The organism is Modestobacter versicolor, from assembly GCF_014195485.1.
Taxonomy (GTDB): Bacteria; Actinomycetota; Actinomycetes; order Mycobacteriales; family Geodermatophilaceae; genus Modestobacter; species Modestobacter versicolor.
Map to the genome: position 1 here is coordinate 1,637,382 of NZ_JACIBU010000001.1, position 56,378 is coordinate 1,693,759.

The window sequence follows — 56,378 nt, forward strand, 5'->3', positions numbered from 1 at the left end:
CGGCCCGATGGGGCCGGCCGAGGGCGGGGCCCGGGGGCGGGGCCCGGGGGCGGAGCCCGAAGCTTGAGGGCTCGGGCTCCGTCCTGGGCGGTGGTTCCGACTCGGTCTGCGGTTGCGGCCGGTGGCGGCTTAGCTGCCCCACCAGTGCTCGATCACCGAGCTCAGGATCCGCGCGGCGATGACGCGCCCCATGGTCGGCGCGGCGGTCGCGAGGAGCCGCCGCACACGCTCGGACGGTCTGCGGGGTGGTTGCTCTTGGCCTCCGGGGCCATGGGTGGAACGGGGCTCGGTCATGTGCTTCTCCAGGGTCGACGGGATGTCGACTTCCAGGTTCAAGCGCGACGATCTCTGGCTCCTATCGGTGGATGTCACACTTCGTCGTGAAGGTCGGCCTGGCCCAGCCAGTAGGCCTGGCTCCCCGCGTAGCGCATGCTCTCTTCGAGTGCCCGGCGCTGGAGACTTCTCATTTCGTGGCCCAGCCATCGCAGTTGCTCTGTCGACGCTCCGGATGCCATGGCCTCGCGGACGGAGTCCACGTACCAGGTCCAGGTCGGCTGCACGATGAAGCACGGCAGCTGTGCACCTCTGGCGATCTTGGCGAAGCGCACGTGGTCGTGTGCCGCCGCCCGCAGGTCGTCCTCGACCCGGCTCGAGCGGAGGTTCCCGGCCAGCACACGGGAGACCTCCCGGTCGTTGTTCGCCTGCGCCTCGGCGATGATGTCGTCCCGCTCGACGGAGGAGACAAACCCCAGCTCCCACGCCGTCGCTGCCGGAACCCGTGGGTGCCGGCCGGTGTCCTTGGTCTGCACCAGCACCAGCTCGACGAATTCAGCCGCGGAGATCTTGCCTGCGCCGGCGAGGAGGGCGTCGAAGCCGCGGACGGGCTGCCCGTCAGCGGTGTAGGGCCATAGAACGTGCCGCCCGCCGGAGGTCAGGCGTAGGACGCGGTTAGCCCCGACGTCGGCCAGCTCCTGGGGTGACGGGGTGGCGGCCTCGTCGATCACCCGTCCGTGCCAGTCGGCGGGTGTAGGCAGTTCCCACCCCGGGGGGTCGACCGTGAGCGGGGGACTTCCGGCCGTGGTCATCCAGTTCGTCAACAGCCCTAGGGCGAGGGCCCTCTCGGCTCGCCAGACCGCCGCCCCCCCACGACCTTGGAGGTCACGCGAGGAAGGCTCCAGTCCCGACAGCAGTCGGTGGTCGAGGTCGACGGTGAGCTCCAGGTCCCGCCGTAGTTTCTCAAAGTCGGCTCCCTGCTCCCACAGCAGGCGCCGGCCGCCCGAGGAGTTCCCGTCGGCCAGGAGGCCGCGGGCCAGGTGCAGGGCTGCGGTGAACCGCCAGGTGTCGTGCCAAGCGATCTGCCCGGTGCGCAGGATTACGGCGGTGGGATCGCTGCGCGGCCGACCGAGTACTACCTGCTGCTCGGCGTTGGTCAGCGTGGCCGCCACCGTGAGGCGCCACAGTCCTTGCGCTTCCCGGTGGGTCAGCAGAGGGGGGAGCCCGTCGAGGCCTTCGTCGACGAAGGGATGGGCCCGGGCGATAGCCGTCAGCACGGCGTCGGTCAACGGACGAGCGCTGTAGCTGTCGAAAGCTCGCGGGGCCTGTCCTGGTAGGAACAAGCTCATCGACGCCGCACGTCGGGCCACTTCCGGGTCCAGGCGTACCGGGAGTCGGACCCTGCCGTCCGGGGTCCGTCCCGGCGGGGCTGGCGGGTAGTGCAGCACGGTCGAGATGTGGCTCAGGCGCTTCTGCGGCGGACGTGACGACTGGTCCAGCACGTGGGCGTCGAGCAGCTCGCGCGTCGCCCGCTCGCGCGAGACCCCCCGGGCACGGGCGACAGACTCCAGGGCGCCGCGGGCGCGTGCGGAGACCCGGATGCTGGTCTGGCGGAGCGTCCGGGGGCTGCCCATGAGGTCAGTGTTCCGCGGGGCCACGGTGACCGCAGCACCCCGAAGGGGCCTGCGACCACTCCCTTCCGCGGCTCTGGGCCGGGGTGACACCTCTCTACTTGCCCACTCATGGATCTACCTGCCCACTCATGGAGATGCTGCGCCCTGTCCACCGACGTCAGGGGAACGCCAGGCTCGCAGCCCATCAGGCGGTCAACCGCCCCCTTCGCGACCCACCCCGTGTCCACGAGGAACACGCGAACACAGGCCACCCCCCACCGACACACCGCTTGCACTCAGGCCTGTCGTCGCGTCGTAACGCATCGGGGTGACGTCGACTGGGCATCCCGCCGGACGGTGACCAGTCTGAGCAGGCGGCGGAATGCATCGATGCGGTCTAAGGCGCAGCGCCGAGTAGCGCTGCTACGGGAGCGGCGGCCAAGCGCCTCACAATCCGGTGATCCCGCAGCAGATCCTGCGCACACGCTGGAGTCCGCCGTCCAGGCGCGGCGGCGCGCCGCGTCGACGTGCGGATGGTGCGGCGATCCGATCACCGTCAAGGCAATGGGACGGCTCCCGAAGTGGTGCTCGGCCTCGTGCCGGCAGCGAGCTTGGGAGCAGGCCCGCGCCGCCGCCTCGGGACGCTCGGCGGTCCAAGTCGTCGAACGGCGCGTGGAGACGCCGGTGCCCCTCCCGCCGACCCGCCACGACTGGCCCGGCCTGCTCGGTGAGCTTGTCGCCCAGCTCGACACCGGCCGCATCTACAACCGCGACCTGAACGAGCTGTCCGCCGCCCTGACCGCGATCAGCGTCTCGATGACCCGCCGCCTCGACATTCGCAGCCGGACGGCATCGCGCCCGCACTGAGCACGCCGCCGGGGTGACGGGCCGCTCGGCCGGAGAAGACGCCGCCCAGTCCGATGTCACCCCACCCCTGTTGGCAGCAACCGCGCAACGCCAGCGCCTCCTCCAAGCGACCAGCGCCACTCGTCGTCATCACGAGGAGATGCCATGACCGTTCGTCTGCTGACTACCGAGGAGTGGCAGCACGGTTCCGCACCAGCCCGGCCACCGTCCGGTACTGGCGCCACATCGGCATCGGACCTATCGGCGTCGAGGCCGGGCGGCGGGTGCTGTACGACGAGGCGGAGTGCGACGGTTGGTGGGAGACCGAAGTCGCCGCGGCGAGGGACAGCAAGCGTTGAGCCGGCGAAGGCTTGGACACCTTGTTCACGTTGGACCGACTCGAACGACGTCCGATCAAGCAACCAGTGCCAGCACTGCAGCGTTCGCCCTGAGGGCGGCCTTAGGGCAGCCCCGTTCGTTCAAGATCGCCAACCCGGAACGCCTGCGCTGTCGGCAGCTCCGGCCGACTCGGCGGCGTCGGAGACCCGGAAGTCGGTGCCCGCCGAAGTTTGAGCCATCTCCGACGTCCGAGCGCCTGAGTCCCCTAGTCGCCCGAGGAGGGACCGCTCGCGCCTGCCTCCGGCAGATGAGCGGGGCGCCCGTGAGTGGTGCACGACAGCTTCCTCCACGAGCCGACCTAGGATTCGTGACGGAGCGCGAGTCCGTCCCTCTGAGACCCCAGGCAAGGCCCGACTGACGCGATGTGGATTCGCCCGAGTTGAGCCCCTACGGGATTACGCTGCAACGCATGAGGATGTGCGACCCCCAGCGAATCAAGGGTTGGTGGTTCCTGCCTGGTGCGCCAAGTGAGCGCCTGCCGGGTGTTCTCACCTGGAGCCAGGAAGACGGAGCGAACCTCGAGCTAATTGGCGGCTTGTCGGGCGCGCCGAAGTATGAGCAGGTTGGGGCGAACCTCTGGCAGACCGACGAGGTCGTGTCAAAGATGCCGCCAAGCACCATCTATGGAGAAGATGATTCCGGCGCACCACTCACCTTGTGGAACGCTGAACGAGGGAATTGTAAGGCAAATTTCCTCCACGGGATCCGCGAAGAATTTTGGAACTCCCCGTGGGTGTGCGTAGGGGCTCATGTGCCGTCTGCCGATGCCCGCGCTCTTCGATCTGCCTCAGTGGCCTTAGACGACCTCTACTATCTCACCGGCGATGGCAGGTTCTGCGCCCCGCAGTGGGCCCAGATAGAAGGCGTGACACGAGCTGGCGAGCAGCAAGAGGACGGCACGCTCTTGCTGCCGTACATCGTCCCGGTGATCGGTGGCCTCAGGGCTGGCCTGTTCAGTGGAGCGACCGGCGACACGGAGTACTACATCGACACTTACGCCACTCGGCCGCCAGCCACTCCGGCGACGGAGGCAATGCCGGATCTAAAGCTGGACATGATGACGCAGCGTAGGCGCGGGGGGCAACGACTCGAACTTTCGGTTGGCGCTCGGGCGAGAATTCGACCGGTCCCCGACGCTAGCCCTTGTTCGGCTACGGAGCTGCTCGACAGGCTGAGTCCCCTCCTCGGTCTGATGAAACTCGCCACGTTCGCCGCCAGGGGTGTGGAGTCAATAAGTTCAGAGACCCTCGAGGGCGAGCAGGTATCTCTTCTGTGCCATCTCGGACACCTGAGCGCTCCCGACTCCCCAACCGAGAGCGGTGGTGTCGTATTCACCCTTGATGACGTTCCACTGGATCACTTTCTGCGAACCTTGCGGGAACTTACGTCCACGGCGCAGGCCCGGTACGCGTGGAACGCCGTCGTTGGTTTGGTTGGCCACTCCCCTCGGATGGTGGAGGAGCACATCAGTCAAGTGCTCGCGGCTGCAGAAGGCTTCCACAAATGGTGCCTTCATGGCGGCTCGAAGACGTTGAAGGACCGCTTGATCCTGCTACACGACAGTCTCCCCAAGGACGTCAAAGAACGGCTGAAAGTTGACGTGGATAGATGGGCAGACTGGGCTGTCTGGGCCCGCAATCACGTGGCCCATGGTGGCGCCGACAAGTACCGCGATGTCGTCGACTTCTATCAGCTCAAGGTGATCGCCGATTCCGTACGGCTGATAACTTATCTCGTCGTCCTGCGGAAGTTCGGCGTGCCTGCAGACAAACTTGAGGAGGCGATCGCTAATCACCCACGGATCCGAGTGCTCGCACATCGCTGTGTTGAGATTGGGGATCTGCCAATGCCGTAATGGTGCCGCTTGACGGTTACAGCTACGCCCTGATCAATCTGGCATCGGAAAGTGAGCACAGGCGGCTGTGAGCGTGTCCCATAGTGGGCCGCTCAGGGCGAGTCGCCGGTCTCGCCTGGAGGACGGCCTCAGGGACACCGTGTTGCACAGGATCCTGACCACGTCTGCTCGTGGCGCACTTTGCCACATAGCCTTTCACCGTGCGGCTGACTCGTGGGCGAGCGTGGCCACGCCGTTACTGGCTTCAGTACCTTGCCGCGCCGATATTCATAGTGGGCGGCCTTGCTTTAGCGACCAAAAGTCTTGCTGTGGGGTACCGCGAGGGGAACGGTGGCACTAGCTCCCGAGTCGGATGCCGGTCCCCGCCACGGGGTGAAGGTATCCCATAGTGGGCCGCTTAGGGACACCTGGGGCGACGGGGTGGACGGACAACGTCAGATGGACGGGTGAGCTGTGTGACGCGCCAGAGGAGGGGCTTGGCGCGTCACACAGCGGGACGTCGCCTAGCTTCCCTGTCGAGGGCAAGGGTTGCCCGCGCGTGTGGAGGCAGGCCGTGGACGCACCTCGCTGGGATGTCTTTATCAGCTACTCAACGAAGGACCGTGAACAGGTCTCCCATGTTGTGAACGACCTGGAGAGCCTGGGATTCCGGGTCTGGCAGGACGCCTCGACAATCGGATTCGCGGATCGGATCCGAGACAAGATTGACGAGGGGATCCACAACAGTTCCCTGCTCCTGATTTTTATCTCCCCCCGCTCGCTGCGCTCTCGATGGGTGCTCAACGAGCTGGACGCTGCCATGCTCCGAGAGGTCTCTCAGAATAAGCCGTTTGTCCTGCCGGTCCTCATGGGCGCGGCAAGTACCGGCGACCTTCCCGGAGATCTCCGGGGCAAGAAGTACCTTGATCTCCGGCATGGGTTCCGACGGAAATACGACGCAGCGCGCGCCAATCTCGTCGCGACGATCAGAGTGGCGTCTCTAAGCGATGACCAGCCCGCAGCTTCGGTGGGCCCAGAGATGGTGGTCGGCGACGAACTCGTGCGATTTGTCGTGGGCTACGATTTCTCGCAAGCTCGGGAGGAGAGGCCCGTGCCACGCGAGGCGATCGCCGGGCTCATCAAAGATTTCGCCGAGTCCTACCTAGATGAGTTACCCGAGATCATGGCCACCGATGAGATGAAACGCGCCTTCGTCGAGCGTTACGGAAGGCATGCGATCGAAAAGGCGATCGAATTCAGTATGGATCAAGCGAAGATCAGCCTGACCAGGGGACTTATTCAGCCGGAACTTGACAGCGCCTTCTTCGCGGCGGACACGATGATCGCGATGGTCCAGACCAACGCGCAGTTCATCGAAGATGACTCGGATGATTGGATGATCGCTGGATTCCGTCCAAACGGAGAGCTGTTTTATGCCTTCCGGCAGAAGCCGGATCACGCCCGCCCTCGTTAGAGGGTCAGGCAGGCGACGGGTCGACTCCCTTGGCTAGGCATCCAACCAACACCGCCACTCTCGCCGGAACCCGATCAGCGGCCGAGCACTCAGGCGGCTTCGGCGCTGACGACCTGGCGGCCGAAGTAGACGTCCAGCGTCATCGAGGATTGGCGTGGCCGAGTTGGTCGGCGACCTGGCGCGGAGTGAAGCCAGCCTCGTCGAGCCGGGTGGCCACGGTCTTGCGGAACGTGTGCGACGTGACCCAGGACCGCAGGCCCTCGGTGCAGCTGGCCGGCCGGCCAGCCGAAGTCCTGCTCGTCGCCGGCTGGAGACCGATTCCGTCGCAGACCTCGCACTCGATGGAGTCCGGCAGCTGGCGCAGATCGCCAGAGGCGCTGTTCGGGCCGCGCAGCGTGCCGGCCACCCGTGCCAGGAACCCAGCTCGGTGTCCGGCCGCAGCAGTGAAGTCAGCTGGCGGCGGCGCACCATGTCCACAGCAACTCCGGCACCGCCACGATCCGCCAGCCTGCGGCGGTCTTGGCCCGCGGCTGCACGACCATTCCCTGCTTAGGCATTCGTACTGCGGTGGCGTTGACCTCTCTGGTGCCGGCGTCCAGGTCCAGCCGCGGCCGGCCGGCGGTCTCCCCGGTCCGCTCGCCACCGCCTCGCCGATCCGTGCGCCGGAAGCGAGCATCCAGTCGACACTGCCGCCGAGATCCACGTCGGCCGCACTCAGGTTGGTGTGGGTAGCTCGACCAGCCGGGTGGTCCTTTCAGCTGTCACTGCCCGGTGCCCTCTTTGGTGGTGGTGTCGATCCGGGCGCCGGCGTTGGGTACCGGAATCGCCGTGACGGTGACCTGGTGCGGCCGTACCTTTTCGACGGCGCCCTCAGGTGAAGTAGGAACATCCTCGGCGTGAGCCGCGTAGGACGTCAGGTCCGGGATGCGACCCAGAAGCCTGAGGGCGCCCTCCTGTGCTGTGACCAGTCCGAACGTCATCCGAGCGAACCCAGCCGCCCCGCCCGGCGACGGTGTGTCCACCGGGGTCAGCGGGCTGACTCGCCCGGACGACCAGGGCCACGCGCGAGTTGGCGTGGAAGACCCCGATTCCGCCGACGTCGGGACTGGCGCTCGGCTCGGTCAGCAGCAACCGATCAGCATCACCGATCAACGGCGACTGGTGGCCCTCAGCGGAGACGAGCTGGTCCGGCCGCCGTCGCGCTCCTCGAGTTGAGCGCTGGCCCCGATCGACGCCAGCAGGGATGGCGTGGCCCCGGACATGACGAAGGCCCCTGGTCAGCGTTTCCGCTGGCCAGAGGCCTGATTTGCTCCCTCGATAGGACTTGAACCTATAACCCTGCGATTAACAGTCGCATGCTCTGCCAATTGAGCTACGAGGGACCGACGAGCCGTAGCCCGTGCGCTCGTCAAGGTTACCTCAACCCGTCAGAGAGTCCAGGAGGGGGCTCTCGGCGGGTCGGATGCGAGACCGGCCGGTAGCGTTCGAGCTCCCCCGAACCCAGGAGGTCCTCCCGTGGCCAAGCTGTCCTTCATCGCCGGCTTCGGTGCCGGCTACGTCCTCGGCGCGAAGGCAGGCCGCGAGCGCTACGAGCAGATCCGTCGCGCCTACCACCACGCCAAGGACGACCCGCGCCTGCAGAGCGCCGCCGGCATGGCCCAGGCCCGCGCCGACGCCGCCGTCAGCTCGGTCAAGACCCGCCTCGGCAGCGAGACCGGCACCACCCGCTGACCGCTCAGCGGCTGGGGTCGTCGGCGTCCACCGCGGCCGCCAGCCGCTCCCGGGCCACCGCGCGGGCAGCGGGATCGTCCCGGTCGGCGTCGTCGTCGAAGACGACGGTCCACTCCCGGGCCGCCTGACCCGGCACCCGGCGCGCCACCAGCAGCACCGAGCCGCCGGTCGGCAGCGGGTGCCGCTGGCTGGCGACCACCGTCAGGTCCACCCGTTTCTTCAGCACCGCGGGCAGCTCGCCGGCATCGCGCAGCACGTGCCGCTGCGCGGGGAGCCGCGCCTGGACACCGGGCTCGACCTCCTGCAGCGGCACCACGGTGAACGTGCCCCCGCTCCCGGCGGCGGTCCACCGGGCAGTGCCGATCTCGTGCCACGGCAGCACCGGCACCTCGGCGTCCGGCACCGGTTCGGCGGGGACGACGCGCAGCCCGCGCGACGTCGCGACCGTCCAGCCGCCGTCGACCCGCTCGCCCCAGGCCAGCACCCGCTCGTCGGGGTCCGCGGCGATCGCCGCCCGCACCACCTCGGGCGGCCGGGCGAACCGTGCGCGCACCTGGTCGAGGAGGCTCACGGCGTCAGGCCGCCGGCCGCCCGCTTGCGCAGCGAGATGGCCAGCTGCTCGAGGTCCATCAGCTTCTTGAACGAGCGCATGTACTCGTCCTGCGCCTCGATCGGGTTGGTGCGCTGCAGCTTCCCCTTGAGCGCAGCGATCTCGCGGACCGTGGCCATCTCGTGCAGCCGGGCCATCAGCGCGTTGACGTACAGCGGGTCGTTCTCCCCGACCGCGTGCAACGGCTCGACCGCCAGCGCCGTCAGCATCGCCTTCGCCGTCTCCCGGTCGACGTGCGCCGACACCTCCTCCAGCCACTCCGGCCCGGTCGCCGTCGCGGCCGCCGCTCCCCCGGCCGCCGCGACCGCCGCAGCCACCGCCGCGTAGTCGGGGTGCGTGTAGGAGCTCGGCTCGACCGCGTCGAAGTCCGGGCCGGCGATCTCCGGGCACTGCAGCGCGGCCTTCACCGCCTCGCGCTCCACCTCGATCGCCGCGTCGTCCGGTGAGCGCTGCGGCATCCGCGGCCGCGACCGGGGTCGCTCCGCCGCGCCGTCGCCCCCGGCCAGCTGGCGCACCCGGGCGACGACCTCGGTCTCGTCGGGCAGCCCCAGCAGGCCGGCGAGCCGGCGGGCGTAGGCAGGGCGCAGCGCATGGTCCTTGATCTGCGCGAGCAGCGGCGCGGTCTTGTCCAGCGCGGCGACCCGGCCCTCGACGGTGTCCAGGTCGTAGCCCTCCAGCGTCGTCCGCAGCACGAACTCGATCAGCGGAGTGCGCCGGGCGATCAGGTCACGGACGGCGGCGTCGCCGTGCGCCTGGCGAAGCTCGCACGGGTCACGGCCCTCCTGCTCGACCGCGACGAAGGTCTGCGCGACGAAGCGCTGGTCCTCCTTGAAGCTCTTCATCGCCGCCGCCTGGCCGGCCGCGTCGCCGTCGAAGGTGTAGACGACCTCCCCGCGGAACTCGTCCTGGTCCATCAGCAGCCGGCGCAGCACGTTGATGTGCTCGGGGCCGAACGCGGTGCCGCACGAGGCGACGGCGGTGGTGACGCCGGCGACGTGGCAGGCCATCACGTCGGTGTAGCCCTCGACGACGACGGCCTGGTGGTTGCGGGCGATGTCGCGCTTGGCCCGCTCGACGCCGTAGAGCACCGAGCTCTTCTTGTAGAGCGGCGTCTCCGGGGTGTTGAGGTACTTGGGGCCCGGGTCGTCGTCCATCAGCTTGCGGGCGCCGAAGCCGATGACGTCGCCGGTGAGGTCGCGGATCGGCCAGATCAGCCGGCGGTGGAACCGGTCGATCAGCGTGCCGCGGGAGGACTCCTTGGCGAGCCCGCCGGTGACCAGCTCCTCCTGCGTGTAGCCCAGCCCGCGCAGGTGCCGGGTCAGGGTGTCCCAGCCGCCGGGCGCGTAGCCGCAGGTGAAGTCCAGCGCGACCTGCCGGTCGAAGCCGCGGTCGGCGAGGAAGCTGCGGGCCGGCGCGGCCTCCGGGGTCATCAGCTGGGCGGCGTAGAAGTCGGCGGCCGCGGTGTTGGCCGCGACGAGCCGGGCCCGCTGGCCGGCGTGCGCCCGGTCGGGGCCGGCGGTGGCCCGGCCGCCGTCGTCCTCGTACTTCAGCTGCACCCCGGCGCGGCCGGCGAGCAGCTCGACGGCCTCGGAGAAGGAGAGGTGGTCGATCTCCTGGATGAACCGGATGACGTCGCCGCCGACCCCGCACCCGAAGCAGTGATAGAGCCCGCGCGAGGGCGTGACCTGGAAGGACGGCGACTTCTCGTCGTGGAACGGGCACAGCCCCTTGAGGCTGCCGCCGCCGGCGCGCTTGAGCTGCAGGTGCTCGCCGATGATCTCGTCGATCTTCGTCCGCTCCCGGACCAGCGCGATGTCCGCGGCCCGGATGCGCCCCCGCCCGGCCATCAGGCGGCCGCCGCAGCAGCTCGCCGGCTGAGCACCAGCTCGAACCAGAGCAGGAAGACGGCGTGGTCGAGCAGCAGGCCTTCCGCCGGGGTGAGCGTCGGGCGGGGCGACCAGCCGCCGGTGGAGCCGCTGTCGGCCAGCAGGCGGCCCTGCGCGCTGTAGCGGTGGCTGTGCTTCCACCAGGAGGTGCTGACGACCTCCACCGGGAGCCCGTCGAGCTCCACGGCCCAGGTGCCCTTCCACATCGACAGCTGCCGGGCGCGCAGCCGGACGGCGTCCTCGGGGTCGACCGACCAGCGGCCGGTCAGCTCCCGGCTGCCCGCCCGGCGGAACTCCCACGACCGCCCCTGGACGTCGGCGGTGGCGGCCTCCTTCCACGACGAGGCGCGCAGGGTGGCCACAACGGCGTCCCCGGAGAGCACCGGCAGGGTGCCCCGCTCGGTGCCGTGCGACCCGTTCTTGCCCAGCTCCAGCACGATGCCCTTCCTCAGCCGATGCCCGGTGCCCCGGCGACGCTCTCGCCGGTCACGCGGTAGAGCAGGTACGCCGCGGTCTCCCGCAGGATGTAGCGGAACTGGGTGGCCCGGGTCTGCACGGCCGGCCCCTGCCGGGTAGGTGAGCTGCTGGCCTCCATGCCGGCGTCCTCGGCCATCCGCTCGGCGCGCATCGCGTGCCAGGGGTCGGTGACCAGGACGGCGGTGCTCCAGCCCCGTCCGTCGAACTCGGCCGCGACCGCCCGCATGCTCTCCAGGGTGTCCACGCCCTCCTCGACCGCCAGCAGCGCGTCGTCGTCCATCCCTGCGTCGGCGAGGTACTCGCGGCCGGCCTGGGCCTCGCTGAACTCGTCACCGGCGGCCCGGCCGCCCACGGTGACGACCACCGGGGCGACCCCGTCGGAGTAGAGCTCCAGCGCGTGCTCCAGCCGGGCCTCGAAGATCGACGACGGGACGCCGTTGTACTGCGCGGACCCCAGGACGACGATCGCGTCGGACCCGGGGCGGGCGTCCTGCCGGGCCGTCCACCAGATGGCCAGCGCGGTCGACACGACGAGCAGCAGCACCGCGGTCAGCGCCGCTCCCACCGCCCGGGCGACCAGCCGCCCCGCCCACGATCCCACGCGTCATGGGTACCACGCCCTGCTGACGCCGGTGCGGCCCCTGGGGACGACGGTGCGTCAGCCCGCCGCCGCGGTGCCGCACACCTTGGTACCGCCCTCGGGGACCACGGTGAGCTCGGTGGTGGCGGTGCTCCCGCCGTCCGCCCAGCGCACCTGGACGTAGCGCACCGGCTCGCCGTCGACCCGGTCGCCGCGGGAGCCGGTGACCTCCGGATCGCCAGGCTGCAGGTACTCCCCGGCCAGCTCGTCGGGGGTGATCCGGCCGCGCTCGCTGTCGCAGATCAGCCCGTAGGCGGTCTCGGTGTCGCCGGCGGCCAGCGCCGCGGTGAAGACCCCGGCGACCTCCTCGGCCTGGTCGCCGGCGGTGCCCTTGAACAGCACCATGCCGCCGACCATCAGCAGCGCGACCACCACGGTGGCGGTGATCAGCGCGATCAGCGTCCCGTTGCGGTTGCGCGCCTCCCCGGTGTGCAGCGGCGCCGGGTCGTCGTCGTAGAGGAACGGTCCCTGGGTCATCCGCCGCTCGTCTCCAGCTCCGCGCCGGCCGGCGGGCGCGGGTCGTCGCGGTCGGCCAGCCAGCCCTCGGGCAGCGCGACCGGCCGGGGCTGGCTGGTGCGCCCGCGCGGGGCGCCGAGCACCGCCTCCGGGTAGGGCTGGTCGGGGATGCGGTCGAGCAGTTCGGCCAGCTCGTCGAGCCCGGACACCATGGCCAGCGCCCGGCGCACGTCCGAGCCGACCGAGAAGCCCTTGAGGTACCAGGCGACGTGCTTGCGGAAGTCGGTGCAGCCGTGCAGCTCCCCCTGGTCGGCGGCGAGCAGCGTGGCGTGCCGGTGCATGACCGCGGCGACCTCGCGGAAGCCGGGCAGCGTGCGCCGCGGCGACCCGGCGAACGCGGCGGCGAGGTCACCGAACAGCCACGGCCGGCCCAGGCAGCCCCGGCCGACGACGACGCCGGCGCAGCCGGTCTCGGCGACCATCCGCAGCGCGTCGTCGGCCTCCCAGAGGTCGCCGTTGCCGAGCACCGGGATGGACACCTCCTCCACCAGCCGCGCGATGTGCGACCAGTCGGCGGTGCCGCTGTAGAGCTGGTCGGCGGTGCGGCCGTGCAGCGTGATCGCCGCCGCGCCCTCGTCCTGGGCGATCCGGCCGGCGTCCAGGTAGGTGACGTGCTCGGGGTCGATGCCGATCCGGGTCTTCACCGTCACCGGGACGTCACCGGCGGCCCGCACCGCGGCCCGGACGATGTTGCCGAACAGCACCCGGCGCCAGGGCAGGGCCGAGCCGCCGCCCTTGCGGGTCACCTTGGGCACCGGGCAGCCGAAGTTGAGGTCGATGTGCGCCGGGCGGGTGCCGGCCACCTCCTCGTCGACGAGCATCTCCACCGCGCGCCCGACCGTGGCCGGGTCGACGCCGTAGAGCTGCACGGAGAAGGCGTCGGCCTCGCCGGGCGCGGCCTGCACCATCTGCAGCGTCTTGACGTTGCGCTCGACCAGCGCCCGGGTGGTGATCATCTCGCAGACGTACAGGCCGGCCCCGAACTCCCGGCACAGCGTGCGGAACGCCGGGTTGGTGATGCCGGCCATCGGGGCGAGGACGACGGCAGGGTCGACGGTGAGCCCTCCGAGCTGCAGCGGCGGCAGCGCCGTCGCGCGCTCGAGGGTGCTGGTCACGTCGTCCAGGGTAGGTGGTGCCGCTCGCGGCCCCGTGCCGCCGGAGGGTGACCCTGCCTACCCGCTCAGTGCCGGGATCGCGCCGGAGCGCGCCCTCGACCCCGGTCCGGCCTGTACGCCCCCTCCCCCGCGCTCCTACGCTCCGCGCCCACGGAGCCCGGCGGCGTCCTGTGCGTCGTCGCCGGTGGAGGATGCACGTCGGCTCCGGGACCAGGGGGGAGCCCCGCGATGCACCTGCGGACCATCGGCCCGTACGAGCTGGAGTCGCTGATCGGCCGCGGCGGCATGGGTGACGTGCACCGCGCGCGCGACACCCGGCGCGAACGCCTGGTGGCCCTCAAGCTGCTGCCCGAGGTGCTCAGCGGCGACGCCGAGTACCTGTCCCGCTTCCGCCGCGAGCAGCACGTCGCCGCGCGGCTCCGCGAACCGCACGTCATCCCGATCCACGACTTCGGCGAGATCGACGGCCGGCTGTTCATCGACATGCGCCTGGTGGACGGCACCGACGTCGGCGCCCTGCTGGCCGAGGGCGGCGCGATGCCGCCGGCCCGCGCGGTGCACCTGGTGGGCCAGGTGGCCGAGGCGCTCGCCGCCGCGCACGCCGACGGGCTCGTGCACCGCGACGTCAAGCCCTCCAACGTGCTCGTCACGCCGCGGGACTTCGTCTACGTCGTCGACTTCGGCATCGCCCGGTCGGTGGGGATGACCCGGACGTCGCTGACGATCACCGGCGCGACGGTCGGCACGCTCGACTACATGGCGCCCGAGCGGTTCACCAGCATGCCGATCGACGGCCGGGCCGACGTCTACTCGCTGGCCTGCCTGCTGCACGAGTGCCTCACCGCCAGCCGCCCCTTCCGGGGCGACGACCTGGCCTCGCTCATGCACGCCCACCTCTACAGCGCCCCGCCGCGGCCCAGCACCCTCGCGCCCGCGGTGCCGCCGGCGATGGACGCGGTGATCAGCCGCGGCATGGCCAAGGACCGCGAGGACCGGTTCAGCTCAGCACTGGACCTGGCCGAGGCCGCCCGGCAGGCGCTGACGGCCACCGACCCGGTGAGCCGCCGCCCGCCGGCCGTCCGTGCCGCGACCCAGGTGCTGCCGCCCGCGGAGCCGGGCCCGGCGGTGTCCGGAGGCGACGACGGGACGACGGCACCGCGGCCGGCCGCCCTCCCGATGCCGGTCAGCTCGTGGGGCCTGCGGTCGGCGGACGGGGCGCACCGCTCGGTGGACGCGCTCCCCCCGCCGGCCGAGGCCCGCCGCACCTCGTCCACGCCGCCACCGCCGCCGCCCGTGCCGGCGCGGGCACCGGACGGGCCCGGTCCCGGCGACCCCGGGCAGCCGGCGGACGACGCGGCGCCGGAGCCGGGAGCGCGCCGGCCGGTCGGCCAGCGACTGGCGGTGATCGCGACCGTGGCCGCGGTGCTGGTGGCCGTGCTGGTCGCCGGCTACCTGCTCAACCGCCCCGACGACCGGGACGGCGCCGCGGCGGACAGCACCAGCACGGCGCCGAGCAGCCAGCCGGCGGCCACCCCTGCGCCGTCCCCGCCCCCGGCGGCGAGCATCCCGATCCCCACCGCGGGGCAGACCGTGGACGTGGGGCCCACCCCGGGCTACGTGCAGGTCGCGCCCAACGGCCGCTACGCCTACGTCACGAACCGGGACGCCGGGGTGGTGACGGTGCTGGACACGACGCTGGACGAGGCGACCGCGACCATCCGGATCGAGGCCGGACCGCCGAGGTTCGTCACGTTCTCACCGGACGGGAAGCGGGCCTACGTCACCGTCTACGACGACGAGAAGACCGTCAACGCGGTGGTCTTCCTGGACACGGCCACGCTGAAGGTGATCCGGACCGTGCCGGTGGGCACCCGGCCCTTCGCGCCCGCGACCACCCTCGACGGCCGGCGGCTCTACGTGCCCAGCCACGACGACGGTCTCGTCGAGGTGCTCGACACGGAGTCCGGCGAGATCGTCGACCGGGTCCCCACGCCGCCCAACCCGCACTGGGTGGTGTTCAGCAAGGACGGGCAGGTGTTCTACACCGCCGACCACGAGTCCGGCCTGGTCACCGGGTTCGCGACCGCGACCCACCAGGAGGTCGCGCGGATCCCCGTCGGGCGGGCTCCGCACAGCCTGGCGGTCTCCCCCGACGGCACCCGGCTGTCGGTCGTCAACTACGACAGCAACACCCTCGACGTCATCGACACCGCCACCCACCAGGTGGTGCAGCACCTCGAGCTGGACCTGCGCCCGCAGGACGTCACCTACGCCCCGGACGGCCGGCACCTCTACACGGCCAACGTCGACGGCCACACCGTCGACGTCATCGACACCGCGACCGGCGCCCGGACCGCCCGGATCCCGACCGGCAACAGCCCGACCAGCATCTCGGTGCTGCCCGACGGCCGGCGCGCCTACGTCACCAACCTCGACGACGGCACGGTCCGCGTCCTGGACACCGCCGCCGTGTAGAGCCGATGCAACGGCCCCACTGCAACGACCCCTGCAGCGGGGCCCTTCAGCAGCCGGGGAGGCGGGCGGCGAGGTAGGAGACGACCTGGTCCAGGCCGACCCGCTCCTGCGCCATGCTGTCACGCTCGCGCACCGTCACCGCGTCGTCCTCGAGGGTGTCGAAGTCGACGGTGAGGCAGAACGGCGTGCCGATCTCGTCCTGGCGGCGGTAGCGGCGGCCGATGGCCCCGGCGTCGTCGAAGTCGACGTTCCAGTTCTTCCGCAGCGCGGCCGCGAGGTCGCGGGCCTTGGGCGAGAGGTCGGCGTTGCGCGACAGCGGCAGGACGGCGGCCTTCACCGGTGCGAGCCGGTTGTCCAGCTTGAGCACCGTCCGGGTGTCGACGCCGCCCTTGGCGTTGGGCGCCTCGTCCTCGGTGTAGGCCTCGACCAGGAACGCCATCAGCGAGCGGGTCAGCCCGGCGGCCGGCTCGATGACGTACGGCGTCCAGCGCTCACCGGAGGCCTGGTCGAAGTAGGACAGGTCGGTGCCCGAGTGCTCCGAGTGGGTCTTCAGGTCGAAGTCGGTGCGGTTGGCGATGCCCTCGAGCTCGCCCCACTCCGAGCCGGTAAAGCCGAACCGGTACTCGATGTCGACGGTGCGCGTCGAGTAGTGGGACAGCTTCTCCTTCGGGTGCTCGTAGTGCCGCAGGTTGTCCGGGGAGATGCCCAGGTCGGTGTACCAGCGGGTGCGCTCGTCGATCCAGTACTGATGCCACTCCTCGTCCGTGCCGGGCTGGACGAAGAACTCCATCTCCATCTGCTCGAACTCGCGGGTGCGGAAGATGAAGTTGCCGGGGGTGATCTCGTTGCGGAAGGACTTGCCGATCTGGCCGATGCCGAACGGCGGCTTCTTCCGCGCCGCGCCCATCACGTTGGCGAAGCTGACGAAGATGCCCTGGGCGGTCTCCGGGCGCAGGTAGTGCAGGCCGGACTCGTCCTCGATCGGGCCGAGGTACGTCTTCAGCATCATGTTGAAGTCGCGCGGCTCGGTCCAGGAGCCCTTCACGCCGCAGTTCGGGCAGGTGATGTCGAGCAGGCCGTTCTCCGGGGCCCGGCCCTTCTTCTCCTCGAACTCCTCCTCCAGGTGGTCGGCCCGGAAGCGCTTGTGGCAGTTCTGGCACTCCGTCAGCGGGTCGGTGAAGACGCCGACGTGACCGGAGGCGACCCACACCTGGCGGGGCAGGATGACCGAGGAGTCCAGGCCGACGACGTCGTCGCGGCCCTGCACGACCGTGCGCCACCACTGCTTCTTGATGTTGTCCTTGAGCTCGACGCCGAGCGGGCCGTAGTCCCAGGCCGAACGGGTGCCGCCGTAGATCTCACCGGATGGGAAGACGAACCCCCGGCGCTTGCAGAGGTTGACCACCTTGTCCAGGCGAGCGGGGTCGGCGGTACGGGCGGGGGCGGTGTCGCTGGGCACGGGGGCTCCATCCGGCTGGCGGTCGGCGGCGGCCTCCCTGCAGGGGCCCGACACGAGCCTGCGAGTGGCGGGTGCAGGGAGGTCCTTCGAGACGGTAGTCGCCCCAGCCCCCGGTGCTGCCGCCCACCTGGCACGCGCTGTTCACCCGGAGCAGCCCGAGCGCGTCACACAGCCGCCCTACCGTGCCGATCGTGACCGCCCACGCGCCCGAGACGGCTCCCTCACCCCCGGCCCGCCCGGCGTCGATCGACCAACGGCTGGCCCGGGCGACCGCCACCCTGTGCCGCGACCACCCGGCACACGCCACGACGGTCCGCGGCGTCCTGGCCCCGCTGCGAGACCGGCTCCGCCGGGTCCACCTGGACTGCCAGGCGGCCGAGGCCGCCGCGTGGGCGGCGTACACCGCCGACCTGGACCGCGGCCTCGACGAGCTGGCGGTCGAGATGGCCCGGGCCACCCAGGAGCCCGGCGGGGACGTCGACGCCGTGCTCCGGCACACCGCCACCGTGCTCGAGCAGCGCGCCGTGGAGCTGCGGAAGACCCGGAGCTGACCCGAACGATCCGGGACCGGCCGTATCCCGTGGTGAGTCCGCAGGTCAGTGCCCCGTTCGGGTCACGACCCGGTGGTGCGCTGCCGATGTAGCGGGGGCACACCTGCGTACGCAGCCAGAAACCGTGCGAGGTGTCGTCCGAGAGGCTCGACGATGACCGGCCACCGCCTCACCGCCGCCCTGCGGCTGCGCTCGCTGCGCGTGCTGCTCGTGCTGGTGGTGCTCGCCTGCTCCACCGTCCCGCTGGCCGGCCTGGGCCTGTTCGCCTGGCAGCGCAGCGAGGGTGACTGGGTCACCAACTCCGGCGAGCTGCTGCAGAGCGAGGCCCGCTCCACGATCGACAAGATCGACCGGAACCTCTTCGAGCGCTACGGCGACGTGCAGGCGTTCGCCTTCAACCCCGACGCCTCGGCCGACCCGGGCACCGTCGCGGCCGCCGCGGACTTCTACAGCAAGAACTACGTCATCTACGACCTGCTGCTGGTCGTCGACACCACCGGCCGGGTCGTCGGCGGCAACAGCGTCACCGGTGACGGCGAACCGGTCGACCCGGCCACCTACGCCGGCGTCGACCTCTCCGGCTACCCGTGGTTCCAGCAGGCGCTGGCCCTGCCGGCCGGCCAGACCTACGTGGAGGACCCGCAGGTCGACCCGCTCGTCAGCGCGGCCACCGGCCGGGACGACGCCACGCTGGTGTTCGCCGCCCCGGTCTACGGCCCCGACGGATCTGCCCAGCGGCTGTGGGTCAACTGGGCCTCGGTGCCGCGGGTGATCGGCCAGATCATGGACGAGCAGGTCGCCGGGCTGAAGAGCCGCGGCCTGGACGTGACCGCCCAGATGCTGCGCAGCGACGGCGTCGTCCTGGTCGGCCCGGGCGCCGAGGAGCAGCTCGACCTGACCGGCACGGGCTCCCCCGCCGCCACCGCGCTGGTCGGGGGCGACTCCGGGCACGGCACCGACGAGCTCGCCGACGGCACCGGCGAGGACGTGGAGAAGGTGCGCGGCTGGTCGGCGTCGCAGGGCGCGCTCGGGTTCGCCGGCTACGGCTGGGGCGTCGTGCTCAGCGAGGACCTCTCCGACGCCGTGGCCCCGGCGTCCGCACTGCTGAAGGCGGTGCTGCTGGTGGCCGTCGTGGTCGCCGCCGTCGTCGCCGTCGTCGCGCTGGTCGTTGCCCGGGCGATGACCCGGCCGCTGGACCGCGCCGTCGAGGCGCTGGAACTGGTCGCCGAGGGCGACCTGCGGCCGCGGCTGCCCGAGTCCGGCACCGAGGAGCTGCGCACCCTGGCGGTCGCGCTGAACCGGTCGCTGGAGAACATGGGCGGCGCGCTGAGCGCCCTGCGGGACAGCACCGGCGACCTGTCCGGGGCCTCGGACCAGCTGCGCGGGCTCTCCGACGACGTCGCCCGGGACGCCGCGCGCGGTACGGCGGTCGCGAACACCGCCCAGGAGGCCACCGAGGCGGTCAGCGGCAACGTCCGCACCGTCGCCGCCGGGGCGGAGCAGATGGGCGCCTCGATCCGGGAGATCGCGCACTCCACCTCCGAGGCCGCCCGGGTCGGCGCGTCGGCGGTCAGCGCCGCGCAGGAGACGACCGCGGTGGTCGCCCGGCTCGGCGAGAGCTCCAAGCAGATCGGGGACGTCGTCGGCGTCATCACCTCGATCGCCGAGCAGACCAACCTGCTCGCGCTCAACGCCACCATCGAGGCCGCCCGGGCCGGTGAGGCGGGCAAGGGCTTCGCCGTGGTGGCCAACGAGGTCAAGGAGCTGGCGCAGGAGACCCAGAAGGCGACCGAGGACATCGTCCGCCGGGTGGAGGCGATCCAGGCCGACACCGCCGGGGCGGCGGCGTCCATCGCCGAGATCGCCGCCGTCGTCGGCCAGGTCAACGACTTCCAGCAGACCATCGCCTCGGCGGTGGAGGAGCAGAGCGCGACGACGGCGGAGATGAGCCGCAACGTCGCCGAGGCCGCCAGCGGCACCGACGGCGTCAGCTCCAACGTGCGCTCGGTGACCGAGGCGGCGCTGTCCACGGCCCGCTCCACCGAGTCGACCCGGGAGACCGCCGCCGCGCTCGCCACCATCACCGACCAGCTGCGCGGCCTGGTGTCCCGGTTCGAGCTGCCCTGACCGTGGTGGAGTTCGCACAGCCCGGGCCCCCGACGTCGGCGGATCCGCACAGCGCGCCGGGCCGCGGTGACCGGGCCGGCGCAGCGAGGATCCGGGCATGCCGTTCCTGAGCCGCCGCACCACCGAGGTCGCGCCGCTGCCGTTCGACCCGCGCTCGCCGGAGGGCCTGGCCGCCCGGTGGGTGCAGTGGGTCGCCGCCGCGCGCGCCGACAAGAACCCGATCGCCGACGAGACGGGTGAGGACGCCGCGGCCAACCAGCCCAGCGACGTGTTCTTCCTGGCCGGGTCCTACGGCGAGCGGCTGGTCCGCCGGTGCGTCGTCCCGGCCGGCCGCGACCTGTTCATCCCGGCCTTCTGCAACTTCGAGCGCAACCCCGACGGCCCGCCGCAGCCGATCGAGTCCGCGCACGGGTCGATCGCGGTCGACGGCGCGCCGCTGGAGGCCGACTGGATCTCCACGCCGGTGCCCTTCCTGGTCTCCGGTGCCCGGCTGAACCTGATGACCGGCCGCACCAAGCCGGTGCCGATGACGACGTGGGGGCTGTGGAAGCTGATCCCGGCGCTGCCGCAGGGCCAGCACGAGGTGCACGCGGTCGGCGGCGACGGGCACGGCTTCGTGGTCGACGTGCGGTACGAGCTGCTGGTCAACGCGCCCAGCTCGGTGCCCTGGGTCTGACTCAGTCGGTGAGGTAGACGCCGGGCTCGTCGAGGGCGTGCACCCACACCGGCGCCCCGGCGATCTTCACCTCGGCCGCCGAGAGCGCCCGGCGGTAGGCACCCACGCCGTCCCAGGTGGTGCAGAGCGCGAACAGCCCGGGCTCGTCGGCGGCCCGGCCCAGCTCACCGGTGCGGAAGCCGGGCCGGGCGCGCAGCGCGGTGAGCAGCTCGCCGGCCGCCGCCTCGAAGGCAGCGACGTCGTCGGCAGCGACCCGCAACCGGGTGACGGCGAACACCGGCTCAGGCACTGCCGAAGCGGCGCTGCCGGCTGGCGTACTCCTCGACCGCCTGCCACAGGTGCCGTCGGTCGAAGTCGGGCCAGAGGGTGTCCAGGAAGACCAGCTCGGCGTAGGCGGCCTGCCACAGCAGGAAGTTGCTGGTCCGGTTCTCACCCGAGCTGCGCACGAACAGGTCGACGTCGGGCATGTCCGGCTCGTCGAGGAACCGGGCGACCGTCTCCTCGGTGACCTTGTCCGGCTTGATCCGGCCGGCGGCGACCTCGCGGGCGATGGCCGCCGCGGCGTCGGCGATCTCCGCGCGGCCGCCGTAGTTCACGCACATGGTGAGGGTCAGGACGTCGTTGTCGCGGGTCAGCTCCTCGGCGATCTCCAGCTCCTTGATCACGCTGCGCCAGAGCCGCGGACGGCGACCGGCCCAGCGCACCCGCACGCCGAGCTCGTGCATCTCGTCGCGGCGGCGGCGGATCACGTCGCGGTTGAAGCCCATCAGGAAGCGGACCTCCTCGGGGCTGCGCCGCCAGTTCTCCGTGGAGAAGGCGTAGGCGCTGATCGCCCCGATGCCCAGCTCGATCGCGCCCTCGACGCAGTCGAACAGCGAGGCCTCGCCGGCCTCGTGCCCGGCGGTGCGCGGCAGCCCGCGCTGCTTCGCCCAGCGGCCGTTGCCGTCCATCACGATCGCCACGTGGTGCGGCACCTTGTCCGCCGGCAGCTCCGGCGGCCGCGCGCCGGACGGGTGCGGGTTGGGCTTCTTCACCTCACGCCTCACCGTGTCACCGGTTCGGCTCCGCGGATCGCTCCGCTCCTCGCTCGTTCCTCGCTGCGGTGCTCACGATCCTGTCGCCTCACGTTCGGTCCACCAGCGGCAGCGAGCGCAGCCCGCGCTCCAGGTGCCACTGCAGCAGGGCGGCGACCAGGCCGCTGCCCTCCCGCCGGTTGATGCCCTGGCTGGCCTCGGCCCGGGCCCAGTCGCCGGACAACAGCGCCTCCATCAGCTCCACGGTGACCGGGCTCGGCATCGCCGAGCCGGTGGGTCGGCAGGACGGGCAGACCGTGCCGCCGGCCGGCACCGAGAAGTGCCGGTGCGGGCCCTCCTCACCGCAGCGCGCGCAGTCGCCCAGCGCCGGCTCCCAGCCGGCGACGGACATGGCCCGCAGCAGGAACGCGTCGAGCACCAGCGGCGCCGGCTTCCCGCCCTCGGCGAGCGTGCGCAGCGCCCCGACGACGAGCAGGAACATCCGCAGCGACGGCTCCTTCTCCTCCGCCGTCAGCCGGTCGGCGGTCTCCAGCACGGCGGTGCCGGCGGTGTAGGCGCGGTAGTCGCCGACGATCTCGTTGCCGTAGGACCGGATCGACTCGGCCTGGCTGACGATGTCGAGGTTGCGGCCGGTGTAGAGCTGCAAGTCGACGTGGCTGAACGGCTCGAGCCGGGCGCCGAACTTGCTCTTGGTGCGCCGCACGCCCTTGGCCACCGCGCGCACCTTGCCGGTGCGCTTGGTCAGCACGGTGATGATCCGGTCGGCCTCACCCAGCTTCTGGGTGCGCAGCACGATGCCCTCGTCGCGGTAGAGGGACTGCGGGGTGCCGCTCACGGCGCGCTCAGTAGCCCAGCCGGTTGAGCTTCTTCGGGTCGTCCTGCCACTCCCCCAGCACCGTGACGTGCAGGGCCAGGTGCACCCGGCCGCCCAGCAGCGTCTCCAGCCCGACCCGGGCCTCGCTGCCGATGGCCTTGATCGTCGCGCCGCCCTTGCCCAGCAGCATCGGCTTCTGGCTGGCCCGCTCGACGTGCAGCAGGGCGTGCACCTCGGTGAAGACGGCCTCGGGGTCGCGCGGGTCGGGCTTGCGGTTGATCTCCTCGACCGTGACGGCGAGGGAGTGCGGCACCTCCTGGCGGACCTTCTCCAGCGCGGCCTCGCGGACCAGCTCGGCGATCTGCCGCTCGACGTCCTCGTCGGTGGTCTGCTCTTCGGGGTACATCGGCGGCCCCTCGGGCAGCAGCCCGATCAGCAGGTCCTCCAGCAGGCCGACCTGGTCGCCGGACACGGCGCTCACCGGCACGATCTCCCGGGCCTCGACCAGCTGGCTCGCCGCGACCAGCTGCTCGGTGATCGCCTTCTTGCTGGCCGTGTCGGTCTTGGTGACCACCACGACGATCGGGGTGGAGATCTCCTTCAGCTGCCGGGCGATGAACGCGTCACCGGCGCCGACCGGCTGGTCGGCCGGGATGCAGAAGACGATGACGTCGACCTCGGAGAGGTTGTCCCGGACGACGTCGTTGAGCCGCTGGCCGAGCAGGCTCTTGGGCTTGTGCAGCCCGGGGGTGTCGACGAGCACGAGCTGGCCGGCCGGCCGGTGCACCACCCCGCGGATGGCGTGCCGGGTGGTCTGCGGACGGTTGCTGACGATGCCGACCTTCTCGCCGACCATCGCGTTGGTCAGCGTGGTCTTGCCGGCGTTGGGACGCCCGACCAGGGCAGCGAAGCCACTGCGGTACGGCGGCTGATCGGGGGTGGTCACGCCGTCCAGTCTCCCACCCGGCACCGACAGCACCGTCGGACCGGCCCGCGGCACCCGCCTGGGAGCATGGCCGCATGCCTCCCCGGTCCCGACGCGAGAACGGTGAGCCGCTGGTCGTCCGGGCGGCGGTCGACCGCGAGCGGCACGTCACCCAGGTCACCAGCTACGGCTACTTCGCCCGCCGCGGCCCCAAGCGGTACGTCACCGTCACCCCGCGCCCGCTCCGCTACTGGCAGTACGACCCGGCCCGGCCGTGGGTGTTCGTGGCCACCGCGCTCGCCGTCGCCGCCTGGCTGGCCTTCCTCGGCTGGCGCGACGGCAGTGCCGCCGTCGCCGGTGAGGCGCCGCTCGCCATCGGGCTCGCCCTGGTCGTCGTCATCGGGGCCACCGCCCGGTTCACCATCAGCGACCACGCCGTCTCCAGCGACATCGCCGGGCTGCGGCAGACGTCGTCGTTCCGGGTGGTCCCGCTGGTGCTGATCAGCGAGGTCGTCCCGGGCCGACCGCCGGCCGGCTGGCCGAAGGCCCGCAACCGGGGCGGGTGGTGGCCCGGCCGCCGGCGGATCAGCGTCCGCCACCTCGACCTCGACGGCGTCACCGAGAAGGCGTTCACCGTCTGGGTCCGCGACCCGGCCGCGGTCGCCGACGCCCTCGGCCGGCCGTTGCGCGACTAGTGCGTGTCATCCACGTCGTGCAGGTTGGCTGGCCGAGGCCGAGCGGTTAGTCGCTCTGAGGCTACCGATGGCGACTCAGCTGCCACAGTGTTCGCCCCACATAGCCAGCGTATCCAGAATTGATGTAGTTGTAGTGCGCGCTGCGACCATTAGCCAGACCCGGCAGGTCGAACGGGTCATAGTTGCAAATCGGGTCGTTGTCGAGGCACGCGTCGACGGACCGGGGCGTTACGCGAGCCGTGAGGGGATACTGGGTCAGACCGAATGAGGGCCGCACCCCCCAGAGGATCCGCTCAAAAGTTCCGTAGTCCTGTGAGCGTCCCGGCATGAAACTCGGGTTGCCCATCTGTCCGACGTAGATAAAGTCTTGCCACTCGCGCGGCACTTGGTTGACGGCGCGAGCGACCACATCCGCTCCTTGGCTGTAGCCGAGCAGGATGATCGGAGGGATGCACCCGCCGGGCGCGAAGACGGCGCCCAACCGGCCAATCAGCGCTTTGACCCCTTGCTGCTCTGAGTCCTCGAGCGCACTCCAGTTGCGAGAGACCCTAACGTAACGAGTCCAGGGCACGGCCGGGTAATCGATGTTCTCGACGCGTACCTGCCTCGAGCTTCCTGCGCGGGCCGCTTCTGTGACGATCGTCGAGGCTGCATAGGACACCTCATATGACCGGAGCGAGTTGCCGGCCTGGCCCGAACCGCCGACGGTGTAGACAATAGCCTCATAGTTGCAGCCCGCCATCGCTGGTGGTGCCACTGCCAATCCCAAGCCCGTCATCAGTAGTGCAGCCCCACAAACCGCTTTGAGTCGAGCTTGCACTCTCATTCGGACTCGCTATTCTTCACCGGTCGACAAGCGCTCAGCAGGCCAGGGCGAGAGTAAGGGTTCAGGGCTTGCCGTGGAAGGCGCTGCGCCACGGACGACATCTCGACTTCGGATCCAGACTGATCTTGATTTTCCGAATGCTCGCTCATCACGGTTCCGCGACGAGCGCCGATCTGGTTCTCTGCGGCGAATCAGGTCCCGCCACTCTCGTCAGTCCTCGAGCAGGCCGGGCGCCAGCAGCCGGGCGCGGGTGGCCCGGCGGACGGCGTCCAACCGCGACGTCGACCCGAGCTTGGTGTTGATGTTGCTCAGGTGCCGCTTCACGGTGCCCTCGCTGATCCGCAGCTCCTGGGCGATCAGCGAGTTGCTGTACGCCCGGGAGACCAGCGCGAGCACCTCCAGCTCCCGGTCGGACAGCACCGGGGCACCGGTGGCGGCCAGGCCGGCCAGCCCGCCCCGGGAGACCGACAGGGTGACCATGTCCTGCTCGCGCTCGGTGGTCGCCCGGATCGCGGCGACCAGCTCGTGGTGCCCGATGGTCTTGATCAGGTAGGCCGACGCCCCGCGGAGCAGCAGCTGCCGGGCCAGCGTGGTGTTCTCGTGCATGGTCAGCACCACGATCCGGGTGGTCGGCGACGCGCTGCGCACCTCGACCAGCGAGGTGAGCACCGACTGCCCGGGCATCTCGACGTCGAGCAGGACGACGTCGGGGCGGTGCTGGCGGGCCAGCCGCACGGCGTCCTCGCCGTTCGACCCCTCGGCGACGACCTCGATGCCCTCGTGCACGGCGAGCAGGGCTCCGAGGCTCTCCCGGAACAACCGGTGGTCGTCGACGAGGACGACCCGCAGGGGCTGCCGCGGCCCGGTCATGCGCCGGCCGAGGGCAGCGGGACGGTGAGCTCGAGCCGGACGCCGCCGGGCCCGGCCTGCAGCGCGACGCTGCCGCCCAGGCCCTCGGCGCGCTCGCGCAGGGAGGCCAGCCCGACGGTCCGGGTGGTGTCGACGACGGTCGGGTCGAAGCCGGAGCCGTCGTCGGCGACCGTGGCCTGCAGGTGCCCGCCGCCGACGACGACGGCGACGTCCAACCTGGTGGCGCCGGCGCCGTGGACCAGGGAGTTGCGGACGGCCTCGCGCACGATCAGGTAGCTCTCCTCCTTGACGTGGGCGGGCAGCGGTTGGTCTGCCTCGCCCTCCTCGACCAGCGTGACCTCCAGCCCCACCGGGGCGGTGAAGTCCAGGTACTCCTGCAGGGCCCGGCCCAGGCTGCGCTGGCCGACCACGTCGCGCAGCCGGGTGGCCATCCCGCGTACGTCGTTGAGCGTGTCCAGCAGGACTTGCCGGGTCGTCTGCAGCCGGGCGACGTCGGGGGTCTGGCCGGTGGCCAGCAGGTGCAGCGCCAGGTCGACGCCCTGGATGGCGGCACCGATGCCGTGGCTGGTGTGGTCGTGCAGGTCGCGGGCCACCCGGCGGCGCTCGTCCCGGTTGGCGTCGCTGATCCGGGACAGCAGGACGTCGACGTAGGAGACCGCGGCCGGGACGACGAGCTCGTCGATGACCTCGTGCAGCACCAGCGCCACCCGTTCGGCGGGCAGCTCCGGGTGGTGCTGGACCAGCGGCGGCAGCGACTGCCGGAACAGCACCCCGGCGGCCCGCAGCGACTCCTCCGGGTGGATCCCGGTGCGCGCCCGGACGGCGCCCACGTCGACCCCGGGAGAAGGTGCCTCGGGCGGGGGCAGCCCGCGCAGCCGGGCGTGCACCACCTGCAGGACGGCGGCGGCGCGGCCGCGCATCTGCTCGATCCGGGCCTGGTCGGCCGACAGCCGCGGGGCGACGACGGTCACCTCGGCGACGAAGTCCGCGACGACGGCAGCGTCGACCTCCGCATCCCCCGGTGCGGGCATCAGACCAGCACGCTCAGCAGCAGCGCCGGGTTGACCGCGTACTGGGTGACCATGAACGCACGATAGGGCCGCCGCACCAGCGCCCGGGGCAGGTCCTCCCGGGTGCGCAGCGCCAGCACGGCCACCACCACCGCGCCGAGGCAGAGGACCAGGGCCGGCAGCAGCACCTCGGGCCACGTGCCGGCGACCACGACGGTGGTCGTGCCCAGCGCCAGGCAGCCGGCGGCGATCACCCGGGTGGCGGCCCGGTGGCCGGCGACCACCGGCAGGGTGCGGCGCCCCGCGGCCTCGTCGCCGGACCGGTCACCGAGGTCCTTGGCGGCACCGGCCACCGCCATCCAGAGGGCGAGCAGGACGAACACCGCGACGTAGGGCCCGTCGGGCAGGCCGCCGGCCGCTGCCGCGCCGGCCAGGTAGGTGAGCAACCCGCCCCCGGCCGAGGCCACCGCGGTGCCGGCCACCGAGTTCTTCAGCGGGTGCGGCCCGACGCTGTACGCCCAGCCGAGCACGCCCATCGCCACCGCACAGAGGACCAGCGCGAGCGTGCCGGTCAGCGCCGTCAGCAGCAGGCTCGCCGCGGCCAGCGCCCAGGCGACCCGCACCGCCCCGTGGGCGCCGATCAGCCCGCGGGCCAGCGGGCGGTCGGAGCCGTTGGCCCGGTCGGCGGTCAGGTCCGAGACGCCGTTGACGAGGTAGATGCTCATGGTGAGCAGCAGCCAGCCGAGCGAGCCCAGGACGACGGCGGGGCCGAACGCGCCGCCGCCGGCCAGCACGACCAGGGCACCGACCCAGTACCGGACGGCGAAGATCGCCTGGACCACCGGGCGCGTCTCCGCCCAGAGCAGCGCCGTCACCGGGAGCGGCGTGCGCTGGACGACGGACACGATGGTCAGCCTCGCTCACGACCGTGCCCGTCAGCGCCCCACGAAGGGTGTAGCTCGACTACACCCTTCGACACATGGCGGCGCTAAACCCGGCTGCGGACGACGCCGTCCGGCCCGGCGAGCAGGACCGGGGCCGTCGCGGTGAGGTCGTGGACGGCCGCCAGCCCCGCCTGCTCCACCGACTCCGCGGCGCTCACCACGGCGGCCGCCTCGAGCCCCTCGACACCGCTGGAGACCGCGGCGGCGACCGCGGCCTGCAACGCGGAGAGCTGCAGCGAGGGCAGCGAGACCGTCGCGGCCAGGTAGGTGCGCCCGTCGGTGTCGCGCACGGCCGCGCCCTCAGCAGCCCCGGTGCGGCCGCGCGCCGACCGGGCCAGGGTGATCAGCTTGGCGTCCTCGGGGTCCAGTTCTGCGGAGCTCACGAGGTGTCAGCCTTCCACGGCGGCGGGCTCGGGCTCCCGGGCGGTCTCGTCGGCGGTCTCGTCGTCCTGACCCGGCTCGGGCACCCGGCAGACCAGGATGGTGTCGATCTGGTTGCGCCGGCCGCCGGTGCTCTCGGCGACCAGCCGCAACCCGCCCACCTCGGCCTCGGAGCCCTCGATCGGCACCACGCCCAGCTCGCGGGCGAGCAGGCCGCCGACGGTCTCGACGCCGTCGTCATCGGGCAGCTCGACCTTGAACAGGTCGGCGAGGTCCTCGACCGGCAGCCGGGCGGTGATCCGCACCGAGCCGTCCTCGAGCTCCTCGACCGGCGGGCGCTGCACGGTGTCGTGCTCGTCGTCGATCTCGCCGACGATCTCCTCGAGGATGTCCTCGATGGTGACCAGGCCGGCGAAGCCGCCGTACTCGTCGACCACGACGGCCATGTGCGTGCGGGAGGCCTGCATGTCCCGGAGCAGCTCGTCGACCGGCTTGGACTCCGGGACGAAGGTGGCCGGGCGCAGCAGGTCCTCGACCCGCGGCTCGCTGGCACGGGAGTCGGAGGAGCCCTGGGAACGGCGGACGAGGTCCTTCATGAAGACCACGCCGATGATGTCGTCGACGTTGTCGCCGATCACCGGCAGCCGGCTGAAGCCGCTGCGCAGGCAGAGGGCCAGCGCCTGGCGGAGCGTCTTGCCGCGCTCGATCCACACCACGTCGGGGCGGGGCACCATCACCTCGCGGGCGATGGTGTCGCCGAGCTCGAAGACGCCGTGGATCATGTTCCGCTCGCCGGCCTCCACGACGCCGCGCTCCTCGGCCATGTCGACCAGCTCGCGCAGCTCGACCTCGCTGCTGAACGGGCCGTCGCGGTAACCGCGGCCGGGGGTGATGGCGTTGCCGAGGAGGATCAGCAGCGTGGCGATCGGGCCGAGCACCCGGCCCAGCAGCCGGATCAGCGGCGCGGCCGACAGCGCGATCGGGTAGGCGTGCTGCCGGCCCAGGGTGCGCGGGCCGACCCCGATGAGCACGTAGCTGACCACCGTCATGACCACGATCGCGGTGACCACGCCCACGGTGAGGCCGTCGAACTGGACGTAGAAGATCAGCGCCACCATCACGGTGGCCGCCGTCTCGCAGACGATCCGCAGCAGCAGGAGCAGCGCGACGTGCCGGGAGCGCTCCTCCATCACCTGGACCAGTGCGGAGGCGCGCTTCACCCCGTCGCGGCGCAGCTCGTCGACCCGCGCCTTGCTCAGCCGCTGCAGCGCGGCGTCGAGCGCGGCGAAGACACCCGCGACCAGCACCAGGACGACGGCGATCACCAGCAGGACGATCGCTGTCGCGCTCATCGCTGTTCCGGCTCCGTCGGTTCGCCGGTGACCCGCTCCCGGGGCACGGCGCGCCAGCCCTCGAGGAGCTTGGACTGCAGGCCGAACATCTCCTTCTCCTCGTCGGGCTCCATGTGGTCGTAGCCCAGCAGGTGCAGCACGCCGTGGGTGGCGAGCAGGAGCAGCTCGTCGGCCATCGAGTGGCCGGCCGCGCGGGCCTGGCGGACGGCCACGGCCGGGCACAGCACGACGTCACCGAGCAGCGCCGGACCGGGGTCCGGGTCGTCGGGGCGGGCGGTGTCCAGCTCGTCCATCGGGAAGGCCAGCACGTCGGTCGGGCCCTTCTCGCCCATCCACCGCTCGTGCAGGGTGGCCATGTAGTCGACGTCGACGCACAGCACCGACAGCTCGGCCAGCGGGCTGACCTCCATGGAGTCGAGCACGTAGCGGCAGACGCCGGCCAGCGCCTGCCCGTCGACGGCGATCTCGGACTCGTTGGCGACCTCGACGGGCACGCCGATCAGCTCCCCTGCTGGCGGGGGTTGCGGCTGGGCCGCGGGGCCCGGGCCGGGCCCGTGGTGGCGGGCTGCCGGCTGGCGTCCCAGCGCTCGTAGGCGTCGACGATGTCGCCGACGAGCCGGTGCCGGACGACGTCGGTGCTGGTCAGCGTGGAGAAGTGCACGTCGTCGATGCCCTCGAGGATCTCCCGCACGATGCGCAGCCCGCTCTGGGCCCCGCCGGGCAGGTCGACCTGGGTGACGTCGCCGGTGACGACCATCTTGGAGCCGAAGCCGAGCCGGGTGAGGAACATCTTCATCTGCTCGGCGGTGGTGTTCTGCGCCTCGTCCAGGATGACGAACGCGTCGTTGAGCGTGCGCCCGCGCATGTAGGCCAGCGGGGCGACCTCGATCGTGCCGGCGGCCATCAGCCGCGGGATCGACTCGGGGTCGACCATGTCGTGCAGCGCGTCGTACAGCGGCCGCAGGTAGGGGTCGATCTTGTCCGACAGCGAGCCGGGCAGGAAGCCCAGCCGCTCGCCGGCCTCGACCGCGGGGCGGGTGAGGATGATCCGGTTGACCTGCTTGGTCTGCAGCGCCTGCACGGCCTTGGCCATCGCCAGGTAGGTCTTGCCGGTACCGGCCGGGCCGATGCCGAAGATCACGCTGTGGGTGTCGATCGCGTCGACGTAGCGCTTCTGGTTCAGCGTCTTGGGCCGGATGGTGCGGCCGCGGCGGCTGATGATGTCGAGGCTGAGCACCTCTGCCGGCCGCTCGGAGCCACCGGCGCGGAGCATGCCGACGACGCGGCGCACCGAGTCCGGCCGCAGCGCCTGACCGGTGGCCAGCAGCGCGATCAGCTCGTCGAAGACCCGGACGGCGAAGGCGTTGTCGCCCGGCTGCCCGGTGATCGCGATCTCGTTGCCCCGCACGTGGACGTCGGCGCTCAGCTCCTCCTCGACCAGGCGGAGGAGCTCGTCCCCGGAGCCCAGCAGGGCGACCATGGAGACGGACTCGGGGACGGTGATGGAGGTGCGGACGGCGGCCGGTGCGGCCACACCGTCCGGGACGCCGGCTGCCGCGGCACGCGCGGACAGCTCACGGGAGGACGCGATGGTCTCCGGGACGGCGTCTGGTGAGGTGTCGGGCAAGAACGCTCGACCCTGCCTTCCTGCGACGGGGCTGTGACCTGGGCCAGTCTACCCGCGCCGCCGGGCCGGCGACCCGTCTCGACCCGATGGGGTCAGCGGCGACCGCCGAGGTCAGCCCGGCGGCCACTGCAGGGCGCGGCCACCGAGCACGTGCAGATGCACGTGGTGCACGGTCTGACCTGCCTGCGGACCGCTGTTGGCGACCAGCCGGTACCCCGGCTCGGGGCCGGCCTCGGAGGCCAGTCCCTCCTGGACCGCGACCGCGTGCGCGGCGGCGGCCAGCTCGGCGGTGAGCCCCGGGTCGGCGGCGGCCAGCGCGCCGAGCGTGGCGTGGTGCTCCTTGGGGATCACCAGCACGTGGGTGGGGGCCTGCGGGTTGATGTCCCGGAAGGCCAGCGTCCGGTCGGTCTCCCGGACGACGTCGGGCGGGACCTCCCCCGCCACCATCCGGCAGAACAGGCAGTCGCTCGGGCCCTGGGTCATGCCGGGACTGTAGGACCCACCCGACTGCCCACCGCGCGGACGCCGCCACCGCTCGCCGGCCGGGCGGCGGCCGGCCGGGCACCGCTGACCGAGGACCTCGGGTCATCCGTCGCGGGCGCAGCGCCCAGGGGTGGGTGAGGATGGGCGCCGTCCTGCCGCCCTCACCCCGGAGGTGTCCCGTGTCCGTCCCCCAGCCTCACCCGAGGACGTAGTGAGCACCCGTCGCGCCGTCCGGTCGGGTGGCCTCGGAGAACACGTGCTCGGCAGGCGGGGCTTCCTCGCCGGCAGCGCCGCCGTGCTGGCCGCCACGCTCGCCGCCTGCGGCCGCTCCTCCCCCGTGTCGTCGTCCGGGGGGTCGACCGGCTCCTCCGGCGGCCGCGGCACGCTGAGCATCGGCGCCATCCCCGACCAGGACCCCGAGGTCCTGCAGCGGCTCTACGGCACGGTCGCCGGCTCGATGTCCGCGGCGCTCGACCTGGACGTCGTCTACCAGCCGGTCACCGACTACGGCGCCGCCGTCTCCCTCTTCCGCACCGGCGACCTGGACCTGGTCTGGTTCGGCGGGCTCACCGGCGTGCAGGCCCGGCTGCAGACCCCCGGTGCCGAGCCGATCGCCCAGCGCGACATCGACGCCGACTTCCACTCCGTGTTCGTCGTCAACGCCTCCACCGGGCTGGCACCGGCCGACGACCTCACCCCGCTGGCGCCGCTGCGCTTCACCTACGGCAGCGAGACCTCGACGTCGGGCCGGCTGATGCCGGCGTACTTCCTGCAGGAGCAGGGCGTCGACCCGCAGGGCTTCCCCGGCGGCCCGTGCTTCTCCGGCTCGCACGACGCGACCCTCGCGCTGGTCGCGTCGGGCACCTACCTGGCCGGGGTGCTCAACGAGCAGGTGTGGACCTCGCGCACCGCCGACGGATCGGTCGACCCGGCGGTCGTCGAGTACGCCCGGACACCGGCGTACCACGACTACCACTGGCTGCTCGGCCCGCAGGCGACCGAGCGGCTCGGGGACGACCTGGCCGGCCGGCTGACCGGGTACTTCACCGGTCTGCCCGCGGACGACGAGGTCCTGCAGCTGTTCGGCGCCGGCTCCTTCATCGAGACCGAACCCGGCAACTACACGCAGATCGAGGAGATCGGCCGGGCGCTGGGACTGGTCAGCTGACCGCGGTCCTCCGGCTGGACGGCGTCGAGGTCCGCTACGGCAGCACCACCGCGCTGGCCGGGGTCGACCTGACCGTCGACGCCGGTGAGCGGGTGGCGGTCGTCGGCCCGTCCGGTGCCGGCAAGTCGACGCTGCTGGCGCTGGCCAACGGGTCGGTGACCCCGACGGCCGGCTCGGTGCAGGTGTTCGGGGTGCCAGCCGGCCAGCTGCACGGCCGGGCGCTGCGCCGGCTGCGGGCGCGGGTCGGCACCGTGCACCAGCACCTGGAGCTGGTCGACCAGCTGCGGGTGGTGCACAACGTCAACGCCGGGCGGCTGTCGCGCTGGCCGGCCTGGCGGGCGGCCTGGTCGCTGGCCCGGCCGCAGGGGCTGCCGGAGGTGCTCGAGGCGCTCACCCGGGTGGGGTTGGCCGACCGGGTGTTCGACCGCACCGACCAGCTCTCCGGCGGGCAGCAGCAGCGGGTGGCGGTCGCCCGGCTGCTGGTGCAGCGCCCGGACCTGGTGCTGGCCGACGAGCCCGCCTCGGCCCTGGACCCGCTGCTCGCCGACCGGGTGCTGGGCCTGCTCGCCGAGCCGGCCGCCGACCGGGGCGGGGCGCTGGTCGCGTCGCTGCACGACCCGGCGCTGGCGCTGCGGCACTGCACCCGGGTGGTCGGCCTGGTCGAAGGCCGGGTGGAGCTGGACGCGCCCGCCGGTCGGCTGACCCTCGGCGACCTGGCCGACTTCTACGGCGCGCCCCGGTGACCGCCGTCCTCACCCGGCCGGTCGCGCCCCCGCTGCACCGGGTGCGGGCGCGCTGGGGCTGGGGGCTGGGTGCGGCCGCCGTGCTCGTCTGGTCGCTGGCCGGTGCCGGGCTGTTCGCCGACGAGGTGGTCAACCCCGCCGGGTCCGCGCAGTTCGGCCGGTTCGCCTCCGCCGCCCTCTCCCCCGCCCTGGACGGCGACTTCCTCGGGGTGCTCGCCACCTCGGTGCTGGTCACCATCGCCTACGCCGCGCTCGGCGCCGCCCTGGCGGTCGCGCTGGGTGCGATCGGTGCGGTCGCCGTCGCCCGGACGACGTGGGGACGGCGCCGCACCGGGTGGACGCTCGCCCGCGGGGCCCTCGCCGTGCCGCGCGGCCTGCACGAGGCGGTGTGGGGGCTGCTGCTGGTCAACCTGCTCGGGCTGGACCCGTGGGTCGGGGTGCTGGCGATCGGGATCCCGTACGGCGCGGTGACCGCGAAGGTCTTCGCCGACCTGCTCGACGAGGTGCCCCGGGGCGCGTACACCGCGCTGCTGGCCGCCGGGGCCGGCCGGGTGCCGGCCGCGCTGTACGGGCTGCTGCCGCCGGCGTCGGGCGGGCTGCTGTCCTACTCGTTCTACCGGCTGGAGTGCGCGGTGCGCTCGGCCGTCGTGCTCGGCCTGATCGGCGCCGGCGGGCTGGGCTACCAGCTGTCGTTGTCGTTCAGCTCGCTGCGCTGGCCGCAGGTGTGGTCGTGCGTCTACGCGCTCGCGCTGCTCTGCCTGGTCGCCGAGGTCGCCGGCCGGGCGGTGCGGCGGCGGGTGGCCTCCCCCCGCTCCTCGGGCGGCCGGCTGCGCCGTGACCCGCTGCTGACCACCGCGGTGGCCGGGACGCTGCTCGGCGTCGCGTGGTCGTGGTGGTACCTGGCGCTGTCCCCGGCGACGCTGGTCGCCGACCGCACCGGCGAGCAGCTGCGCTACGTGCTCTCGGCCGCCTGGCCGCCCGACACCGACGGCCCGCTGCTGCGGGCGGTCGGCACCGCGGCGGTCGACACGGTGCAGATGTCGGTGATCGCGATCGCGGTGGCGACGGCGGGCGCGGTGCTGCTGGCCGGGGTGGCGGCGCACCCGCCGGCCGGGGTGGGGTGGGGGCGGCGGCTGACCGGGACCGCCGTCCGGCTGGCCCTGCTGCTGCTCCGAGCGGTGCCGCCGCCGGTGTGGGCGCTGGTGCTGCTGTTCGTGCTGCGGCCGGGGATCCTGCCCGGCGCGCTGGCGCTGGGCGTCTACACGCTGGGCGTGCTCGGCCGGCTGGCCGCGGAGGCGACCGAGGAGCTGGACCCCCGGCCGAAGGCGGCGCTGGCCGCGCTGGGCGCCGGGCCGGTCGCCGGGTGGCTGTACGGCGTGCTGCCGCGGGCGACCGGGCCGGTGCTGGCGTTCGCGCTGTACCGGTGGGAGGTCGCGATCCGGGACACCGTGCTGGTCGGCCTGCTCGGCGCCGGCGGGCTCGGGGCGCTGCTGGCCACCCAGGTGTCCAGGTTCGACTGGGGCGCTGTGACCACGGTGCTGGTCGCGCTGGTGGTGCTGACCGCGGCGGTCGACCTGGTCAGCGCCCGCGCCCGGGCCGCCCTGCGCTGAGCCCGCGCCCGGCCGCCTGCCTCCTGCCCGTTGATCATGGGGTTCGTGCCGGCCGCCGCGCCGTGGTCCGGCGTGTCGCCGGCAACCCGCCCATGATCAACGGGACCTGAGGCGGCTACGCCCAGCGGGTGCGGGCGGACAGCGCGGCGAGGGCGGCGGCACCGGCGGTCGACGTCCGGAGCACCTCGGCGCCGAGCCGCACCGAGTGGGCGCCGGCCGCGCGGAAGGCGACCACCTCGCCGTCCGTGAGCCCGCCCTCGGGCCCGACGATGACGGCGATCGTGCCGCTCTTCGGGACGTCGACCTTGGTGAACGGCTGGCGCGCCTGCTCGTGCAGCACCAGGGCCAGGTCGACGTCGGCGAGCATGCCGCAGACCTGCCGGGTGCTCATCGGCTCGGTCACCTCGGGCACCCGCGGGCGCCGGGCCTGCTTGCTCGCCGCGCGCGCGGCCGAGCGCCACTTCGCCAGGCCCTTGTCCACCCGGTCGTCGCGCCACCGGGTGACGCAGCGGGCCGCGGTCCACGGGACGACGCGGTCGACGCCGAGCTCGGTGGCCAGGTCGACGGCGAGCGGGCCGTGGTCGCCCTTGGGCAGCGCCTGGACCAGCACGAACGTCGGGTCGGGCGCCGGGACGTCGTGCCGGGTGAGCACCTGCACCTGCATCGCGGAGTCCGCCGCGGCGAGCACCGAGCCGATGACGACCAGCCCCTGCCCGTCGCTGACCCGCACCCGCTCACCGACGCCCAGCCGCAGCACGTCGACGGCGTGCCGCCCCTCGGCGCCGTCCACGGTCAGCACGTTCCCGGCCGGCACCTCGTCGACCAGGAACAGCGGCGCGCCGTCGGCCTCGGGTGCCTCGCTCATCGGCCGTTGAACGCGTCGCGGACCCGGGAGAACAGCCCGCCGTGGTTGGCGCTGCCGCCCTCGGTGAGGTCCTCCCCGCGGAGGGCGGCGAGCTCGCGCAGCAGCTCGGACTGGCGGTCGTCGAGCCGGGTCGGGGTCTGCACGTCGAGGTGGACGACGAGGTTGCCCCGGCCGGTGCCGCGCAGCCGCGGGGCGCCGTGCGCCCGGAGGGTGAGCACGTTGCCCGACTGGGTGCCCGGCTTGATGGTGATGTCCTCGTTGCCCTCGAGCGTCTCGAGCTTGAGCGTGGTGCCCAGCGCGGCCGCGGTCATCGGCAGCGTGACCCGGCAGTGCAGGTCCTCGCCGTCGCGGGTGAAGACGTCGTGCGGCCGCTCGTGCACCTCGACGTAGAGGTCGCCGGCGGGGCCGCCGCCGGGGCCGACCTCGCCGTAGCCGGCCAGCCGGATCCGCATGCCGTCCTCGACGCCGGCCGGGATCTTGACCGGGATGGTGCGGCGGGCACGGACCCGGCCGTCGCCGGCGCACTGCGGGCACGGGTTGGGGATGACCTGGCCGGTGGCCTGGCAGGTGGGGCACGGGCGGCTGGCGATGACCTGGCCGAGGAACGAGCGCTGCACGCTCTGCACCTCGCCGCGGCCGCCGCAGGTGGAGCAGGTCTCGGGGTGCGTGCCCGGCGCCGTCCCGGCCCCGGTGCAGACGTCGCAGAGCACCGCGGTGTCGACGGTGATCTCGGTCGTCGTCCCGAAGACCGTCTCGCTCAGGTCCAGGTCGACCCGGATCAGCGCGTCCTCGCCCTCGCGGGTGCGGCTGCGCGGCCCGCGGGCACCGGCGCCACCGAAGAAGGCGTCCATGATGTCGCCGAGGCCGCCGAAGCCGGCGCCGCCGCCGAACGGGCTGCCCGCGCCGGCGCGACCGGTCTCGTACGGGTCACCGCCGAGGTCGATGATCCGCCGCTTCTCCGGGTCGGTCAGCGCCTCGTAGGCCTTGCTGACCTGCTGGAACTCGTCCTTCGCACCCGGCTCGGGGTTGACGTCGGGGTGCAGGTCGCGGGCCTTCTTGCGGTAGGCGCGCTTGATGTCGGCGTCGCTGGCCCCGGGCTGGAGGCCCAGCACGCCGTAGTAGTCGGTTGCCATGAAGCGTTCTCGTCCTCAGCTCTCGGCCAGCAGGTGGCCGACGTAGCGCGCCACGGCTCGTACCGCGGCGATGTTCCCTGCGTAGTCCATCCGGGTCGGGCCGACCACGCCGAGGCCGCCGAGGGCCTGGTCGCCCGCGCCGTACCCGACGGAGACGAAGGAGGCGCCGGTGAGCGCCTCGTGCTCGTTCTCCTCGCCGATGCTCACCGTCACGGTGCTCGGCCCCACCTCGGCCATCAACCGCAGCACCACGACCTGTTCTTCCAGCGCCTCCAGCAGCGGCCGGACGGTGCCCGGGAAGTCCAGGGCGCTGCCGCGGGCCAGGTTCGCCGTCCCGCCGATGACCAGCCGGTCCTCCGAGGGCTCGACGAGGGTCTCCAGCAGGGTGGCGCTGACCGCGGCGACCAGCGGGCGCAGCGCCGGCGGGGCGTTGTCGACCAGGTCGCCCACCTTGTCGCTGGCCTCGGCCAGCTTGGCCCCGGTGAAGGCGGCGTTGAGCCGGGCGCGCAGGTCGGCGACGGTGTCGGCCTCGGTGTCGACCGGCACCTCGACGATGCGCTGCTCGACCCGGCCGGTGTCGGTGATGAGCACCATCAGCAGCCGGGACGTCGACAGCGGCACGAGCTCGAGGTGCCGGACGGCGCTGCGCGACAGCGTCGGGTACTGGACGACGGCGACCTGCCGGGTCAGCTGGGCGAGCAGCCGGACGCTGCGGCCCAGGACGTCGTGCAGGTCGACGGCGCCGTCGAGGAACTTCTCGATCGCTTTGCGCTCGGCGGCGCTCAGGGGCTTGACCGAGTTCAGCCGGTCGACGAAGAAGCGGTAGCCCTTGTCGGTGGGCACCCGCCCGGCGCTGGTGTGCGGCTGGGTGATGTACCCCTCCTCCTCCAGCACCGCCATGTCGTTGCGGATGGTGGCCGGGCTGACCCCGAGGTCGTACCGGGCGGCCAGCGCCTTGCTCCCCACCGGGTCGTTGGTGGAGACGTAGTCCTGGACGATCGCCCGCAGCACCCGCAGGCGCCGGTCGTCGTGCGCCACGGCTGACACCTCCCGTACCGGTCGACGGGCCCGCTCGACTGTGGGTGCCTTGGCACTCAGGCGGACCGAGTGCCAGCATACGACCGGACTCCCCCGCCGTCCTCCGGCTCGCTGACGACCGACGGCGCACGCCTGCGGGGGTCGGCCGCGGTGGAATCGATACCGCCACCCCGGGCGTCGGCGAGGCCCCCGGAATCCCACTAGGGTGGTTCGCGTCGACGGGCTCCAGCATCGGGGCCCGGGGAGCGGGAGGACCGGGCCCTGATCTTCAAAGCGGTGCGGGACGGACGGCCCTACCCCGACCACGGCTTCTCCACCCGCGACTGGGCGATGATCCCGCCCCGCCAGATCCGGCTGGACACCCTGGTCACGACCAAGCGCGAGCTCGCCCTCGACGCGCTGCTCGCCGACGACTCGACCTTCTACGGCGACCTGTTCCCGCACGCGGTCCAGTGGCACGGCGAGATGTACCTCGAGGACGGCCTGCACCGGGCCCTGCGCGCCGCGCTGCAGCAGCGCAACGTGATCCACGTCCGGGTGCTCGACCTCGACGCGCTGATGCCGGCGCAGACCGAGCAGCCCGCCGAGGGCGCCCCCGCCGAGGCCGGCCGGCCGCTCTAGCGCCGGTCGCTCAGAGCCAGCCCTTCTCCTGCGCCACCCGGGCGGCCTCCACCCGGGTCCGCGCACCGGTCTTCCCGATCGCCGAGGACAGGTAGTTCCGCACCGTCCCCTCGGACAGGAACATCCGCCCGGCGATGTCGGCGACCGTCGCGCCGTCCGCGGCCGCCCGCAGCACGTCGGCCTCCCGCGCCGACAGCGGCGTCGCCCCCAGCGCCAGCGCGGCGGCGGCCAGGTCGCGGTCGATCACCCGCTCCCCCGCCACCACCGCCCGGATCGCCCGGGCCAGCTCGGCCACCGGCGAGTCCTTGACCAGGAACCCGGCCGCCCCGACCTCCATCGCCCGGCGCAGGAAGCCCGGCCGGCCGAACGTGGTCAGCACGACGGCCCGGACGCCGGGCAGCTCGGCCGCCAGCTCCGCGGCCGCCTCCAGCCCGTCCCTGCCCGGCATCTCGATGTCCAGCAGCGCGACGTCGGGCCGGTGCTCGCGCGCCGCGGCGAGCACCAGGTCACCGCGGCCGACCTCCGCCACGACCTCGATGTCGTCCTCCAGGTCCAGCAGCGCCCGCAACGCCCCGCGCACCAGCGTCTGGTCCTCGGCCAGCAGCACCCGGATCGTCACGCGGTCACCACGGCCGGCAGCAGCGGCACGACCGCGCGCACCCGGTAACCGCCGCCGTCCACCGGCCCGGCCTCGAGCTCGCCGCCCAGCGCCGTGACCCGCTCGCGGAGCCCGGCCAGCCCCGAGCCCGACGAACCGCCCAGCACGGTCACCCGCTCCCCCGTCCCCGCGCCGTCGTCGGTCACCGCCAGCACCGCCTGCCCGCCGTCCTCGGTCAGCTCGACGGTCACCCGGCCGGCGCCGCTGTGCCGCAGCACGTTGGTCGTCGCCTCGCGCACCACCCAGCCCAGCGCGGCGTCCACGGTGCCCGGCAGCACCGGCACGACCTCGGGCAGCCGGACGGCGATGCCCGCCCCGGTCAGCGCCGCCCGCGCCTCGGCGAGGGCCTGCGCGCAGGTGACCTGGCGGTAACCGCTGACCGCGTCGCGCACCTCGGCCAGCGCCCGGCGGGCGGCCTCCTCGACGTCGGCCATCTCCCGCCCGGCCCGCGCCGGGTCGACCTCGGCCAGCCGCCGGGCCAGCTCGCTCTTCAGCGCGATCAGCGACAGCGAGTGCCCGAGCAGGTCGTGCAGGTCGCGGGCGAAGCGCAGCCGCTCCTCGGCGACGGCGTTGCGGGCCAGCTCCTCGCGGGCCTCCTGCAGCTCCCGGTTCACGGTGATCAGGTAGCCGGTGCCGCGGATGGCGAAGGCGGTGAGCAGGCAGATCGGCGGCAGGAACAGCAGGCCGGTGGCGTCGTCGAGCAGGATGACCGCGCCGCAGAAGACCGCCGCGGCGACCACCGACGGCCACACCCAGCGCATCGGCAGGGTGGCCGCGATCGCCGCCGACACGTAGATCATCAGGCCGGACCAGTTCGCCCCGTAGCCCACCGCCAGGGCCACGGCGAGCGCCGTCATCACCACGAAGTCCGCCCGCAGCGCCCGCGGCCGGCCCAGCTGACCGATGACGCTGAGGTAGGCCACGGTGAACGCCAGCAGCCCGGCGGCGGCGACCCAGCGGGCCAGCGCGGGCCGGTCGGTGGTCACGATGTCGGTGATCGGGAAGACCTGGAACAGCAGCCACGGCGCCGCCCAGGCCGCCTGCGCCCACCGGCTCGACCTGTTCACCGGCCGGACGCTATCGCCCACGTCCCGTCCCACGGCTCAGCCCGCCACGGCGTGCAGCGGACGGCGCCGGGCGACCAGCAGCGCGGCCGCGGCGAACAGCGCACCGAACAGGGCGAGCACCAGCACCGGCGCGGTCGACGGGGTGCCCGCGACCACGTCCCGGCCCAGCTCGGCGTACCAGTAGGAGGGCATCGCGTGGGCCAGGGCCACCATGCCCGACGGGAAGAGCTCCACCGGGATCCAGAGGCCGCCCAGCGCGGCGAGCACCGTGCCGAGGACGCCGATCGCCGCCCCGGCCGCCTGGGCGTCCAGGGCCAGGCCGACCGCCAGCCCGAGGGCGACGAACACCACCGAGCCGGCCCACAGCACGCCAACCAGCGCGACCCAGGTGCCCAGCCCCAGCTGGACGTCGTTGACGAACCGGCCGACCAGCGCGACGACGACCAGGCTCGGCAGCACCAGCAGCGCCCCGACCAGCACGTCGACGGCGAACGTGGCCCCGGGCGGCACCGGCGTGACCCGCAGCTGCCGCAGCCAGCCCGTGGACCGGTCGAAGGCCAACCGGATCGTCGCGCCCAGCGCCGCGCCGATCGCGCCGTAGGCCATCATCGAGATCATCGTGGCGCCGGCGACGTCCTGGTACTCCCCGGCCGGCATCCGCCCGCCGAGGATCTTGGTGAAGAAGATCGTGAACAGCGCGGGCAGCAGCACCGTGAAGAACAGGTACTGCTTGTTGCGGCCCACCCGGCGCAGCTGGAAGAGCAGCAGGTCGGTCACCGGTGGGCTCCCGTCCGGTCGATGAGGTGCAGGAAGGCCTCTTCCAGCGTGGCGCCGCGGACCTCGAGGTCCGGCAGCGGGCGGGGCCCGGCGAGCAGTGCGCGCAGCGTGGCCTCGGCGTCGGCGGTGGCGAGCTCGACGACCTCGTCGTCCCCGCCGACGCCCGTGACGCCGGGGAGCCCGGCGAGGCCCTCCCGCGGCCCGGAGCAGCCGAACCGGATCGTGCGGCCGGACACCCGGGACCGGATCGACGCCGCGGTGCCGTCGGCGACCACCCGCCCGGCGGAGACCACGACGACCCGGTCGGCGACCGCGTCGGCCTCCTCGAGGTGGTGGGTGGCGAAGACGACGGTGTGGCCGCGCCGCGCGAGCGCGCGCATCGTCGTCCAGAAGGCGCGGCGGGCCTCGACGTCCATCGCCGCGGTCGGCTCGTCCAGCAGCAGCAGCGGCGGTGCGCCGGCCAGCGCGAGGGCCAGCAGCACCCGCTGCCGCTGACCGCCGGAGAGCGCGTCGACCCGGCGGTCCAGCAGCCCGTCGATGCCGGCGGTGGCGACCAGGTCGTCGAGCGGCCAGGGCTCGGCGTGCCGGCGCCGGACCAGCGCCAGCACCTCGCCGACGCGGGTCTCGCTGGGCAGCCCGCCGTGCTGCAGCATCGCGCCGACTCCCCCGGCCCGGATGGCCTCGGCCGGCGCCCGGCCGTGCAGCAGCACCCGGCCCGCGGTCGGCCGGAACAGGCCCAGGGCGGCGTTGAGGGTGGAGGACTTGCCGGCGCCGTTCGCACCGAGCAGGGCGACGGTCTCCCCCGCGGCGATCCGCAGGTCGAGCGCGTCGACGGCGAGCGTGCCGCCGTAGCGGACGGTCAGGCCCTCGATCTGCAGGGCGGGTGCGGCGGGCATGGCCCGAGCCTGGCCGCGCGGGCGGGTCCGGCGGCAGTGCGAGACGTCGTCGGCTGCACCTGACATCTGTCAGTCCCAGCCGTCCCAGCCGGATCAGTTCCGAGATCACCGGCGAGTCGCCGCTGACCAGCAGGATCACTCGCGCACCCTGTGCGCAGCGGTGCCTCGTCCCGGCCGCACCGCGGAGGAGGAGTCGAGTCGTGCGCTGGTCCGCTCAGCGGAGCGGTGCCCCGGTGGGCACCACCCCCGCGTCGTCCGCCGGCCTGCCCGCACAACGGGTGGCCGAGCCGGCCCGCCGGCCGGTCCGCCGGGTCGAGCAGGACGCCAGCATGGAGGCCGCGGCCCAGCAGGCCGGCGTGCTCTCCCAGGCCAGCCGCGAGGTCTCCGACACCTCCCGGCAGGCCGCCGAGTCGCTCACCGAGCTGCGCGTGGCGATCACCGACATCTCCAGCAGCACCAGCCGCGCGTCCTCGGTCGCCGAGGAGGCCGTCCGCGACGCGCAGGCCGTCGACGAGCGGATCGCCGCCCTGCAGCAGGCCAGCGAGTCGATCACCGAGATGGTCCGGCTGATCTCGGCGATCAGCCAGCAGAGCCGGTTCCTGGCGCTCAACGCCTTCGTCGAGGCCGCCCGCGCCGGCGAGGTGGGCCGCGGGTTCGCCGTCGTCGCCGACGAGGTCAAGCAGCTCGCCACCCGCACCGCGCAGGCGGCCGAGGACATCGGCCAGCAGATCGCGGCGGTGCAGTCCGAGACCCGGCAGGCGGTCAGCGCCATCCAGCGGATCACCGGCACCCTGGGCTCCATCGCCGAGGCGCAGGACGCCATCGCGGCCGCCGTCGAGCAGCAGCGGGCCGCCGCCGACCGGGTCGTGGACAACGTCGACCGCGCGGCCAGCGGGTCGGCGCGGATCACCGAGGCGGTCGCGCAGCTGGCCGACAGCCAGCGGCTGGTCTACGTGCGCCGGGCCCTCGCGCTCGCCCAGGACCTGCTCGAGGAAGCCGGGGGCCTGTCCCTGGGTTCCGGCCAGGTGACCCTCACCGTGCGCGACCAGGCCACGGCGGCCCAGTCCACCGTCCAGCTGCCCGAGCTGCTGCTCGGTGGCGCCCCGCTCGCCCGGGTCGACGACCCGCGCCGGCCGGCTCCGCTCGTCGACGACGTGGTCGCCCAGGTGGGCGGCACCTGCACGCTGTTCCAGCGGCTGGACGACGCCGGCAGCATGGTGCGGGTCGCGACGACGGTGGTGACCCCGGCCGGCACGCGCAACACCGGCACCTCGATCGCCCGGACCAACGCCGACGGCAGCGCCAACCCGGTGCTCGCCGCCGTGCTGGCCGGCAACACCTACACCGGCCCGGCCACGGTCGCCGGGAAGCCGTACTTCACCGCCTACACCGGCGTGCACGCACCGTCCGGTGAGCTGGTCGGCATGCTCTACGTCGGCCTCCCCGTGAGCTGAGCTCTCAGTCCGTCAGGTCGCGGACCACGGCGTCGGCGAGCAGCCGGCCGCGGTCGGTGAGGACGGCGCGACCGGCGGCGTGCGGTGCGGGCTCCAGCAGCCCGCGGCCGACGGCGTCGCCGGCTCGAGCGCGGCCGACCTCGCTCAGCGCCGCCAGCGGCAGCCCGTCGCGCAGCCGCAGCCCCAGCATCACCCGCTCCAGCGCCTGGTCGGCCGGCGTGAGCAGCTCGGTGTCGGCGGCCGGGTGCAGCCCGGCGACCAGCCGGTCGGCGTAGGCGGCCGGGTGCTTGACGTTCCACCAGCGCAACCCGCCGACGTGCGAGTGCGCCCCCGGGCCGATCCCCCACCAGTTGGCGTTCGCCCAGTACAGCTCGTTGTGCCGGCAGCGGGCGGCCCGGTCGCGGGCCCAGTTCGACACCTCGTACCAGCCGAGCCCGGCGCCGCCGAACGCCCGGTCGGCCTGCTCGTAGCGGTCGGCCAGCACGTCGTCGTCCGGCATGGGCAGCTCGCCCCGGGCGACCCGGCGGGCCAGCCGGGTGCCGTGCTCGACGATGAGCGCGTAGGCGCTGACGTGGTCGACCGGTGCGGCCAGCACGGCGTCCAGCGAGGCCTGCCAGTCGGCGTCGGTCTCCCCCGGTGCGCCGTAGATCAGGTCCAGGTTGACGTGCCCGAAGCCCGCAGCCCGCGCCTCGTGCGCGGCCTGCACCGCCCGGCCCGGGGTGTGCCGGCGGTCCAGCACGGCCAGCACGTGCTCGGCGGCGGACTGCATGCCCAGGCTGATCCGGGTGAAGCCACCGGCGCGCAGCACGGCCAGCGACTCGGGGGTCACCGACTCGGGGTTCGCCTCGGTGGTCACCTCGACATCCGGGGCGACCGGGAACAGCTCGCGGACGGCGTCCATGACGGCCACCAGGTCATGGGCGGGCAGCAGGGTCGGGGTGCCGCCGCCGACGAAGACCGTCTGGACGGCCGGGCGGTCGGGGCCGAGCACCTCGGCGGCCAGCCGCAGCTCGGCGATCGCGGTGCCGGCGTACTCGCTGCGGTTGGCGCCGGGGCCGAGCTCGTCGGAGGTGTAGGTGTTGAAGTCGCAGTAGCCGCAGCGGGTCGCGCAGAACGGCACGTGCACGTACAGCCCGAAGGGCGTGCCGGCCAGCCCGGCCCGGGCCGACGCCGGGAGCATCGAGGGGTCGGCCGGCAGGGCGGGGCTCTGGCCGAGCAGGGGGAGGGTCTGGGGCGTCGTGGCTGTCATCGCTGCTCCCAGTGTGACCGGTCCCGGCAAGATGACGACGTGACCTCCGCGACCGACGACGACCGCGTGCTCCGGGTCGAGGTGTCCGCCGGCGTCGCCCGGCTGACCCTGGACTCCCCCGCCAACCGCAACGCGCTGTCCCGCGCGATGCGCGCCCAGCTGCGTGCCGCCCTGACCGACGCGCTGGCCGACGACTCCGTGCGGGTGGTCGTGCTCGACCACACCGGCCGGGTGTTCTGCTCCGGCATGGACCTCTCCGAGGCGGCCGGTGGTGCCGCGGCCGACCAGGGCGTCAACGAGTTCCCGGAGCTGCTGCAGCTGATCTGGTCGGCGCCCAAGCCGGTGCTGGCGGTCGTCCGCGGGCCGGCCCGGGCGGGCGGCGTGGGGCTGGCGGCGGCCTGCGACGTGGTGGTCGCCGGCGCCGGTGCGACGTTCGCCTTCACCGAGGTGCGGATCGGCGTCGTCCCGGCGGTGATCTCGCTGGTGTGCCGACCGCGGATGCTGCCGCACGCCGTGCACCGGCTGATGCTCACCGGCGAGGTGTTCGACGCGGCCACCGCGGCCGGCGCCGGGCTGGTCGACCTGGCCGTCGCGGACGACGAGGTGGACGCGGCGGTGGCCGGGCAGGTGGCCGCCCTGGCCGCCGGTGCGCCGGCGGCGCTCGCGGAGACGAAGCGGCTGCTGCGCTCCGGGACCGACCTGGCCGGTCAGGTGCCGACGCTGCTCGAGCTGTCGGCGCGGTTCTTCGCCAGCGAGGAGGGCCAGGAGGGGATCGCGGCCTTCCGCGAGAAGCGCCCGGCCCGCTGGGTCCCCTCAGCTGAGTAGAGCTCTGCCCACAGGAGTGGGCAGAGCTCGACTCGCGGAGGAGGCGCTCGGCCCTCCGCCCAGTCGAGCTCTGCCTACCGGAGTGGGCAGAGCTCGACTCTCCGGGGAGTGGTGCCGTGGGAAGTGGTGTCCTGGGACGTCGTGCTCTGCGTACCCGGGGTACGCAGAGCACGACGTCGCGACGGAGCACTTGTCCCGGCCCGACCGAGGCGAGCATCCTCAGCGGATGAGCGAGGTGACCGACCCCCGGGCGCAGTTCCGCGAGCTCCCCGACCCGGTGCTGCCCGCCGAGGCGGTGGAGACCGTCGACACCCGGCGGGTGCCCGAGCACGACCTCCGCGCCGACGAGGAGCGCTTCCTGCACAACGCCGGCTGAGGCTCGCGGATCAGAGCACGTACGTCGCGATCATCTGCCCGAGCTGTCGGATGTCGGCACTGCCCTTGAACTCGAGCCGCACCTTGCCCAAGCCGCTGAACCAGAGGTCCAGCTCTGCATCGAGGTCGAAGGTGCCCGCCGTCTCGATCGAGAAGGCCTGGACCTTGCTGTAGGGAAGCGACGTGAAGTCGCGCTTCTTGCCGGTGATGCCCTGGACGTTGACCGCGATCAGCCGCTTGTCGGTGAAGACGACGAAGTCGCGCACCGCCTTGAACGAGGCGACGAACTGCTCGCCCGGGATGATCAGCGGGGCGACGGCCGGCGCGATCTCGTCAGGGGCGCAGGGACTGAGCTTGAAGACGGAGCCGTTCGAGAAGTCGATCACCGGGTGACCGTACGGACGGAGCCGTCCGGAAGTCGGCTCCCACGCCGTTCAGCGGAGCCGGCGGGTGTTGTCCGGCTGGCGCACGGTGATGCCGCGGGCGTCCAGCCACTCGGCCAACGGCACCGCGACCCGACGGGTGGTCTGCCACGCCTGGCGGGCGTCGCTGAGGGTGAACGGCTGCGGCAGCGCCGCGAGCCGGGCCCGCGCCACCTCGGCGATCCCCGGCGCGAGGTAGATCCCCTCGGAGATCCGCACCAGCTGCTCGTCGCGCACCGCCGCCGCGAGCTCCCGTGGCCCCAGTCCCGCCGCGGTCAGGTCACCGGCCTCGGGCGCGGCGAACGGCGCCCCGGCCAGCCGGGCCCGGACCCCGTCCACGGCCTGCTGCACCTCCGGCGGGAGCGCCGCCGCACCGGCCACGACCCGCCCGTCGCGCAGCGCCAGCGGCTCCCGCACCAGGGCGGGCACCAGCTCCACGTCAGGCAACTCGAGCGCCGAGCGCAGCACCGCGATCGGCGGCCCCGGCTCCAGCGGCCGCAGCTGGCGGTACCGGGCCACCACCCGCGGCACCCGCGCTGCCAGCTCGTCGGCCAGCCCGGGGGCGATCAGCCACCGCCCGACGGCGGTCGCCTCCGCCGGCACCGGCCACCCCATCGCCACGAAGTCCGCGCGCCGCACGAACCGCCGGCGCACCAGGTCCGCCCGCGCGCCGGCCTCACCCAGCGGCTGCTCCGCCAGCTCCGCCGCGCGGCTGCGGGCAGCGCCCCGCCGGCGCAGCTCCGGAGGGTCGACGTCGCGCACGTCGGCGCCGAACACCCGCCGCGCCCCCGGGTCGCGCAGCAGCAGCCGGTCGCCCACCCGCAGCGGCAGCTCTGCGGCCAGCCGGAGCCGCAGCGCCGTCCCGTCCAGCGGCCGCACCCGGGCCGCGACCGTCGCCGAGCCGATGTGCACCACCAGCTCCGCGGGCAGCCGGTCCTCGACAGCCGCGACCAGCGAGACGTCGAGGTCCGCGGTGCGCCGGAACGCGTCGGGGGTGAGCAGCGCGTCGCCGCGGGAGATCTCCTCGACCGCCACACCGCGCAGGTTCAGCGCGACCCGGGCCGTGGCCGTCGCCGACTCCACCGCGGCACCCAGCGACTGCAGCCCGCGCACGGTCACCGGCCGGCCGCCCAGGTCGAGCCGGTCGCCGCTGGTCACCGTCCCGGCGGCCAGCGTGCCGGTGACCACCGTGCCCGCACCGCGGATCGTGAACGCCCGGTCCACCCACAGCCGCACCGGTGCGGCCGGGTCGGGCGCCGGCAACCCGGCGAGCACCTGCTCCAGCACACCGGACAGCTCCGGCAGCCCGTCGCCGGACCGAGCGCTGACCGCCACCGCCGGCAGCCGACCCAGCGACGTCCCCGCCAACCGGTCCAGCGCGTCGGCGAGCACCGGGGCGGGATCGGCCAGGTCGGACTTGGTGACCGCGAGCAACCCGTGCCGCACGCCCAGCGCGTCCAGCACGGCGACGTGCTCGGCGGTCTGCGCCGACCACCCGTCGTCCGCCGCGACGACGACGAGCGCGGCCGGGACCGAGCCGACGCCGGCGAGCATGTTGCCGACGAACCGCTCGTGGCCGGGCACGTCGACCACGGCGAGCCGGCGGCCCGAGGGCAGCGTGGTCCAGGCGAACCCGAGGTCGATGGTCAGGCCGCGCCGCCGCTCCTCCTCCCACCGGTCCGGCTCCATGCCGGTGAGCGCCCGCACCAGCGTCGACTTGCCGTGGTCGACGTGGCCGGCAGTGGCGATCACGTCCACCGACGAGCCACCTCCAGCACCGCGGCGGTCAGCGCCCGGTCGTCGTCCGGGGCGAGGCTGCGCAGGTCGAGCAACGTCCGGTCCTCGTCGACGTAGCCGACGACCGGAACGGGCCCCAGCCGCAGCGGCTCGGCGAACCGGACGTCCAGCGCCACGGCCACGCTGGGCAGCGGGAACTCCGGCGCCCCTCCCCCGCCCACCCGGGCGGTCGAGCCGACGACGGCGGCCCGCACCCCGGCGACCCGCAACGCCTCCGCCACCGCCGTCGCCCGGGACCGCAGCCCGCCCAGGTCGGCGTCGAGCATCTGCCGCACCGGCGGCACCGGCCCGCGCAGCGTGGCCTCCAGCGCGGCCAGCGTCGTCTTGTCCACCCGCAGCGCCCGGTACAGCGGGTGCCGGCGCAGCCGCTGGACCAGCTCGGCCCGGCCGAGCACGATGCCGGCCTGCGGTCCGCCGAGCAGCTTGTCGCCGCTGCACAGCGCCAGGTCGGCGCCGGCCGCCAGGGTGGTCTGCAGGTCGGGCTCACCGGGCAGCAGCGGGTGCGGGCGCAGCAGCCCGCTGCCGACGTCGGCGACCAGCGGCACACCGGTGCCGGCCAGCGCGGGGGCCAGCTCGTCGACCTCGACGGCCCGGGTGAAGCCGCGGACGACGAAGTTCGACGGGTGCACCTTGAGCACCGCGCCGGTGCCCGGGCCGAGCGCGTCGGTGTAGTCGGCGAGCGAGACCCGGTTCGTCGTGCCGACCTCGCGCAGCCGGGCGCCGGTGCTGACCAGCAGGTCCGGGATCCGGAAGCCGTCGCCGATCTCGACCAGCTCGCCGCGGGCGATGACCAGCTCACCGCCCAGCGCCGTCGCGACCAGGGCCAGGGCGGCGGCGCAGTTGTTCACCACCAGCGCGGCCTCGGCAGCGGGGACGGCGTCCAGCAGCGCCGACAGCGCACCCTCCCCGCGCGGGCCGCGCCGGCCGGTGCGCAGGTCGAGCTCGACGTCGGTGGTGCCGCTGGCCGCGGCGACGGCGTCCACGGCGGCCGGTGACAGCGGCGCCCGGCCGAGGTTGGTGTGCACCAGCACGCCGGTCGCGTTCAGCACCGGGCGCAGGCTGCTCGCGGTGCCGGGCAGCGCGCCGAGCACCGCGGCCACGACGTCGCCCGGGGGCAGGTCGCCGTCCCGGACCCGCTGCTGGGCGGCCTGCACCGCGCTCTTCACCAGCTCCCGGCCCAGCCGCGCGGCCGCGGCCGCCACCGGCGGCTCGGCCAGCACGGCGTCGGTGCGGGGAACCGAGCGGCGGGGGTCTCCGGTCATGATCGGCTCAGCCTAGGTCGCGGCGGCCGGCCCGGTGGAGTGACGGCCAGGCGCGGAGCCGGCCACGGGGGCCGGCTCCGCGGGCAGCTGGCGGAGACGGACGGGAATCGAACCCGCCTGACCGAGGTGCTCGGCCACGTCGGCTTTAGAGGCCGCGGGGGTCACCAGACACCCTGACGTCTCCGGGGCAGAGCCTAGGGCCGTCGGGGTCAGGCGCCCAGCCGGTGCCCGTCGTCGGTGCTGAACAGGTGCAGGTGACCGGTGCGCGGCGCCACCCGGACCGTCTGCCCACCGGCCGGGGGACGGCGGCCGTCGACCCGGACGGTCACCGGGAACTCCTGGCCACCCTGGCTGGTGCGGCCGTACACGTAGGCGTCCGCGCCGAGCTCCTCCACGACGTCGACCACCAGGTCCAGCCCGGCGGCGCCCGGCGCGGCGAGGTCGAGGTCCTCCGGGCGGACACCGAGCACGACCTCCGCCGCGTCCACCTGGCCGAGCACGGCACGCTCCACCGGCACCACCGCGTCGCCGAACCGCACCCCGCCGTCGACGACCGGCAGCTGGAACAGGTTCATCGCCGGGGAGCCGATGAAGCCGGCCACGAACGCGTTGGCCGGGCGGTCGTAGAGCTCCCGCGGGGTGCCCACCTGCATGAGGTGGCCGTCCTTGAGCACGGCCACCCGGTCGCCCATGGTCATCGCCTCGACCTGGTCGTGGGTGACGTACACGGTGGTCACCTGCAGGCGGCGCTGCAGCTGGGCGATCTGGGTGCGGGTCTGCACCCGCAGCTTGGCGTCCAGGTTGGACAGCGGCTCGTCCATCAGGAACACCTGCGGGCTGCGCACGATCGCCCGGCCCATCGCCACCCGCTGCCGCTGCCCACCGGACAGCGCCTTCGGCTTGCGGTCCAGGTAGGGCTCCAGGTCCAGCACCTTGGCGGCCTCCAGCACCCGGGAGGCGATCTCCGGCTTGGCCACGCCGGCGATCTTCAGCGCGAAGCCCATGTTCTCCCCCACCGTCATGTGCGGGTACAGCGCGTAGTTCTGGAACACCATCGCGATGTCCCGGTCCTTGGGGGCCAGGTCGGTGACGTCGCGGCCGCCGATGAGGATCCGGCCGGCGTCGACGTCCTCCAGGCCGGCCAGCATCCGCAGCGACGTCGACTTGCCGCACCCCGACGGGCCGACGAGGACCAGGAACTCGCCGTCGGCGACCTCCAGGTCCAGCGAGTCGACCGCCAGGCGGTCGGCGCCGGCGTAGGTGCACGTCGCGCGCTCGTAGGTGACGGTCGCCATCAGCGGGCCTCCAGTGGTGTCGGAATGGGAGTGGGGAATGGTCCAGGACGGTGCCGGAATGCGGTCCGCCGGACGACGCCGGCGGCGGTGCGGAACGGATCCGCGAATGGCAGGTGGACCCGCCGGAAATCGTCGGCGAGGCACCGCGCGCTCGGCGTCGACAATGGCGCGAACGGGCCACTAGGGTCCGTTCCCGACCACCGGCGCACCGGCCGGCGGACCACCGCGCACACCGACCGGTCAGGAACCCCATGTCGCCCTCGGACGAACTCGTCAACGCCTGCCTCATGCCCGGCTTCCTCGGCGACCGGGTGCCCGGCTGGGTGACCGACGCGCTGGGCGCGGGCCTGGCCGGGGTGTGCCTCTACGGGCACAACCTGGGCGCCGGGGCCGAGCCTGCGGCCGACCGGGTGCGGTCGCTCACCGACGCGCTGCAGGCGGCCCGGCCCGACGCCCTGGTGGCCGTGGACGAGGAGGGCGGCGACGTCACCCGGCTCGAGTACCTGACCGGCAGCAGCTACCCGGGCAACCTCGCGCTCGGCGTCGTCGACGACGTGGCGCTCACCGAGCGGGTGGCCGCCGCGATCGGCGCCGACCTGCGCCGGGCCGGGGTGAACGTCGACCTCGCCCCGTCGGTCGACGTCAACAGCGACCCCCGCAACCCGGTGATCGGCGTGCGCTCCTTCGGTGCCGACGCGGCCGCCGTCGGCCGGCACGGGGTGGCCGCCGTGCAGGGCCTGCAGGCCGCCGGGGTCGCCGCCACCGCCAAGCACTTCCCCGGGCACGGCGCCACCACGGTCGACTCGCACCTGGGCCTGCCGGTCATCGACGCCGACGAGGAGACCTTCCGCCGCCGCGACCTGCCGCCGTTCGCCGCGGCCGTGGGGGCCGGGGTCGACCTGGTGATGACCTCGCACGTGGTCTTCACCGCCCTGGACGACGCCCCGGCCACGCTGAGCCGCCGGCTGCTGGTCGACCTGCTCCGCGACGAGCTCGGGTTCACCGGCGTCGTGGTCACCGACGCGCTCGACATGGCCGGCGTCCGGGCCGCCCACGGCATCGCCGGCGCCGCGGTCCGCTCCCTGGCCGCCGGCGCCGACCTGCTGCTGCTGGGCGCCGAGGACGGCGAGGAGCACTGCGCCGACGTCCGCCGGGCGGTCGAGCAGGCGCTGCGCGACGGGCAGCTCACCGAGGACCGGCTGGCCGAGGCAGCCGGCCGGGTGACCGCACTGCGCGCCCGGCTGGCCGCGGCGGGGTCCGCCCCGGCCACCGCCGACCGCGATGCCGGGCAGGTCGCTGCCCGGGCGGCGCTCCGGCCGCGTCACGCCCAGCCCCTGTCCGGGCCGGCACTCGTGGTGGAGCTGCGGGCCGGCGCCAACATGGCGGTCGGGCACGCCAAGTGGAGCCTCGCCGAGCCGCTGGACGCGCGGGGCCTGCTGGCCGGGCTGGTCACCGTCGGCGCGGACGGGCCCGCGCCGGAGGCGGCGCTCGCCGAGGCGTCCGGCACCCCCGTGGTGCTCGTCGTCCGGGACGCGTACCGCAGCGCCTGGCAGCGCGACTGGCTGCAGCGCGCGGTCGCCGCACGGCCGGACGCGACCGTCGTGGCGCTGGGCATGCCCGACGACCTCGACCTGGTCAGCGGCCCGGCGCTGGCCACCCACGGCGCCGCCCGGGTGCTCACCGAGGCCGCGGCCGACCTGCTGGCCGGCCGCTGAGGACGGCTCACGGGACCGCGGCCACCTGCGGCGCCCGGGCGACGTCCCGGGCGCGCAGGGCGGCCCCGATCGGCGCGACCGGCACGTCGCGGGGCACCACCTGCACCCGGTCGGCGATGCGCAGGCTGCGCAGGAACGGCGACCCGGTCGCCTGCTCCCCCAGCTGCCGCACGACGGCCGCCAGCAGCGGCTCCCCGACCTCGGCGACCCCACCGCCGAGCACGACGTGCTCGACGTCGCAGGTGAGCACCACCAGCCGGACGGCGGCGGCCACGGCGGCGGCGAAGGTGTCCTGGAGGCCCTGGGCCACCGGGTCACCGCCCGCCGCGGCGGCGAAGAGCTCGGCCGCCGCCGGCCGGCCGGACCGGCTGGGCCACGCTGCGTCGATCGCCGACCCGGAGGCGTAGAGCTCCAGGCAGCCCCGCTGACCGCACGGGCAGACCGGACCGGCCGGGTCGTAGGGCACGTGCCCGATCTCCCCCGCCCCGCCCCGGTGGCCGCGCCGCAGCTGCCCGCCGAGCAGCAGCCCGGCGGCCACCCCGGTGCCCAGCCCGAGGAAGGCCAGGTCACCGCGGAGCCCGAGGACCCGGGCAGCACCGACGGCGGCGACGTTCAGGTCGTTCTCCACCACCACCGGCACCCCGCGCACCTGGGCGGCGAGCAGCGGCGCCAGCGCGACCCCGCGGTCGTGGATGCCGAGGTTCACCGCGTGCGAGACCTCCCCGGTGACCGGGTCGACCAGACCGGGCACCCCGGCGCCGACGCCGGCGAGGTCGGCCGGGGACAGCCCCGCGGCGGCGCAGAGCCGGTCGACCACCTCCGCGGCCGCACCGACCACCCCCTCGGTGCCCCAGCGGGTGGGCACCCGGACGCTGCCGCGCACCACCCCGCCGGCGTCCAGCAGGACGCCGAGCACCTTGGTGCCGCCGATGTCCAGGCCGACCGAGCAACGCCCGGCGACGGGGTCGGCGGTCGCGGGGGCGGTCACCCCTTCACCGCGCCGGCGACCAGCCCGGCGGACAGCCGGCGCTGGACGAAGAGGAAGAAGACGATGACCGGGACGGCGATCAGCGCGGCGCCGGCCATGACCAGGCCCCAGTCGGTGGCCCGGTTGGCCTCCACCAGCCCCTGCAGCCAGAGCGGCAGGGTGCGCTGGTCGGGGTCGGTCATGACGACCAGGGCGAGGGTGTACTCGTTCCACGCCTGCAGGAAGCCGTAGACACCGGAGGCGACCAGCCCGGGGGCCAGCAGCGGGAAGGTGATCCGGAAGAACGCCTGGGTGCGGGACAACCCGTCCACCATCGCCGCCTCCTCCAGCTCGACCGGGACGCCGCTCACGAAACCGCGCAGCATCCAGATCGTGAACGGCAGCACGGCCGCCGTGTACACGATGCTCAAGCCGAGGAAGGAATTGACCAGACCCCAGTTGTCGAGCATCTGGTACTGCGAGATGAAGAGCCCTTCCGCCGGGATCATCTGCACCACGAGAATGGTCACGATGAACGACCGCCGCCCGCGGAAACGGAATCGGCTGAGCGCGAGTGCGGCCACGAACGCGCACAGCACCGCGACGACGAGCGTGACGCCGACGACGGCGAGGGAGACCTTCATCGAGGCGTAGAAGCTCGAGTCGCTGAACACCCGCCGGAAGTTGGCGAGCGTGCCGTCGAAGGGGAAGAAGGTGGGCTCGGCCGTCCGCAGCCGGTTGGTCGGCAGGAAGGCGCTGCTGATCATCCAGTAGATCGGGAAGACCCAGACGAGGGCGACCACCACCGCCAGCGCGCCGAGCAGCCGGCGGCCCAGCCGGGTGCGGGCCGGGGGGCGGCGGCGCGCCGGGGCCGGCCGGAGGGCGGTCACAGCTCCTCCTCGCGCAGCGTGCGGCGGATGTAGGAGCCGGTGAGGACCAGGGTGATCAGCAGCATGATCGTGGCCATGGCGCCGGCCATGGAGAACTCCTTCGACAGCGAGTAGATGTAGGTGCCGAGCAGGTGCGTCTCCCGGGTCGGGGCACCGGCGCGCTGCAGGACGTAGATCTGGGTGAACACCCGCAGGTCCCAGATGACCTGGAGCAGGCCCACCACGAAGAGCACCGGCTTGATCAGCGGCACCGCCAGGAACCGGAAGCGCTGCCAGCCGGTCGCGCCGTCCAGCTGCGCGGCCTCGACGCACTCCGCGGGCACCTGCAGCAGGCCGGCGTAGACCGAGAAGACGACGAACGGCACGCTCATCCAGACCACGATCACCGTGGCCACGAAGTAGAACGACAGCGGCTCGATCAGCCAGGAGTGCTGGCTCATGCCGCTGAAACCCAGCGGCTCGGCGAGCAGCCAGTTGACCACCCCGTACTGGGAGTCGAACAGCCACTGCCAGACGGTCATGGTGGCCAGCACCGGGGTGCCCCAGGCCAGCAGCAGGCCCACCTGCAGGGTGATCCGCGGGCCGCGCGACACCTTGGTCATCAGCACGGCCAGGGCCACCCCGACCGCCATCGTCACGGCCGCGTTGACCAGGCAGAAGGCGACGGAGCGGGCGATGACCCCCCACACGTAGGGGTCCGACAGCAGCGTGACGTAGTTGTCCAGCCCCACCCACTCGGCGGGGCGGCCGAACTGCTGGGCTAGGCCGTACTCCTGGAAGGAGAGGACGAACTGCCGCACCAGCGGGTAGCCCAGCCCGAGCAGGACGACCACGGCGGCGGGGACGAGCAGGGCGTAGGGGCCGAGCCGGAAGGCCGGCACCCGGCGGCGGGTCCGGCGCGGGGCGCCGTCGGCGACCGGCTCCGGGTCGGGCACCACCACCGGCGGGCGGGGTGGGACGGGCGGTGGGACGACGACCGAGTCGGTGCGAGCGGGCATGGCGGTGCTCCGGTGGCCAGGACCTGGGTCGGGGGCGCGGGTGGGGACCGCGCCCCCGACCGGGGGTCGATCGGTCAGTTGAGCGCGTCGGCGATGAGCTGGTCCGCCTCGGCCGCCGCCTCGGCAGGGTCGGCACCCCCGGCGATCTGCTGGAAGAAGTCCTCCAGGATCCGGGCGCTCTCCACGTCGGCCCACTTCTCCGCCGGCGGGGTGAGCTTGGCGTCGATCGCGGCGTCCCGGGCCGCCTGGGCGTACGGGTCGTCACCGAGGGAGTCGGCGTACTGGGTGTTCCCGGGGATCAGCCCGTTCTCGCCCAGCATCGTCTGGTACTCCTCGCTGAAGACGATCTCCAGCAGGTCGCGGGCCAGCTCCTGGTTCGGCGACTTCGCCGGGATGGCGATGTTCGAGCCACCGGCGAAGACCGTCGCCGGGGTGCCGGCGGACAGGCCCGGGAGCGGGAAGACCCCGGTCTTCTCCTCGTTGCAGGCCTGCTGCTCGGCCAGCAGGGCCTTCGCAGCCTCCGACTCGTCGTCGGGTGCGACGCCCTTGTTGCACTCGGGCAGGTCGATGCTCCAGCGGGCCCACGTCGGGGCGGAGAACATCGCCGCCTCACCGTTGTTGAACGGGACCCACGGGTCGGCCGAGTCGGCGTCCTTGGGTGCGCTGGTCGCGGTGGTGAACAGCCGCTGGACCTCGGCGAGCCCCTTCTGCGACTCGGGGCTGGACAGCGTGCCGACCCACTCGTCGCCCTGCTTCTCGGCCAGGTCGCCGCCGTTGGTGTAGAGCCAGGCGATGCCGTTGTACCAGTCCTGGCCGGGGAACCAGAACCCGGAGAAGCTGGCCGCCCCGGCGGGCTTGGCCGCCTGCAGGGCGACCGCCGCGTCGGCGAA

General features: G+C 73.4%; 56 protein-coding genes and 2 tRNA genes (1 of these 58 only partly in view). 17 read left to right on the plus strand and 41 right to left on the minus strand.

What is annotated here, in order from left to right; all coding sequences use genetic code 11:
* Nucleotides 1-368: 368 nt before the first annotated feature.
* Entirely contained in the window at nt 369-1,907 is a 1,539-nt protein-coding gene (locus FHX36_RS07890; RefSeq protein WP_146251518.1) for a hypothetical protein, read from the minus strand.
* 651 nt (nt 1,908-2,558) lie between these two features.
* On the opposite strand from FHX36_RS07890, the gene FHX36_RS07895 reads away from it, so the two are divergent.
* From FHX36_RS07895 to FHX36_RS07905, 3 genes are all read left to right on the plus strand, one after another.
* Entirely contained in the window at nt 2,559-2,753 is a 195-nt protein-coding gene (locus tag FHX36_RS07895) for a hypothetical protein (protein WP_110550852.1), read from the plus strand.
* Nucleotides 2,754-3,540: 787 nt separating this feature from the next.
* Nucleotides 3,541-4,986 carry an ApeA N-terminal domain 1-containing protein gene (locus tag FHX36_RS07900; RefSeq protein ID WP_146251517.1) on the plus strand — a complete coding sequence of 482 codons (1,446 nt, stop codon included), beginning with the start codon at nt 3,541-3,543 and terminating at the stop codon, nt 4,984-4,986.
* 553 nt (nt 4,987-5,539) lie between these two features.
* Nucleotides 5,540-6,439, plus strand: coding sequence for a toll/interleukin-1 receptor domain-containing protein (locus FHX36_RS07905; protein WP_181428635.1), 900 nt, complete (start codon nt 5,540-5,542; stop codon nt 6,437-6,439).
* A gap of 139 nt (nt 6,440-6,578) precedes the next feature.
* Here the strand turns inward: FHX36_RS07905 and FHX36_RS23830 are convergent, their stop codons facing one another.
* The 3 genes from FHX36_RS23830 to FHX36_RS07920 all read right to left on the minus strand — a co-directional run bounded on the left by FHX36_RS23830 (nt 6,579) and on the right by FHX36_RS07920 (nt 7,821).
* Nucleotides 6,579-6,845, minus strand: coding sequence for a tyrosine-type recombinase/integrase (locus tag FHX36_RS23830; protein ID WP_220035811.1), 267 nt, complete (start codon nt 6,843-6,845; stop codon nt 6,579-6,581).
* A 355-nt stretch (nt 6,846-7,200) separates the two neighbouring features.
* Complete coding sequence (locus FHX36_RS07915) at nt 7,201-7,419, minus strand: hypothetical protein (RefSeq protein WP_146251516.1); 219 nt, start codon at nt 7,417-7,419, stop codon at nt 7,201-7,203.
* A 329-nt stretch (nt 7,420-7,748) separates the two neighbouring features.
* Nucleotides 7,749-7,821, minus strand: a tRNA-Asn gene (locus tag FHX36_RS07920).
* A 133-nt stretch (nt 7,822-7,954) separates the two neighbouring features.
* Here FHX36_RS07920 and FHX36_RS07925 point away from each other — a divergent pair.
* On the plus strand, nt 7,955-8,170 hold the full coding sequence (locus tag FHX36_RS07925) for a hypothetical protein (protein ID WP_110550848.1): 216 nt from the start codon (nt 7,955-7,957) through the stop codon (nt 8,168-8,170).
* 4 nt (nt 8,171-8,174) lie between these two features.
* Here the strand turns inward: FHX36_RS07925 and FHX36_RS07930 are convergent, their stop codons facing one another.
* The 6 genes from FHX36_RS07930 to dusB are packed head-to-tail and all read right to left on the minus strand — an operon-like array spanning nt 8,175 to nt 13,414.
* Nucleotides 8,175-8,741, minus strand: coding sequence for a hypothetical protein (locus FHX36_RS07930; protein ID WP_110550847.1), 567 nt, complete (start codon nt 8,739-8,741; stop codon nt 8,175-8,177).
* Entirely contained in the window at nt 8,738-10,627 is a 1,890-nt protein-coding gene (gene dnaG / locus FHX36_RS07935) for a DNA primase (RefSeq protein WP_110550846.1), read from the minus strand. Before dnaG ends, FHX36_RS07930 begins: the two co-directional genes overlap by 4 nt.
* Nucleotides 10,627-11,103, minus strand: a complete 477-nt coding sequence (locus FHX36_RS07940; RefSeq protein WP_110550845.1) for a hypothetical protein — start codon at nt 11,101-11,103, stop codon at nt 10,627-10,629. The genes dnaG and FHX36_RS07940 overlap by 1 nt, the downstream gene beginning before the upstream one ends.
* Nucleotides 11,104-11,114: 11 nt before the next feature.
* A complete protein-coding gene (locus FHX36_RS07945; RefSeq protein ID WP_110550844.1) occupies nt 11,115-11,744 on the minus strand; it encodes a YdcF family protein in 630 nt (209 codons plus the stop codon).
* Nucleotides 11,745-11,801: 57 nt separating this feature from the next.
* Complete coding sequence (locus FHX36_RS07950) at nt 11,802-12,260, minus strand: Rv0361 family membrane protein (protein WP_110550843.1); 459 nt, start codon at nt 12,258-12,260, stop codon at nt 11,802-11,804.
* On the minus strand, nt 12,257-13,414 hold the full coding sequence (gene dusB, locus FHX36_RS07955) for a tRNA dihydrouridine synthase DusB (protein WP_110550842.1): 1,158 nt from the start codon (nt 13,412-13,414) through the stop codon (nt 12,257-12,259). Before dusB ends, FHX36_RS07950 begins: the two co-directional genes overlap by 4 nt.
* A gap of 228 nt (nt 13,415-13,642) precedes the next feature.
* Here dusB and FHX36_RS07960 point away from each other — a divergent pair, with 228 nt between their 5' ends.
* Nucleotides 13,643-15,889 carry a serine/threonine-protein kinase gene (locus FHX36_RS07960; RefSeq protein WP_183513659.1) on the plus strand — a complete coding sequence of 749 codons (2,247 nt, stop codon included), beginning with the start codon at nt 13,643-13,645 and terminating at the stop codon, nt 15,887-15,889.
* 46 nt (nt 15,890-15,935) lie between these two features.
* On the opposite strand, the gene FHX36_RS07965 is transcribed toward FHX36_RS07960, so the two are convergent.
* Nucleotides 15,936-17,348, minus strand: coding sequence for a glycine--tRNA ligase (locus FHX36_RS07965; protein ID WP_110550912.1), 1,413 nt, complete (start codon nt 17,346-17,348; stop codon nt 15,936-15,938).
* Between the two features lie 191 nt (nt 17,349-17,539).
* Between FHX36_RS07965 and FHX36_RS07970 the strand changes: the two genes are divergently transcribed.
* The 3 genes from FHX36_RS07970 (at nt 17,540) to FHX36_RS07980 (ending at nt 20,702) form a co-directional block, all read left to right on the plus strand.
* Entirely contained in the window at nt 17,540-17,899 is a 360-nt protein-coding gene (locus tag FHX36_RS07970) for a hypothetical protein (protein ID WP_146251519.1), read from the plus strand.
* A gap of 153 nt (nt 17,900-18,052) precedes the next feature.
* Nucleotides 18,053-20,026: a methyl-accepting chemotaxis protein gene (locus FHX36_RS07975; RefSeq protein WP_110550910.1), complete on the plus strand. Its 1,974-nt coding sequence runs from the start codon at nt 18,053-18,055 to the stop codon at nt 20,024-20,026.
* Between the two features lie 97 nt (nt 20,027-20,123).
* Nucleotides 20,124-20,702, plus strand: a complete 579-nt coding sequence (locus FHX36_RS07980) for a hypothetical protein (RefSeq protein ID WP_110550909.1) — start codon at nt 20,124-20,126, stop codon at nt 20,700-20,702.
* 1 nt (nt 20,703) lies between these two features.
* Here FHX36_RS07980 and FHX36_RS07985 read toward each other — a convergent pair whose 3' ends face one another.
* The 4 genes from FHX36_RS07985 to era all read right to left on the minus strand — a co-directional run bounded on the left by FHX36_RS07985 (nt 20,704) and on the right by era (nt 23,496).
* A complete protein-coding gene (locus tag FHX36_RS07985) occupies nt 20,704-20,991 on the minus strand; it encodes an antibiotic biosynthesis monooxygenase family protein (protein ID WP_258372593.1) in 288 nt (95 codons plus the stop codon).
* A complete protein-coding gene (locus tag FHX36_RS07990) occupies nt 20,984-21,748 on the minus strand; it encodes an isoprenyl transferase (protein ID WP_110550908.1) in 765 nt (254 codons plus the stop codon). Before FHX36_RS07990 ends, FHX36_RS07985 begins: the two co-directional genes overlap by 8 nt.
* 76 nt (nt 21,749-21,824) lie before the next feature.
* The gene (gene recO / locus FHX36_RS07995) at nt 21,825-22,571 is read right to left on the minus strand and encodes a DNA repair protein RecO (protein WP_110550907.1); all 747 of its coding nucleotides are present in this window, start codon (nt 22,569-22,571) and stop codon (nt 21,825-21,827) included.
* Nucleotides 22,572-22,578: 7 nt separating this feature from the next.
* Nucleotides 22,579-23,496: a GTPase Era gene (era, locus tag FHX36_RS08000; RefSeq protein ID WP_110550906.1), complete on the minus strand. Its 918-nt coding sequence runs from the start codon at nt 23,494-23,496 to the stop codon at nt 22,579-22,581.
* Nucleotides 23,497-23,570: 74 nt separating this feature from the next.
* On the opposite strand from era, the gene FHX36_RS08005 reads away from it, so the two are divergent.
* A complete protein-coding gene (locus FHX36_RS08005; protein WP_110550905.1) occupies nt 23,571-24,170 on the plus strand; it encodes a hypothetical protein in 600 nt (199 codons plus the stop codon).
* A gap of 61 nt (nt 24,171-24,231) precedes the next feature.
* On the opposite strand, the gene FHX36_RS08010 is transcribed toward FHX36_RS08005, so the two are convergent.
* From FHX36_RS08010 to FHX36_RS08050, 9 genes are all read right to left on the minus strand, one after another.
* Nucleotides 24,232-24,948, minus strand: coding sequence for a cutinase family protein (locus tag FHX36_RS08010; protein WP_181428643.1), 717 nt, complete (start codon nt 24,946-24,948; stop codon nt 24,232-24,234).
* A gap of 258 nt (nt 24,949-25,206) precedes the next feature.
* Nucleotides 25,207-25,866: a response regulator transcription factor gene (locus FHX36_RS08015; RefSeq protein WP_110550903.1), complete on the minus strand. Its 660-nt coding sequence runs from the start codon at nt 25,864-25,866 to the stop codon at nt 25,207-25,209.
* The gene (locus FHX36_RS08020; protein ID WP_110550902.1) at nt 25,863-26,897 is read right to left on the minus strand and encodes a sensor histidine kinase; all 1,035 of its coding nucleotides are present in this window, start codon (nt 26,895-26,897) and stop codon (nt 25,863-25,865) included. The genes FHX36_RS08015 and FHX36_RS08020 overlap by 4 nt, the downstream gene beginning before the upstream one ends.
* Complete coding sequence (locus FHX36_RS08025) at nt 26,897-27,781, minus strand: UbiA family prenyltransferase (RefSeq protein ID WP_181428642.1); 885 nt, start codon at nt 27,779-27,781, stop codon at nt 26,897-26,899. Before FHX36_RS08025 ends, FHX36_RS08020 begins: the two co-directional genes overlap by 1 nt.
* Before the next feature lie 83 nt (nt 27,782-27,864).
* Nucleotides 27,865-28,203 carry a cytidine deaminase gene (locus FHX36_RS08030; RefSeq protein WP_110550900.1) on the minus strand — a complete coding sequence of 113 codons (339 nt, stop codon included), beginning with the start codon at nt 28,201-28,203 and terminating at the stop codon, nt 27,865-27,867.
* A gap of 6 nt (nt 28,204-28,209) precedes the next feature.
* A complete protein-coding gene (locus FHX36_RS08035) occupies nt 28,210-29,553 on the minus strand; it encodes a hemolysin family protein (RefSeq protein WP_110550899.1) in 1,344 nt (447 codons plus the stop codon).
* Nucleotides 29,550-30,047 (minus strand): rRNA maturation RNase YbeY, encoded by a 498-nt coding sequence (ybeY, locus tag FHX36_RS08040; protein ID WP_110550898.1) that lies wholly within the window; start codon nt 30,045-30,047, stop codon nt 29,550-29,552. The genes FHX36_RS08035 and ybeY overlap by 4 nt, the downstream gene beginning before the upstream one ends.
* A 5-nt stretch (nt 30,048-30,052) precedes the next feature.
* Nucleotides 30,053-31,180 carry a PhoH family protein gene (locus FHX36_RS08045; RefSeq protein WP_220035813.1) on the minus strand — a complete coding sequence of 376 codons (1,128 nt, stop codon included), beginning with the start codon at nt 31,178-31,180 and terminating at the stop codon, nt 30,053-30,055.
* A gap of 111 nt (nt 31,181-31,291) precedes the next feature.
* A complete protein-coding gene (locus FHX36_RS08050; RefSeq protein ID WP_110550896.1) occupies nt 31,292-31,663 on the minus strand; it encodes a histidine triad nucleotide-binding protein in 372 nt (123 codons plus the stop codon).
* A gap of 256 nt (nt 31,664-31,919) precedes the next feature.
* On the opposite strand from FHX36_RS08050, the gene FHX36_RS08055 reads away from it, so the two are divergent.
* The 3 genes from FHX36_RS08055 to FHX36_RS08065 are packed head-to-tail and all read left to right on the plus strand — an operon-like array spanning nt 31,920 to nt 35,184.
* Nucleotides 31,920-32,831 carry a putative selenate ABC transporter substrate-binding protein gene (locus FHX36_RS08055; protein WP_258372591.1) on the plus strand — a complete coding sequence of 304 codons (912 nt, stop codon included), beginning with the start codon at nt 31,920-31,922 and terminating at the stop codon, nt 32,829-32,831.
* 53 nt (nt 32,832-32,884) lie between these two features.
* Nucleotides 32,885-33,574 (plus strand): phosphonate ABC transporter ATP-binding protein, encoded by a 690-nt coding sequence (locus tag FHX36_RS08060; RefSeq protein WP_281372002.1) that lies wholly within the window; start codon nt 32,885-32,887, stop codon nt 33,572-33,574.
* The gene (locus tag FHX36_RS08065) at nt 33,571-35,184 is read left to right on the plus strand and encodes a PhnE/PtxC family ABC transporter permease (RefSeq protein ID WP_110550894.1); all 1,614 of its coding nucleotides are present in this window, start codon (nt 33,571-33,573) and stop codon (nt 35,182-35,184) included. The genes FHX36_RS08060 and FHX36_RS08065 overlap by 4 nt, the downstream gene beginning before the upstream one ends.
* Nucleotides 35,185-35,299: 115 nt before the next feature.
* Here the strand turns inward: FHX36_RS08065 and FHX36_RS08070 are convergent, their stop codons facing one another.
* The 3 genes from FHX36_RS08070 to hrcA are packed head-to-tail and all read right to left on the minus strand — an operon-like array spanning nt 35,300 to nt 38,220.
* On the minus strand, nt 35,300-36,049 hold the full coding sequence (locus tag FHX36_RS08070) for a 16S rRNA (uracil(1498)-N(3))-methyltransferase (RefSeq protein ID WP_110550893.1): 750 nt from the start codon (nt 36,047-36,049) through the stop codon (nt 35,300-35,302).
* Nucleotides 36,046-37,182 carry a molecular chaperone DnaJ gene (gene dnaJ, locus FHX36_RS08075; RefSeq protein ID WP_110550892.1) on the minus strand — a complete coding sequence of 379 codons (1,137 nt, stop codon included), beginning with the start codon at nt 37,180-37,182 and terminating at the stop codon, nt 36,046-36,048. Before dnaJ ends, FHX36_RS08070 begins: the two co-directional genes overlap by 4 nt.
* A gap of 15 nt (nt 37,183-37,197) precedes the next feature.
* The gene (gene hrcA, locus FHX36_RS08080) at nt 37,198-38,220 is read right to left on the minus strand and encodes a heat-inducible transcriptional repressor HrcA (protein ID WP_110550891.1); all 1,023 of its coding nucleotides are present in this window, start codon (nt 38,218-38,220) and stop codon (nt 37,198-37,200) included.
* Nucleotides 38,221-38,484: 264 nt separating this feature from the next.
* On the opposite strand from hrcA, the gene FHX36_RS08085 reads away from it, so the two are divergent.
* The gene (locus tag FHX36_RS08085) at nt 38,485-38,841 is read left to right on the plus strand and encodes a type II toxin-antitoxin system VapB family antitoxin (RefSeq protein ID WP_425487827.1); all 357 of its coding nucleotides are present in this window, start codon (nt 38,485-38,487) and stop codon (nt 38,839-38,841) included.
* A gap of 10 nt (nt 38,842-38,851) precedes the next feature.
* Here FHX36_RS08085 and FHX36_RS08090 read toward each other — a convergent pair whose 3' ends face one another.
* From FHX36_RS08090 to FHX36_RS08105, 4 genes are read right to left on the minus strand one after another with little or no spacing between them, the layout of a single operon-like run.
* Nucleotides 38,852-39,460 carry a response regulator transcription factor gene (locus FHX36_RS08090; protein WP_110550889.1) on the minus strand — a complete coding sequence of 203 codons (609 nt, stop codon included), beginning with the start codon at nt 39,458-39,460 and terminating at the stop codon, nt 38,852-38,854.
* Entirely contained in the window at nt 39,457-40,566 is a 1,110-nt protein-coding gene (locus FHX36_RS08095) for a sensor histidine kinase (RefSeq protein WP_110550888.1), read from the minus strand. The genes FHX36_RS08090 and FHX36_RS08095 overlap by 4 nt, the downstream gene beginning before the upstream one ends.
* 36 nt (nt 40,567-40,602) lie before the next feature.
* Complete coding sequence (locus FHX36_RS08100) at nt 40,603-41,343, minus strand: ABC transporter permease (protein WP_110550887.1); 741 nt, start codon at nt 41,341-41,343, stop codon at nt 40,603-40,605.
* Nucleotides 41,340-42,239 (minus strand): ATP-binding cassette domain-containing protein, encoded by a 900-nt coding sequence (locus tag FHX36_RS08105; RefSeq protein WP_110550886.1) that lies wholly within the window; start codon nt 42,237-42,239, stop codon nt 41,340-41,342. The genes FHX36_RS08100 and FHX36_RS08105 overlap by 4 nt, the downstream gene beginning before the upstream one ends.
* Before the next feature lie 233 nt (nt 42,240-42,472).
* Here FHX36_RS08105 and FHX36_RS08110 point away from each other — a divergent pair, with 233 nt between their 5' ends.
* Nucleotides 42,473-43,693 (plus strand): Cache 3/Cache 2 fusion domain-containing protein, encoded by a 1,221-nt coding sequence (locus tag FHX36_RS08110; protein ID WP_258372589.1) that lies wholly within the window; start codon nt 42,473-42,475, stop codon nt 43,691-43,693.
* Between the two features lie 4 nt (nt 43,694-43,697).
* Here the strand turns inward: FHX36_RS08110 and hemW are convergent, their stop codons facing one another.
* Nucleotides 43,698-44,942 carry a radical SAM family heme chaperone HemW gene (gene hemW, locus FHX36_RS08115; protein WP_110550885.1) on the minus strand — a complete coding sequence of 415 codons (1,245 nt, stop codon included), beginning with the start codon at nt 44,940-44,942 and terminating at the stop codon, nt 43,698-43,700.
* Between the two features lie 39 nt (nt 44,943-44,981).
* Here hemW and FHX36_RS08120 point away from each other — a divergent pair, with 39 nt between their 5' ends.
* The gene (locus FHX36_RS08120; RefSeq protein WP_110550884.1) at nt 44,982-45,767 is read left to right on the plus strand and encodes an enoyl-CoA hydratase-related protein; all 786 of its coding nucleotides are present in this window, start codon (nt 44,982-44,984) and stop codon (nt 45,765-45,767) included.
* Between the two features lie 226 nt (nt 45,768-45,993).
* Nucleotides 45,994-46,143 (plus strand): hypothetical protein, encoded by a 150-nt coding sequence (locus FHX36_RS08125; RefSeq protein ID WP_181428641.1) that lies wholly within the window; start codon nt 45,994-45,996, stop codon nt 46,141-46,143.
* Between the two features lie 10 nt (nt 46,144-46,153).
* Here the strand turns inward: FHX36_RS08125 and FHX36_RS08130 are convergent, their stop codons facing one another.
* The 5 genes from FHX36_RS08130 to FHX36_RS08150 all read right to left on the minus strand — a co-directional run bounded on the left by FHX36_RS08130 (nt 46,154) and on the right by FHX36_RS08150 (nt 50,918).
* Complete coding sequence (locus FHX36_RS08130; RefSeq protein WP_110550883.1) at nt 46,154-46,528, minus strand: PH domain-containing protein; 375 nt, start codon at nt 46,526-46,528, stop codon at nt 46,154-46,156.
* A 48-nt stretch (nt 46,529-46,576) separates the two neighbouring features.
* Nucleotides 46,577-48,316: a selenocysteine-specific translation elongation factor gene (selB, locus tag FHX36_RS23835; RefSeq protein ID WP_343056583.1), complete on the minus strand. Its 1,740-nt coding sequence runs from the start codon at nt 48,314-48,316 to the stop codon at nt 46,577-46,579.
* On the minus strand, nt 48,313-49,623 hold the full coding sequence (gene selA / locus FHX36_RS08140; RefSeq protein WP_110552777.1) for an L-seryl-tRNA(Sec) selenium transferase: 1,311 nt from the start codon (nt 49,621-49,623) through the stop codon (nt 48,313-48,315). Before selA ends, selB begins: the two co-directional genes overlap by 4 nt.
* A gap of 88 nt (nt 49,624-49,711) precedes the next feature.
* A tRNA-OTHER gene (locus tag FHX36_RS08145) sits at nt 49,712-49,807 on the minus strand.
* A 25-nt stretch (nt 49,808-49,832) separates the two neighbouring features.
* Complete coding sequence (locus FHX36_RS08150; protein ID WP_110552778.1) at nt 49,833-50,918, minus strand: ABC transporter ATP-binding protein; 1,086 nt, start codon at nt 50,916-50,918, stop codon at nt 49,833-49,835.
* Between the two features lie 251 nt (nt 50,919-51,169).
* Between FHX36_RS08150 and FHX36_RS08155 the strand changes: the two genes are divergently transcribed.
* The gene (locus FHX36_RS08155; RefSeq protein ID WP_110552779.1) at nt 51,170-52,633 is read left to right on the plus strand and encodes a glycoside hydrolase family 3 protein; all 1,464 of its coding nucleotides are present in this window, start codon (nt 51,170-51,172) and stop codon (nt 52,631-52,633) included.
* Between the two features lie 7 nt (nt 52,634-52,640).
* On the opposite strand, the gene FHX36_RS08160 is transcribed toward FHX36_RS08155, so the two are convergent.
* The 4 genes from FHX36_RS08160 to FHX36_RS08175 all read right to left on the minus strand — a co-directional run.
* Nucleotides 52,641-53,621 (minus strand): ROK family protein, encoded by a 981-nt coding sequence (locus FHX36_RS08160; protein ID WP_110552780.1) that lies wholly within the window; start codon nt 53,619-53,621, stop codon nt 52,641-52,643.
* Nucleotides 53,618-54,490: a carbohydrate ABC transporter permease gene (locus tag FHX36_RS08165; RefSeq protein WP_220035981.1), complete on the minus strand. Its 873-nt coding sequence runs from the start codon at nt 54,488-54,490 to the stop codon at nt 53,618-53,620. The genes FHX36_RS08160 and FHX36_RS08165 overlap by 4 nt, the downstream gene beginning before the upstream one ends.
* Complete coding sequence (locus tag FHX36_RS08170) at nt 54,487-55,488, minus strand: carbohydrate ABC transporter permease (RefSeq protein WP_110552781.1); 1,002 nt, start codon at nt 55,486-55,488, stop codon at nt 54,487-54,489. The genes FHX36_RS08165 and FHX36_RS08170 overlap by 4 nt, the downstream gene beginning before the upstream one ends.
* 74 nt (nt 55,489-55,562) lie before the next feature.
* A protein-coding gene (locus FHX36_RS08175) for an extracellular solute-binding protein (protein ID WP_110552782.1) crosses the window boundary here: on the minus strand, nt 55,563-56,378 show its 3' portion. The gene runs 522 nt beyond the window's last position; only the last 816 of its 1,338 coding nucleotides appear in the window; the start codon falls outside the window, past its right edge; it ends in the stop codon at nt 55,563-55,565.

Coding starts and splice junctions, on each gene's coding strand:
- FHX36_RS08015 (WP_110550903.1), bottom strand. CDS start 25,866: ATGACCGGGCCGCGGCAGCCCCTGCGGGTCGTCCTCGTCGACGACCAC.
- FHX36_RS08010 (WP_181428643.1), bottom strand. CDS start 24,948: ATGACGGGCTTGGGATTGGCAGTGGCACCACCAGCGATGGCGGGCTGC.
- FHX36_RS07950 (WP_110550843.1), bottom strand. CDS start 12,260: ATGACCCAGGGACCGTTCCTCTACGACGACGACCCGGCGCCGCTGCAC.
- FHX36_RS07900 (WP_146251517.1), top strand. CDS start 3,541: ATGAGGATGTGCGACCCCCAGCGAATCAAGGGTTGGTGGTTCCTGCCT.
- FHX36_RS08035 (WP_110550899.1), bottom strand. CDS start 29,553: ATGAGCGCGACAGCGATCGTCCTGCTGGTGATCGCCGTCGTCCTGGTG.
- FHX36_RS08170 (WP_110552781.1), bottom strand. CDS start 55,488: ATGCCCGCTCGCACCGACTCGGTCGTCGTCCCACCGCCCGTCCCACCC.
- FHX36_RS08020 (WP_110550902.1), bottom strand. CDS start 26,897: ATGCCCGCACCGGGGGATGCGGAGGTCGACGCTGCCGTCGTCGCGGAC.
- hemW (WP_110550885.1), bottom strand. CDS start 44,942: ATGACAGCCACGACGCCCCAGACCCTCCCCCTGCTCGGCCAGAGCCCC.
- FHX36_RS08150 (WP_110552778.1), bottom strand. CDS start 50,918: ATGGCGACCGTCACCTACGAGCGCGCGACGTGCACCTACGCCGGCGCC.
- FHX36_RS07960 (WP_183513659.1), top strand. CDS start 13,643: ATGCACCTGCGGACCATCGGCCCGTACGAGCTGGAGTCGCTGATCGGC.
- FHX36_RS07915 (WP_146251516.1), bottom strand. CDS start 7,419: ATGACGTTCGGACTGGTCACAGCACAGGAGGGCGCCCTCAGGCTTCTG.
- selA (WP_110552777.1), bottom strand. CDS start 49,623: ATGACCGGAGACCCCCGCCGCTCGGTTCCCCGCACCGACGCCGTGCTG.
- FHX36_RS08005 (WP_110550905.1), top strand. CDS start 23,571: ATGCCTCCCCGGTCCCGACGCGAGAACGGTGAGCCGCTGGTCGTCCGG.
- FHX36_RS08125 (WP_181428641.1), top strand. CDS start 45,994: ATGAGCGAGGTGACCGACCCCCGGGCGCAGTTCCGCGAGCTCCCCGAC.
- FHX36_RS07890 (WP_146251518.1), bottom strand. CDS start 1,907: ATGGGCAGCCCCCGGACGCTCCGCCAGACCAGCATCCGGGTCTCCGCA.
- FHX36_RS08155 (WP_110552779.1), top strand. CDS start 51,170: ATGTCGCCCTCGGACGAACTCGTCAACGCCTGCCTCATGCCCGGCTTC.
- FHX36_RS08070 (WP_110550893.1), bottom strand. CDS start 36,049: ATGAGCGAGGCACCCGAGGCCGACGGCGCGCCGCTGTTCCTGGTCGAC.
- FHX36_RS07980 (WP_110550909.1), top strand. CDS start 20,124: ATGCCGTTCCTGAGCCGCCGCACCACCGAGGTCGCGCCGCTGCCGTTC.
- FHX36_RS08105 (WP_110550886.1), bottom strand. CDS start 42,239: ATGCCCGCCGCACCCGCCCTGCAGATCGAGGGCCTGACCGTCCGCTAC.
- FHX36_RS07975 (WP_110550910.1), top strand. CDS start 18,053: ATGACCGGCCACCGCCTCACCGCCGCCCTGCGGCTGCGCTCGCTGCGC.
- FHX36_RS08050 (WP_110550896.1), bottom strand. CDS start 31,663: ATGACCCAGGGCCCGAGCGACTGCCTGTTCTGCCGGATGGTGGCGGGG.
- dnaJ (WP_110550892.1), bottom strand. CDS start 37,182: ATGGCAACCGACTACTACGGCGTGCTGGGCCTCCAGCCCGGGGCCAGC.
- dnaG (WP_110550846.1), bottom strand. CDS start 10,627: ATGGCCGGGCGGGGGCGCATCCGGGCCGCGGACATCGCGCTGGTCCGG.